Annotated in this window: 53 protein-coding genes (1 of these 53 only partly in view); 40 read left to right on the top strand and 13 right to left on the bottom strand. The window is 68.7% G+C overall.

All coding sequences use genetic code 11. From position 1 onward, the window contains the following. Positions 1-221 precede the first annotated feature (221 nt). Positions 222-1,640: a helix-turn-helix domain-containing protein gene (locus tag QF035_RS45275; RefSeq protein WP_307527708.1), complete on the top strand. Its 1,419-nt coding sequence runs from the start codon at positions 222-224 to the stop codon at positions 1,638-1,640. A 135-nt stretch (positions 1,641-1,775) separates the two neighbouring features. Here the strand turns inward: QF035_RS45275 and QF035_RS45270 are convergent, their stop codons facing one another. The 6 genes from QF035_RS45270 to QF035_RS45245 all read right to left on the bottom strand — a co-directional run bounded on the left by QF035_RS45270 (position 1,776) and on the right by QF035_RS45245 (position 5,031). Next, positions 1,776-2,000, bottom strand: coding sequence for a hypothetical protein (locus tag QF035_RS45270; RefSeq protein ID WP_307527706.1), 225 nt, complete (start codon positions 1,998-2,000; stop codon positions 1,776-1,778). A gap of 10 nt (positions 2,001-2,010) precedes the next feature. Next, on the bottom strand, positions 2,011-2,352 hold the full coding sequence (locus QF035_RS45265) for an NUDIX hydrolase (protein WP_307527704.1): 342 nt from the start codon (positions 2,350-2,352) through the stop codon (positions 2,011-2,013). A gap of 35 nt (positions 2,353-2,387) precedes the next feature. Then, complete coding sequence (locus QF035_RS45260; RefSeq protein WP_307527702.1) at positions 2,388-2,864, bottom strand: NUDIX hydrolase; 477 nt, start codon at positions 2,862-2,864, stop codon at positions 2,388-2,390. A 221-nt stretch (positions 2,865-3,085) separates the two neighbouring features. After that, entirely contained in the window at positions 3,086-3,886 is an 801-nt protein-coding gene (locus tag QF035_RS45255; RefSeq protein WP_307527701.1) for an SAM-dependent methyltransferase, read from the bottom strand. 48 nt (positions 3,887-3,934) lie between these two features. Beyond that, the gene (locus QF035_RS45250; RefSeq protein ID WP_307527700.1) at positions 3,935-4,165 is read right to left on the bottom strand and encodes a DUF397 domain-containing protein; all 231 of its coding nucleotides are present in this window, start codon (positions 4,163-4,165) and stop codon (positions 3,935-3,937) included. Continuing rightward, positions 4,162-5,031 (bottom strand): helix-turn-helix domain-containing protein, encoded by an 870-nt coding sequence (locus QF035_RS45245; RefSeq protein ID WP_307527697.1) that lies wholly within the window; start codon positions 5,029-5,031, stop codon positions 4,162-4,164. The genes QF035_RS45250 and QF035_RS45245 overlap by 4 nt, the downstream gene beginning before the upstream one ends. 558 nt (positions 5,032-5,589) lie before the next feature. On the opposite strand from QF035_RS45245, the gene QF035_RS45240 reads away from it, so the two are divergent. From QF035_RS45240 to QF035_RS45220, 5 genes are read left to right on the top strand one after another with little or no spacing between them, the layout of a single operon-like run. Further along, on the top strand, positions 5,590-6,705 hold the full coding sequence (locus QF035_RS45240; protein WP_307527695.1) for a transcriptional regulator, XRE family protein: 1,116 nt from the start codon (positions 5,590-5,592) through the stop codon (positions 6,703-6,705). 53 nt (positions 6,706-6,758) lie between these two features. Then, the gene (locus QF035_RS45235; RefSeq protein WP_307527694.1) at positions 6,759-7,766 is read left to right on the top strand and encodes an asparaginase; all 1,008 of its coding nucleotides are present in this window, start codon (positions 6,759-6,761) and stop codon (positions 7,764-7,766) included. 22 nt (positions 7,767-7,788) lie between these two features. Next, positions 7,789-8,277: a PPC domain-containing DNA-binding protein gene (locus tag QF035_RS45230; RefSeq protein WP_307527693.1), complete on the top strand. Its 489-nt coding sequence runs from the start codon at positions 7,789-7,791 to the stop codon at positions 8,275-8,277. After that, positions 8,259-9,743 (top strand): hypothetical protein, encoded by a 1,485-nt coding sequence (locus QF035_RS45225; RefSeq protein WP_307527692.1) that lies wholly within the window; start codon positions 8,259-8,261, stop codon positions 9,741-9,743. Before QF035_RS45230 ends, QF035_RS45225 begins: the two co-directional genes overlap by 19 nt. Positions 9,744-9,759: 16 nt before the next feature. Further along, entirely contained in the window at positions 9,760-10,482 is a 723-nt protein-coding gene (locus QF035_RS45220) for a 2'-5' RNA ligase family protein (RefSeq protein ID WP_307527691.1), read from the top strand. A 144-nt stretch (positions 10,483-10,626) separates the two neighbouring features. On the opposite strand, the gene QF035_RS45215 is transcribed toward QF035_RS45220, so the two are convergent. Beyond that, complete coding sequence (locus QF035_RS45215) at positions 10,627-11,679, bottom strand: aldo/keto reductase (protein ID WP_307527690.1); 1,053 nt, start codon at positions 11,677-11,679, stop codon at positions 10,627-10,629. A 5-nt stretch (positions 11,680-11,684) separates the two neighbouring features. Further along, the gene (locus QF035_RS45210; RefSeq protein ID WP_307527685.1) at positions 11,685-12,149 is read right to left on the bottom strand and encodes an ATP-binding protein; all 465 of its coding nucleotides are present in this window, start codon (positions 12,147-12,149) and stop codon (positions 11,685-11,687) included. 377 nt (positions 12,150-12,526) lie between these two features. On the opposite strand from QF035_RS45210, the gene QF035_RS45205 reads away from it, so the two are divergent. From QF035_RS45205 to QF035_RS45105, 21 genes are all read left to right on the top strand, one after another. Beyond that, complete coding sequence (locus QF035_RS45205; RefSeq protein ID WP_307527683.1) at positions 12,527-13,237, top strand: hypothetical protein; 711 nt, start codon at positions 12,527-12,529, stop codon at positions 13,235-13,237. Continuing rightward, positions 13,234-13,920, top strand: a complete 687-nt coding sequence (locus tag QF035_RS45200) for an aldo/keto reductase (protein ID WP_307527681.1) — start codon at positions 13,234-13,236, stop codon at positions 13,918-13,920. The genes QF035_RS45205 and QF035_RS45200 overlap by 4 nt, the downstream gene beginning before the upstream one ends. 104 nt (positions 13,921-14,024) lie before the next feature. After that, positions 14,025-15,599 (top strand): sensor histidine kinase, encoded by a 1,575-nt coding sequence (locus tag QF035_RS45195; protein WP_307527679.1) that lies wholly within the window; start codon positions 14,025-14,027, stop codon positions 15,597-15,599. After that, positions 15,596-16,138, top strand: a complete 543-nt coding sequence (locus tag QF035_RS45190) for a roadblock/LC7 domain-containing protein (protein WP_307527677.1) — start codon at positions 15,596-15,598, stop codon at positions 16,136-16,138. Before QF035_RS45195 ends, QF035_RS45190 begins: the two co-directional genes overlap by 4 nt. Beyond that, positions 16,138-16,533, top strand: coding sequence for a DUF742 domain-containing protein (locus QF035_RS45185; RefSeq protein WP_307527675.1), 396 nt, complete (start codon positions 16,138-16,140; stop codon positions 16,531-16,533). The genes QF035_RS45190 and QF035_RS45185 overlap by 1 nt, the downstream gene beginning before the upstream one ends. Further along, positions 16,511-17,131: a GTP-binding protein gene (locus tag QF035_RS45180; protein WP_307527674.1), complete on the top strand. Its 621-nt coding sequence runs from the start codon at positions 16,511-16,513 to the stop codon at positions 17,129-17,131. Before QF035_RS45185 ends, QF035_RS45180 begins: the two co-directional genes overlap by 23 nt. Continuing rightward, positions 17,128-17,679 carry a GAF domain-containing protein gene (locus tag QF035_RS45175; RefSeq protein ID WP_307527672.1) on the top strand — a complete coding sequence of 184 codons (552 nt, stop codon included), beginning with the start codon at positions 17,128-17,130 and terminating at the stop codon, positions 17,677-17,679. The genes QF035_RS45180 and QF035_RS45175 overlap by 4 nt, the downstream gene beginning before the upstream one ends. Positions 17,680-17,857: 178 nt before the next feature. Beyond that, entirely contained in the window at positions 17,858-19,069 is a 1,212-nt protein-coding gene (locus QF035_RS45170; protein ID WP_307527670.1) for an acyl-CoA dehydrogenase family protein, read from the top strand. Positions 19,070-19,341: 272 nt separating this feature from the next. Further along, positions 19,342-19,848 (top strand): hypothetical protein, encoded by a 507-nt coding sequence (locus tag QF035_RS45165; protein WP_307527668.1) that lies wholly within the window; start codon positions 19,342-19,344, stop codon positions 19,846-19,848. 229 nt (positions 19,849-20,077) lie between these two features. Then, complete coding sequence (locus QF035_RS45160) at positions 20,078-20,872, top strand: SAM-dependent methyltransferase (protein ID WP_307527666.1); 795 nt, start codon at positions 20,078-20,080, stop codon at positions 20,870-20,872. Positions 20,873-21,420: 548 nt separating this feature from the next. Next, on the top strand, positions 21,421-23,532 hold the full coding sequence (locus QF035_RS45155; protein ID WP_307527664.1) for a tetratricopeptide repeat protein: 2,112 nt from the start codon (positions 21,421-21,423) through the stop codon (positions 23,530-23,532). 56 nt (positions 23,533-23,588) lie between these two features. Continuing rightward, positions 23,589-25,745 (top strand): tetratricopeptide repeat protein, encoded by a 2,157-nt coding sequence (locus QF035_RS45150; protein ID WP_307527662.1) that lies wholly within the window; start codon positions 23,589-23,591, stop codon positions 25,743-25,745. 95 nt (positions 25,746-25,840) lie between these two features. Further along, on the top strand, positions 25,841-27,634 hold the full coding sequence (locus tag QF035_RS45145) for a GntR family transcriptional regulator (RefSeq protein ID WP_307527661.1): 1,794 nt from the start codon (positions 25,841-25,843) through the stop codon (positions 27,632-27,634). Between the two features lie 297 nt (positions 27,635-27,931). After that, positions 27,932-29,152: a GntR family transcriptional regulator gene (locus QF035_RS45140; RefSeq protein ID WP_307527659.1), complete on the top strand. Its 1,221-nt coding sequence runs from the start codon at positions 27,932-27,934 to the stop codon at positions 29,150-29,152. After that, entirely contained in the window at positions 29,145-29,732 is a 588-nt protein-coding gene (locus QF035_RS45135; RefSeq protein ID WP_307527658.1) for a GntR family transcriptional regulator, read from the top strand. The genes QF035_RS45140 and QF035_RS45135 overlap by 8 nt, the downstream gene beginning before the upstream one ends. A 19-nt stretch (positions 29,733-29,751) precedes the next feature. Next, positions 29,752-29,991: a hypothetical protein gene (locus QF035_RS45130; protein ID WP_307527655.1), complete on the top strand. Its 240-nt coding sequence runs from the start codon at positions 29,752-29,754 to the stop codon at positions 29,989-29,991. 22 nt (positions 29,992-30,013) lie between these two features. After that, positions 30,014-30,976: a GntR family transcriptional regulator gene (locus QF035_RS45125; RefSeq protein ID WP_307527653.1), complete on the top strand. Its 963-nt coding sequence runs from the start codon at positions 30,014-30,016 to the stop codon at positions 30,974-30,976. Positions 30,977-31,449: 473 nt separating this feature from the next. After that, positions 31,450-34,143, top strand: coding sequence for a DEAD/DEAH box helicase (locus tag QF035_RS45120; RefSeq protein WP_307527651.1), 2,694 nt, complete (start codon positions 31,450-31,452; stop codon positions 34,141-34,143). A gap of 102 nt (positions 34,144-34,245) precedes the next feature. After that, on the top strand, positions 34,246-35,304 hold the full coding sequence (locus QF035_RS45115; protein ID WP_307527649.1) for an endonuclease/exonuclease/phosphatase family protein: 1,059 nt from the start codon (positions 34,246-34,248) through the stop codon (positions 35,302-35,304). Continuing rightward, the gene (locus QF035_RS45110) at positions 35,301-36,449 is read left to right on the top strand and encodes a hypothetical protein (protein ID WP_307527646.1); all 1,149 of its coding nucleotides are present in this window, start codon (positions 35,301-35,303) and stop codon (positions 36,447-36,449) included. Before QF035_RS45115 ends, QF035_RS45110 begins: the two co-directional genes overlap by 4 nt. 40 nt (positions 36,450-36,489) lie before the next feature. Next, complete coding sequence (locus tag QF035_RS45105) at positions 36,490-37,083, top strand: AAA family ATPase (RefSeq protein ID WP_307527644.1); 594 nt, start codon at positions 36,490-36,492, stop codon at positions 37,081-37,083. An 86-nt stretch (positions 37,084-37,169) separates the two neighbouring features. Here QF035_RS45105 and QF035_RS45100 read toward each other — a convergent pair whose 3' ends face one another. The 5 genes from QF035_RS45100 to QF035_RS45080 all read right to left on the bottom strand — a co-directional run bounded on the left by QF035_RS45100 (position 37,170) and on the right by QF035_RS45080 (position 42,363). Continuing rightward, a complete protein-coding gene (locus QF035_RS45100; RefSeq protein WP_307527642.1) occupies positions 37,170-38,639 on the bottom strand; it encodes a peptide deformylase in 1,470 nt (489 codons plus the stop codon). A gap of 264 nt (positions 38,640-38,903) precedes the next feature. Next, the gene (locus QF035_RS45095; protein ID WP_307527639.1) at positions 38,904-40,232 is read right to left on the bottom strand and encodes a helix-turn-helix domain-containing protein; all 1,329 of its coding nucleotides are present in this window, start codon (positions 40,230-40,232) and stop codon (positions 38,904-38,906) included. Between the two features lie 250 nt (positions 40,233-40,482). Continuing rightward, complete coding sequence (locus QF035_RS45090; protein ID WP_307527637.1) at positions 40,483-40,764, bottom strand: hypothetical protein; 282 nt, start codon at positions 40,762-40,764, stop codon at positions 40,483-40,485. Between the two features lie 174 nt (positions 40,765-40,938). Next, positions 40,939-41,529 carry a hypothetical protein gene (locus tag QF035_RS45085; RefSeq protein ID WP_307527635.1) on the bottom strand — a complete coding sequence of 197 codons (591 nt, stop codon included), beginning with the start codon at positions 41,527-41,529 and terminating at the stop codon, positions 40,939-40,941. 48 nt (positions 41,530-41,577) lie between these two features. Further along, positions 41,578-42,363 carry a hypothetical protein gene (locus QF035_RS45080; RefSeq protein WP_307527634.1) on the bottom strand — a complete coding sequence of 262 codons (786 nt, stop codon included), beginning with the start codon at positions 42,361-42,363 and terminating at the stop codon, positions 41,578-41,580. A 289-nt stretch (positions 42,364-42,652) separates the two neighbouring features. Between QF035_RS45080 and QF035_RS45075 the strand changes: the two genes are divergently transcribed. The 13 genes from QF035_RS45075 to QF035_RS45015 all read left to right on the top strand — a co-directional run. Further along, positions 42,653-43,384, top strand: coding sequence for a hypothetical protein (locus QF035_RS45075; RefSeq protein WP_307527632.1), 732 nt, complete (start codon positions 42,653-42,655; stop codon positions 43,382-43,384). 62 nt (positions 43,385-43,446) lie between these two features. Then, positions 43,447-44,778 carry an aminotransferase family protein gene (locus tag QF035_RS45070; protein ID WP_307527630.1) on the top strand — a complete coding sequence of 444 codons (1,332 nt, stop codon included), beginning with the start codon at positions 43,447-43,449 and terminating at the stop codon, positions 44,776-44,778. Continuing rightward, complete coding sequence (locus QF035_RS45065; RefSeq protein ID WP_307527628.1) at positions 44,775-45,521, top strand: hypothetical protein; 747 nt, start codon at positions 44,775-44,777, stop codon at positions 45,519-45,521. Before QF035_RS45070 ends, QF035_RS45065 begins: the two co-directional genes overlap by 4 nt. Then, positions 45,518-46,750, top strand: a complete 1,233-nt coding sequence (locus tag QF035_RS45060) for a hypothetical protein (protein WP_307527626.1) — start codon at positions 45,518-45,520, stop codon at positions 46,748-46,750. Before QF035_RS45065 ends, QF035_RS45060 begins: the two co-directional genes overlap by 4 nt. An 18-nt stretch (positions 46,751-46,768) precedes the next feature. Beyond that, a complete protein-coding gene (locus QF035_RS45055) occupies positions 46,769-47,626 on the top strand; it encodes a TauD/TfdA family dioxygenase (protein WP_307527624.1) in 858 nt (285 codons plus the stop codon). A gap of 44 nt (positions 47,627-47,670) precedes the next feature. Then, on the top strand, positions 47,671-48,993 hold the full coding sequence (locus tag QF035_RS45050) for a hypothetical protein (protein ID WP_307527622.1): 1,323 nt from the start codon (positions 47,671-47,673) through the stop codon (positions 48,991-48,993). Further along, complete coding sequence (locus QF035_RS45045; RefSeq protein ID WP_307527620.1) at positions 48,990-50,321, top strand: hypothetical protein; 1,332 nt, start codon at positions 48,990-48,992, stop codon at positions 50,319-50,321. The genes QF035_RS45050 and QF035_RS45045 overlap by 4 nt, the downstream gene beginning before the upstream one ends. After that, on the top strand, positions 50,322-52,067 hold the full coding sequence (locus QF035_RS45040) for a non-ribosomal peptide synthetase (RefSeq protein WP_307527618.1): 1,746 nt from the start codon (positions 50,322-50,324) through the stop codon (positions 52,065-52,067). Beyond that, positions 52,064-54,229, top strand: coding sequence for an HAD-IA family hydrolase (locus tag QF035_RS45035; protein ID WP_307527616.1), 2,166 nt, complete (start codon positions 52,064-52,066; stop codon positions 54,227-54,229). Before QF035_RS45040 ends, QF035_RS45035 begins: the two co-directional genes overlap by 4 nt. Then, the gene (locus tag QF035_RS45030) at positions 54,229-56,121 is read left to right on the top strand and encodes a hypothetical protein (RefSeq protein WP_307527614.1); all 1,893 of its coding nucleotides are present in this window, start codon (positions 54,229-54,231) and stop codon (positions 56,119-56,121) included. The genes QF035_RS45035 and QF035_RS45030 overlap by 1 nt, the downstream gene beginning before the upstream one ends. Before the next feature lie 58 nt (positions 56,122-56,179). Continuing rightward, positions 56,180-56,734 (top strand): AAA family ATPase, encoded by a 555-nt coding sequence (locus tag QF035_RS45025; protein WP_307527612.1) that lies wholly within the window; start codon positions 56,180-56,182, stop codon positions 56,732-56,734. Beyond that, positions 56,731-57,627 (top strand): aminoglycoside phosphotransferase family protein, encoded by an 897-nt coding sequence (locus QF035_RS45020; protein ID WP_307527611.1) that lies wholly within the window; start codon positions 56,731-56,733, stop codon positions 57,625-57,627. The genes QF035_RS45025 and QF035_RS45020 overlap by 4 nt, the downstream gene beginning before the upstream one ends. Further along, positions 57,624-57,671 carry the beginning of a metallophosphoesterase gene (locus QF035_RS45015; protein WP_307527609.1) on the top strand. It continues 390 nt past the right edge of the window, so the window shows 48 of its 438 coding nt (coding positions 1-48); it begins with the start codon at positions 57,624-57,626; the stop codon falls past the right edge of the window. The genes QF035_RS45020 and QF035_RS45015 overlap by 4 nt, the downstream gene beginning before the upstream one ends.

The raw sequence follows: 57,671 nt of genomic DNA, 5'->3' as shown, positions 1-57,671 counted from the left end.
CAGGGGATGAGCCCAGCGCAGAGCTGCGGGAACCGGACCGTTACCGGCCGCTGCGCGGGAGGTTCTCTGTGCACTCACAGCCTGGGAAGAAAGGAGGGGGAAACCCATTCGACGGCCCTATAGGACGGCCATCTGGCGTCCCGGTCAAAGCCCTGACAGGGGGTCACGGTGCCTCTACTCTGAGGCAAGGTCACGCCGCTGCCCCGGAGGGGGAGATCACCGTGCGCAGCCATTCCCCGTTAGTCGTTCCCCTTGATCTGTGGGACCACGAGAAGGCACGACGCGCCCTCGAAGCACGCGATCTTGCCGCCGTGATCAAACACTTCCGGCAGTACACGGGCGCCAGTCAGACCACCGTGGGCTCCCTCGCCGGGCTCGCCCAGTCCGACGTCAGCGCGATCGAGCGGGGCATACGCCAGGTCCAGAGCGTCGATGTCCTGACGCGGATCGCCGAGGGTCTCGCCATCCCGCTCTCCCTGCTGGGCCTTGCCGACGAGACAGGCAGCGCTGATCCCCCGGCTCGCCGCAAAGCGCCCGTCCCGCAGCTGACGGCCGCTAAGGTGACCAAAGCCGAGCTGGAGGACGATGTGCGACGTCGGGAACTGATGACTGGAGCGCTGGGACTCGGCGCCAGTCTGATCGCCGGGACCGGCTCCGATGCTGCTGCGGCAGAAGCGGCCGCCCACAACCCGGCCGCCGCCATGGAACGGGCCCTGTTCGAGCCGGTGAACGGAAGACCAACGAGCCTGAGCGATCTCGCCGACGGGCTCGCGACGGCTCGCGGGCTGTTCTCGGGCGCCCGCTACGCCGCCCTCGGCAGTGCCCTTCCCTCGCTGATCGCCACGGCGGAGGCGACTCGGGATGCCGCCATCGGCCGCACGCGGGAGCGGGCCCAGGCGGCTGTTGCCCGCGCCTACGTCCTGGCCACCGAACTCGCCGTCAAGCAGCACTCCGAGGCTGCGTGGGCCACTGCGGACCGTGCGCTCATCGCCGCACGGGCCAGCGGTGACCCGCGGCCCCTCAGTGACGCCGCGCGGGTCGTGGCAATCACCATGCGCCGTGCGGGCCGCAGCTCGGCCGCCGTGGACTTCCTGGCCCGTACCGCGACCTCGCTGGTCGTGGAGAATGGAGGCCCGCAGGCTGACACCCTTGCCGCCCGCGTCTGCCTGCTCATGACTGCGGCTTACACGGCCGCGTCCGGGGGCCGCCGCAGTACAGCGCTCGACCTGCTCCAGGAGGCGGAGGAAACGGCCGGCCGCATCCCCGTCGATCAGAGCGGAAAGCCCGCAGGTCTTTTCACGATCTCGGCGAGTCCTGCCGAGGTCTCGATGTACCGGATCAGCAGCCTCACCGTCCTCGGCACCCCCGACGACGCCGTTCCGTACGTCCGCAGTGTCGACCCCACGCGGTTGGCCAACACCGAAAGGGTCGCGCGCTACCTCACCGACACGGCCCGCATGTGGCACCAACTCGGCGACGGACGCCGCACCTTCAGCGCTCTGCGAGCCATCGAGCACACCGCGCCCGAAGAAGTCCAACGCCCCGCAATCCGCACGCTCACCGCCGATCTCCTCTACGCCCCGGGGAGCCTGCCCGGCCTGCGGGCGTTCGCGGTGCGCACGGGTGCCGTCGCCGCCTGACGAACACTGCGTGGGCGGCGGCGATTCACTGCCAAGCCGGGCCAGGTCCACCAGGCCCTGCACACCGACGGGCAGCGGCACTACCCCGTTGCCCCCCCACCGCGGACGTCGGAGCGCCGCCACAAAGCGGTGGTGTCAGATGCCGCGCTCAAGTACCGGCCGGGGACGGCAGTCCGTCGGAGGCGGCAGGTAGCCGGGCGGCGAAGCGAGATGCTCGCACACCCCGCCGTACTGGAGGAACGCGGTGCCCATCTCCTTCTCCAGCACAGGGAAGAAGTGCTTCGCCTCCGGGGACTGGCCAGTGGTCTGCCAGGTGTAGCTGGGGCCGTCGTCGAGATTCTGGCGGGGACGACGCGGCACGCCGTGGCCGTCACCCGGCTGAGGTGACTTTGGGAGCGCGGCCGTGGCCCCGGGATCCACCCGTGCCGCGGACGATGGCCCACAGCGTCAGGGCATCCGAGTCCGTGCCGATGCCGATTTCCTCGGCAAGTTCGCGGGCTGCGTTGTGGCGCAGTGCCGCGGCGTCGAGGGGGTCGTTGCCGTCGGGGTATTCAACGGATCCGCCCGGGAGCTGCCAGCGGCCGGGGGTGGCGGTCAGCGGCGACATACGTCCGGCCAGGAGTGCCCCGTTGTCCGTGGGCTGCAGGACGTCGACGTCGCAGAGTACGGCGGCATACGACCGGGAAGGGTGGGTCGGGCGGTGCTGAGTCATGTCCGCAGTCTGCTGCCCCGCGCAGCCTGAGGGACTCAGACGGTCAGGACGACGGGGCGCGGGGGTGCACCGTGCGCGACGACGCCGGTGACCAGGTCGGCGAGACCGTGCGGGTAGACCGTCTCGCCCGTGGCGCGCAGCTCGGCGAGGGTCCACCACCGGTGCTCGCGGATGTTGTCGGGCTGCGATGCCCGGGCCGGGTCGACTTCGGCTGCCCAGACTCGGGTGAGGAAGTACTTCTCCACCTGCCGTACCTCCCGCCCGCCGACGAGGTGGTCTTTGCTGCGCTCCGCGAGCTGCGCCCCCAGCTCGACCGCCTTCTCGTCGATACCGAGTTCTTCCCGCAGTTCGCGGAGCGTCGCAGTGTCGTAGTCCTCCCCGTCCTCCAGGGAGCCGCCGGGTGTGGCCCAGAAGCCGCCGTTCTCGTCGTAGCGCAGCAGCAGGAGGCGATCCTCCGCGTCGAGGACGATGGCGCGGGCGGCTTCCCTCAGCGGCGGAGTGGAGGTCGTCATGTCTTTCAGTGTGGCAGTGCCCGAAGGCGGGTAAAGCAGCCCAGAAGGCGACAGCTGAAAAGACCACAAGCAGCGCCTAAAACGTGGTGCATCATCCCGGCGGGCCTCCGATGAGCTCCTGGTCGCTACTTGGGGACGCAGGCTGCCACCCCGGTACCTGGTCGAGGTCCCCTCAGGGGGGTGTACCCGGCGCACATCGAGATCACGGTACGGGGCAACGACTATTGCTTCTGCGCAACTCCCACGTACAGGGGGACTTGTTGAGTTTCCTGCTGTTGCTCCGGAGGGAGATGCCAGTTCGTGACTACGTCCACGCCGGGCTCGAGGAGGCACAGGCCAGTAAAGAAGTCGGCGAACTCCTCACGAGATCGCACTTGTGCTGGCGTGCCTTTCTGGCGGTAGATCTCAACGATGCGTTCCCAGTCCTCAGGGTCAAAGTCCCCGGTCACGTGGGAAAGGACAAGGTAGCTTCCATGAGGCAGAGGCTCCAGTAGCTCGCGCACCAATTCGTAGGGCTTGAACTCGTCGGAGACGAAGTGAAGGAGAGCAACCATGGAAAGTGCTATAGGTTCCTCGAAGTTGAGGATGTCTCGCGCTGCTTCGAGAATTTTCTGAGGTTCCCTGACATCGGCCTGAATGTAGTCGGTGCGCCCCTCGGGTGTGCTCCGCAAGAGGGCCTCGGCATGGCGCAGAACGATCGGGTCGTAGTCCGTGTACACAACTTTGGAGTTCGGCGAGACTCTCTGGACCACTTGGTGCAGGTTCGGTTCCTCCGGAATGCCGGTGCCGATGTCGAGGAACTGTCGGACCCCCTGCTCAGCCAGCATGCGAGAAGCCCGATGCATGAACCTCCGGTTGGCTTGTGCCAGTTCCGCTACGGCGGGAAAGAACCTCTTGACCTGCTCGCCAGCCTCCCGATCGGCGGGGTACCAGTCCTTACCGCCCAGGTACCAGTTGTACATGCGGGCCGGGTGCGGCGTGCTGGTGTCGATGGGCTCTAACTCTTGTCCTGCATCTGTCATCGATTTCCCCTCCCTGCGGGCATGTGGACCACTTGCTGCTGCGTGAGATCAGGCAAGAAGAAAATCGGCGGCGCCGGCCTTGGCTCCTTCGACGAAGGCACTGATCTCGGCAGCGGTGTAGATCAATGCAGGGCCATCTGGTTCGGTGGATTGACGCAGAGCCACTCGACCGTCGGCGAGTTGCTTCACCTCGACGCAGTTTCCCCCGTTGCTGCCGCTCCAGGGCTTCTGCCACTGTTCCGTTCCCAGGTCGGCAGCTGCATTGATTACATGATTCATGCGGATAGCTCCTTGCGGACGTCAGCAAGAAACTGCTTGGTGCGTCCTATTGGCAATGCGTACGTGCTCATCTGATCGAAAGCCTGACGGTAGAGTGCCACTTCTTCACCGTCCTCGCTGTAGTGCGCACGACTCAGGCTGTCAGTACATACAACGTCGGACATTTCCGGGATGTCAAAGCGGAATATTGTGAACGGGCCGAAGGAACCGGGGTGGAGCCCGGCTTCGAACGGGCAGACCTGCATGGTCACGTTCTGAAGTTCCGCAACCTGCAAAAGGTGGTCAATCTGATCAGACATCACCCGGCGATCGCCCACCCTTTTGCGCAGGCATGTCTCATCCATCACGACCCACAGCTGAGGAGGTCTGGGCTCTACCCGGTTGAGGAGGTCTTGCCGCTTGGTACGGAGACTTACCCGGCGCTCGACGACGTCAGGGGATGGCCGCGGCAGGCCAACCGACAGCACAGCACGAGCATAGTCTTCGGTCTGCAGGAGGCCGGGGATCACTTGGGACTCGTAGGTCCGGATGTGAGTGGCCGAGGTTTCCAGCGATACATGGACGCCGAACCAGCCAGGCAGCGCGTCGCGAAAACTCTGCCACCAGCCGGGAATGCTTGCCTTGTCGATCAGGGCGAGAAACTCGCTGATCTCGGCCTGGCCGACCCCGTAGATCTCGAGGAGCGTCTTCACGTACGCATACTTCAGCGGGGTCTCGGCCCTCTCCATCCTGGTGACCGTCGACACTGCAATGCGTAGCTGCGTGGCAGCATCGAGCGCACTGAGGCTCGCCGCATCCCGCAGCATCGCCAACCGTCGCCCCAGGACGATCTGGAGGACGGTCGGGGCGGCCTTGGGCTCGCTCACGTCTGATCCCTTCCCCCTGCTTCCGGTCGCTTGATGCAGTGTGCCACGGCATCAGTGAACTCAACAGGCTGCAACTCCAGTCATGCAATTTGCATGATGTGGCTTGCCAACTGACGGACGCGGCAAGCATAGTTGCGTAGTGATTCAGATCACCTGACCGCCTGCTTCTTCCCTGCCTTCGCCCCAGGAAGGTCCGAGATGCCTCGCCCCACGTTGTTCCGGCTCCGCCTCCAGGAACTCCACTGGGACGACCCGTATGTGTTCAGCCACCACTACGAGGCGACGGCGCGGGACCTGGGCCGAGAACTCAACTCCCGTGCAGTCGAGACCTCTACGGTCCCACGCAGCACGTTCAACAGGTGGGTCTCCGGCACTTGGTGTGGCACCCCACAGCGTGACGCGAGACTCGTGCTGGAGCGGTTGTTGGGCTACCGGTGCGACGAGTTGTTCAGCCCTGCTCCTGACGGCTACGCGCTGCAGAGCGCAAAGGGCGGGTCCGGCGGCCACGCCTTGGCTCTCGTTGCCGAACGCTGGCCAACCTCGCGAGTCTTCTCGTCCATGGCTGACACCGCCGATCTCTGGGAGTTGACCGGCCGCAACGTCTTCGATGGCACCACAACAGCCGTCCAGGTCCACCCCGCTACTGGTCAGGGTGATTGGATCAGCATCCGCCCCACCAACGGTGATGCCCTTCGCCGGTTTCTCCGGCCGGCGCGACCCGGATTGATCATTGGCGCGGATGATCACGATGCCAGTGGTACGCGCCTCTATGTCATCGACTCAGCGACCGTCCGAAGCCTCACGGCGACTCTGCCTGATGACGAGATGGCCGTGAAGGTGCCACGCGCCTACGAGCTCACCGAGCTCACATACGCCATCATCTGGTCCCTCCGCCAGTGGGATGCCGGCCTGCTGGCCGACGACCACGCCCTGGCTGAGCAACAGGCTGCACTGAACACATACCTCACGCTGACACGGTCCGCAGCAAGCCCGATGGCACGGCCCGCACTCACCTCCGCCAGCGTGAATTGGATGGGATCAAACTTCTGCGCACGGTACATCCGGGGCCACCTGACAGAAGGCGCCGCGCCTACTGCCTTTTGGACGCGAGAGCAGACTGGTGAGCAGGCCTCCTCGTGGCTGTTCTTCAGACATAAGGTGCAGTACGTCAAGGACATGTCCGCGCCGCGAGTGTTCGTGGTCCCAGAGACTGAAGTGGCGCGTAGCGGATGCTACGAGCGCATTCTGTTGTTCCTTGCTGTGGCCCTGATGGAACGCCACGGAGTCCGTGTCGCCATGACAGCGCACTCCGAGCTCTCTGAAGTGGATGGGTTCGCTCTGGTGCCCGGTGACCGCGCGATCGTGGCCAACTGGGCTCGAACGCAATCCATCTGGGATGTGGACACGATTCGTCAGCGCTCGTACTTACGCAGCTGCTGCGACCACTTGAAGGACGCCAACGACCAGAGCGTAATGGCGGGCCCCGATGCCGAGTCTCGACTACGTGCCCTCGCTGACTACCTCCGTCTCGACTGGGCGTGGCTGGTGCACCACTGTCGAGAACTAGGCGAGAGCGGCGTTTCCGGTCTCATCCAGCCCCACTGCAGACATCTCACCCTCGCAGGGGTCGATGAGGCGCTGCGCTTCGTCGGCGCCCGCGACCCGAGCTTGTAGGCCCTCCTCCATGTCCGCGCCCCAATCTGCCTGCACCACGAAAGGCCACGATCTTGCCCAATGCACTCTCCGATACCGAGCGGCACATCAGGGTGGTCTCACTCGGCGGCACCATCACCATGACAAATCCGTCCAACCAGGCATCGGGCGGGGCAACCCCCACCCTCACGGGTTCGGATCTCGTGGGCGCAGTCCCGGAGCTCCAGGACGAGGCGATCATCACGGTCGACGACTATCTACAGGTACCTGGTGCCTCGCTCGCGGTCGAGGACATTGCCCGGCTGGCAGAGCGACTCCATAAAGCGACAGCCGAGGGTGCGACCGGCATTGTCGTCGTCCAGGGCACCGACACGATCGAAGAGACCGCCTGGCTTTTGGACCTGCTGTATCAAGGGGCTGCACCGGTGGTCCTCACAGGCGCGATGCGCCATGCCTCGATGCCCGGGGCCGACGGGCCGGCCAATCTGCTGTCCGCCGTGCGCACTGCCGGAAGCTCCGAAGCCCGCGATCTCGGCGTGTTGGTCTGCTTCGCTGACCACATCCACTCCGCCCGTCACGTCCGCAAGATCCATAGCACCAGCACGGCCGCGTTCGCCTCCCCCAGCACCGGCCCTATCGGGCACGTCACAGAAGGCGTCGCAAAGATCCACTACTGGTTCGACCGAACTCCAGGTGTACCTCTGCCGCTGGCGCGGCCGGTCAGCGTCGAGGTGGTCACCGCGGCGTTGGGCAGCACTGGAGCACTACTCGATGGACTGGAAGCGCATGTCGACGGCGTCGTGATTGCAGCCTTCGGTGCAGGACACGTCCCCAGCTGCTGGGTCCAGCGCCTCCAGGCGCTGGCCACCCGGATTCCCGTTGTACTGGCATCCCGCACCGGTTCCGGATCCGTGCTGTCCCATACCTACGGCTTCGCAGGATCGGAGCGTGACCTCCTTGAACGGGGCCTCATCAGTGGCGGTTCCCTCGACCCGCTCAAGGCCAGAATGCTCTTGATGGCACATCTGGCCGCCGGATCGGACCGTGGAACCCTCCGCACTGCGTTCGCTCGCTACAGCTGACACTCATTCGGACGGAGAGTTCATGCGCGCCACCCGGATCACCACCGGCCGGAAGTTCGTGCTTGTCCTGGACCACGGTGATGACTTCTTCCCCTCGCTGGAGAAGTTCTGCCAGGACAACGAGATCCGATCCGGCCATATCCCGACACTGATCGGGGGGTTCCGTTCCGCTGAGATCGTGGGCACTAGCGGCCCCCTGGAGGATCCCGAAGCCCCCCTCTGGGCAGCAGTCACGGTCCACAACCTCGAAGTGATAGGCAGCGGCACCCTGGCGTGGGACCCAGAGACCGATCGCCTGGCCCCGCACATCCACATCACGACCGGCCTCAAGGAATCATCCGCGGAAGCTCGCACAAGCCATCTCTTCAGCGCTCAGGTTCAGTTCATCGCCGAACTCGTTGTGGAGGAATTTACCGGACCGGCCCTCATAAGACCCACGGGCCCAGGCCTCAAGGTGCCCCTCCTGAGATTCGAGCCGGAGGTGCCACGGGCATGCCGACTGACCCCGTAAGACCAACCGAGTTCCGCAAGAGGGTCATTGAGAACAACTGGACCATGGTTGAGAAATTCAACATGGTTCTTCAGAACGTAGGCAAAGAGCTAGCCGACCAAACGGCCGACCAACAGCGCGCCAGTAAACTCCGGACTATCTTCGTCCCCAAACGCAGATTCGACCGGTGGATGCGCGGTGACGTCGAAATGCCGCAACGTGATATCCGTTTCGTCTTGCAGCACATGTTCAATATGACAGCCGAGGAACTCTTCCGGACCATCCCGGCCAGCGAACCTACTGCCACGGCTCCTGCAAACGACAGCCTCCGCGGAGTCGTAAAGCCCTCCGAACCTCCGACCTACCCGGAATACGTCACTCCCGCTACTCAGGCGGCGCAAGAGTATGTGGGCTCCGCGCCAGGTCCCTTCACCTCGAATGTAGCGCGGACTATAGCGCTGCTCGGATTTGACGATCCTGTGGCAGTTGCCGCCCAAACACGAGCACTGACCACGTCGAACGCGGAACCCGCCGACCTCGCGATGATCGGCAGGGGCTTGCAGGACATTGTCGATGTCTACGAAGACATCGGGCCCGTGCGACTTGCCGGTCGCGTCCGCGGCTGGAGAGACAAGCTGCGCGGCCTCGCCCTGGGCGGACAACAGCCGCCACGCGCGCGCACTGAGACCTTCCGATTGATCGCCCAAGCTTCCGGTCTGATGGCCTACATGGCCGTAAACGCCGGAGCTCCGGTCGCCGTCGCTGACGCGTATTGCACCGAGGCAGAGGATCTCGCCCGAGAAGCAGGTGATACCTCGCTTGAGATGTGGATAGCCGGAACACGGTCGCTGGGCTTGTACTACGCGGGCAAGTACAAGGAGTCCGATGCCGCTGCCGCCGCAGGAATCGAGCTTGCCCCGCACAGCGACCAGGCCATCCGCCTGCTCGTCAACGGGCGAGCCCGGTCTCTTGCACGCTGCGGTGACCGCACGGGTAGCGAGCGCGTCATGGGCCAGGCCCTGGCTCTGTCCGATCGCCACTCAGGCCTTCCCGAGGGGCTGAGCAGTTGTATCAGTTTCGGCCCATACTCCATGGCCCGCACGTTGGCGAACGCTGTCACGGCCCGTCTCCACCTCGGAGACACGGGCCGCGTCCTGAGGCTTGTGGATGAGATTGATGGTTTGATCAGCCATTCCACCTCTCAATGGAGCCGTGCGCTGGTGGGCCTCGACGTCGCCACCGCGCTGCTCCAGCAAGATGGAGCGGACGTTGAGCAGGCGATGACACTGGGCCACAGAGCTCTCCGGGCCGGCACCACAGCTCCGATCCATTCCGTGTGGAAGCGGGCCAATGAGCTCTACGACCACGCCGGCCGGTGGCACGACCTGCCCGATGTGAGGGACTATGCCGAGGACCTACGGGAGTGGCGATCACGACCGCAGGCCGAACTGATCGTCGCCGGATCGAGTGCGGGAAGCGCGCTCTGAACCCGTAAGGAGACGTGTGGCGCCCGAGCTGCTCCTCGATCAGCGGGCTTTCCCAGCCGCGCCGCCTGATGACCTCGACGATCCGCATGTGATCGTCGAGCACGACTGGTCGTCTTTCGCAGACCTTGAGCGGCTGTCCAATCATTGGGACAGGCCCGGCTGGTCCAACGGGCAGCGCGCTTTCTATTGGATGGTCGTTCCGCGGTCCAACCAGCTCATCAGCCAGGCCCGGCACTGCCAACAACATCTGGACCGTCTCGGCATGGACTCGGTCCCCGACGACGGGCTGCACATCACGCTCGTCCGGATCGGCTCCCTGGACCAGGTGAGCACCGCCGCAATAGATCGCTTGGCCGGATACGTCGAGCAGCTCCCACTGCAGGCCTTTCGGCTCACTGCGCACCCGCTCGCCGGTTCCCGCAGCGCGCTCCGTTTCAGTGTCACGCCATGGACGCCATTGGTCGAGCTTCACGCCGCCCTGTCCGAAGCCGGCCGCAATGCGAACGTACCGGGCGGAAAGCCCACAACGCGACTGCGGCCGCACTTGGGAGTCGCCTACAACAACCACGCGCGGTCTACACAGCCTGTTATCGATGCGGTCGCGGAACTTCGCGGTCTGGCGCCAGTCTCATTCGACGTAACCCGCGTGGAGCTGGTGGAGCTGCGCCGCGAGACGGCTGCCTATCGGTGGGCCGTGCTGCGATCCGTCCCCCTCCAGAATGCGGATCGCTTGGCATGAATCCATGGGCTCCGCGCCTGTCAGGCCCATCTCGGTGGATCGGGCGCCGCCCGGGGACCGCCTTCGCGTAACGCTCAAGCGAAGTGGGCACCTCTGACTTCACCTCCGGCTGGCTTCCCCGTGGCTTCGCATATCCGCGCTCTTTCATCGTCGGCTCTCAGCGACCGTGGAGGCCTGGACGGGCGCCATCAGACTGGCACGCATCTCCGCGAAGGTACCCTCCATGAATGCCAGTTCGTCATTCGTCAAAGGCTCCCCCAAGCAGCCAAAGGATTCAGTTACCTGTGCCTCCGTCCTGAATCCGACCAAGACGACGCTGTGGCTGGCACGCTGGAGGCAGAAGCGCAATGCGGCCCGCGTGAGAGCGCCCGGGTATGGGCCAAAACGGTCACGCAGTGACTGGAGCCCGCGTGCGATCGACCCCATGCTGTGCGGCGCGCCAAGAGCCGTGCCAGCCATCGCGTAGTGAGGGCGGACGGTGGCTGAAGGCGGTGACTTTCCGATCAGCACTCCCTGAGCCAAAGGCGACGTGAGTACGACTCCAACACCGTGCTTCCTGGCGAATGTGAACAGGTCGTCGCCCTCGATCAGAACATTCGGCGTAAGAGCGTTGAATCGGGTCCAGATCACGTCGGGACCAATCGCGTGGAACGCCTTGAGGAAGCCTGTCACCGCAGCGCTTTGTTGTTCCGGGGAGGCCGTGTAGGCAACATCGGGTCCGGGCATGCCAACCGCCCGGATCAGTTCAAGGTCGCGCAGGGTGTGCATCTGGTCGGCCGCGTGTCCGAGGAAACAATCGTGAGGACCGAAGTCGAGGGACTGCAGGGTGTACAGCGCCAACTGATCCACGTAGAGATTGTCCAGGGTCTGCTGAAGCTGGTGGTTGATGCGCCGATCCGCGTACGGGTGTTCAGCGGAACTGCGCAGAGTACCGACCTTGCTGCTGATCTGGAGTGGCAGCCCTGTGTACTCGCGCAGCACTCTGCCGATCAGCCGCTCGGACTTGCCCTTCCCGTACGAGTCCGCCGTATCGAGAAGAATGGCACCTTCCGTGTCTTCGATCGCGCGTCGCAACCCGTCGAGGAAGGCACGGTCGTCCGGGTTGCCGCTCCCCCCGGACCGGACTCCGGAACAGTGCACACCTAGAGGGAAGGCGTTGATGGAGCGGCAGAGTTCCCGTGGAGCAAGATCGGGCATGCCGCTCACAGGCCGCCGCCGAGAGGCAAGAGCGCCGTGACGGCCGAGCCGTAGTCGGTCGAGGCGAACGTCCACACCAGCGAGAGCATGGCTACCAGGACGAGGCCTCTACCGCTCTCATGGTACTCGTCCCCCCGTGGGGAAGGCTCGACCTGGGTGGGAGCTGACACGGATTTCATGCCCGGCCCGGTGTCCTGTACCTCGACCAAGACCGCGCGTTCGTAGAAGGTCAGGCGGCACGAGCACGCTCCGTGGGCGTGAACCAGGGCGTTGACCACGATCTCGTTGACGACGGTGATGACGTCGTCGCACTGCTCGTCGCTGCCGCGTTCTTCCAACAGCTTCCGTACGTGGCTACGGAAGAGGAGCAAGTCCTCGGCGGATTCCATGCGGGCGAGATCAACGTCGTCGTGATCGAGGAGTTCTCCTACGTTTTGGTTCTGGAGCAACTCAACTGCGGTCGGGGGCACTCTTCGTCTCCTCGCACTCGAGACACCGTGCGGCGCAGGGCTCTGTGGACCCGGGTTCCACCGTGCCGGATCCACCGTGGCCATAGCTATGCCAAACTCGCGCCAAAACGCGTCGTTCGTAGATCCCCACGGCACCACATAGCCGTCACGTAGCGCACATTTAGGGGTGTTTCATTGCTCCGTCACGCCAGGAAGCAGCCAGAACGGCAGCGTTTTGGCACAGGTTTGGCATAGCTATGGTCAACGCTTCCGGGGCATCGTGAATCCATCAGTGCCGCCGGTTCGTTTCGTTCGCACGAGCTGGTGCCGCGCGGGTTACGTCTGAGCGTCCACGGTTGGCTATCAGGGAGCGTCCCCTCGTTATGTCCCATTCAGCGGTGTTCTCCAAACAGGCGAGTCTCGGAGCGTTGACGCCGGGCTTGCAGAAGTTTGGCGCGGGAGCCACCACTCTTCTGGGCAACGTCACCGGTATGCACGGGGCTCCGGCCGCCGCGAATCGGACGGAAAGACGCGCGCCGGCGCGCATCGCCGTCCTCAGCGCACAACTCGCTGCTATGGAAGCGCTGTTGAACCAACTTTCGGAAGCACTGCAGCGGTGCAATCTTCCAACGACACGGCCAGAGAACCTTTTTCGCCGGGCCGCGGCCTCCGGACTCCCAACATGGCAGAGGCAGAACGAGGTGAGCACGCAGTGGCTCATCGCTCAAAGCGCTGCTGACGCAATTGTGGCGGCTCGCAGCTGCTTCACGGTTGTCCTCATGGAGGCGACCCCCGTAGTTGCAGTTGCCGCCTACGACGCAGCTGTGGAATTCCGAGGCGATCGTGCCGACCCCGCAGAGATCGGACGCCTCCGGCGGCATCACGAGGAGCACGCCGCGCAGTACGACTTGCTCCTCGTGATGCCGACCGAGTCTTGGGCCCCGATCAGTGATCCGTGGCTTCTATATCAAGCGCTCGTGGACAAACACATCCAGGAGCTCCTCCAGCAGCAGTTCCTTGACCGCGTAGTGGTCACTTCATCCCCCAAGAGCGGGGACGCGGCGATCTGGCACGCCGTAGAAGTGGGACGGCAGGTGGCAGCTGCATGACGATGTCCTCGCCCGGCGGCTGGACCCCCATCGCCGGCAAGAAGGCGTCTCGGCCGGGCCTGTCCACTCGGCGCTTGACGGGGCCGGGCGTTTGGGGAGACTCACCGGACAGACAGGCCGCCCTGGAGTTGCTTCGCGCTGCGGTGCGGGATCACGGCATCTCCCATATCGACACCTCCGATTCGTATGGCCCTCACATCGTGGAGGAGACCATTCGTGAGGCACTCAGCCCTTATCCCGCAGAGCTACTGATTGCCGCCAAGGTGGGCGTTGTCCGGCCCGACCGCGACCGTTGGACGCCCGTGGGCCGTCCTGAGTATCTCCGGCATGCCGTGGAAGGAAGCCTGCGTCGCCTCGGAGTCGAACAGCTGGACGTGTTCTACCTGGAACGGATCGACACCGGGGAGCCCATGGCCGACGTCCGCACCGTGGACGAGGCAAACGACTGGCAGGAGTGTGCTGTGGCACTGCTGTCCGCGTACCGCTGCGCCTACCCAGCTCTGCCCGCACAGGAGTTGACGGCCAGCTCACGGATTGCACTGCTGAAAATGCTGTGCGCGCCGGTGATGTCTGTCCTGCCCATGGCGTGGGAGCTGCGGGCCGAAGCGGTACGGCGCCTGCTCGATGCACTGCCTGATTTGGATGAAGCGCTCCGGCTCTGTGATGGCCCGATGCGGCAATAGACCGGGTCACCGGGAGGAAGATCCGCCACTCCGTTCCCCGGGCTCTTCCCCCCCGGTGGCCCATTCCGACCTTGCCCCGCTGTAATTGGTATCCGAGGAAGCCCATGCCTGACCGTGTGTCCCCCGCCCGTCCGGCCGCGCACCGCCGTGGTCGTAGGCGCCGCCCACCGGCCGAGCGCTTCGTCTACGAACAGGTCCTGACCGCGGTGGCCGTGCCGGGTGCGATCGTCGCGGTGACGGTCGGCGCGGCGGCCGTCGCCTGGCGGGTGGCGCAACTCCCGGCGGGGTCGCTCTTGATCGGCATCGCCTGCGGCGTCGTCATGGCCCTGCTCGTGGGCGTCTGGCAGGCCAGGACGGCGGCCGGCGACGTGTGCCGGAGCCAGGCTCAGGCAGCGGAGCGGCTGAGCCTGGCCGTGCAGTCCGTGGATGCCTGCGCGGCCTGGACGACGGAGGAACTGCGCCGGGGAATCACCCCTCCCGTGCCTGAGCCCACGTTCTTCGTGCCGAGCCGGGACCCCTACACCGATGTCGACCAGGCCCTGGACTGGCTGAAGGGCCAGATGGCTGCCGCAGTGATCCGGGCGTCCCAGCAGTCACGACTGGCTGTGCGGCATGCCATGTTCCGGCACATCTCCAGACGTGAGTACGCGCTGGTCCTTCGACTGCTGGACGCACTGAAGCACCTCCAGAACGACATTGAGGGCGCCGTCCTGCTGGACCAGGTCTTCCAGATCGACAACATGGCGGTGCGGATCCGTCGCATGGTGGACAGCCTGGCCATCCTCGGCGGCGAATCAGCCCATACCGTGCGCCACCCCGTCACCCTGACGACCGTGCTGCGTGGCGCGATTCAGGAGACCGAGGAGTACGCGCGGGCGCGGGTGGTGGCCAGCTCGATCGATCCCGTACTCGCGCTGCCTGGGCATGTCGCCCCTGATGTCCTTCACCTCCTGGCCGAACTCGTCGAGAACGCCACCTACTTCTCTTCTCCGTCCACCGGGGTGCAGTTGAGAGTGGGGCAGGTCGGCGCTGGCCTGGGCATTGAGGTCGTCGACCGTGACATGCCCATGCCTGCCCAACTGCGGGATCAGATGAATGAGCTGCTCACCTCACCCGAACTCGTCGATGTCAGCGCGCAGTTGGAGGACGGGCGGATTGGCCTGCTGGTCGTCGGCATCACCGCGCAGCGGCACGGTATCCGCGTCACACTCAACTCGAACCCTGAAGGCGGGACGACAGCGCTCGTTGTCATCCCGTCGGAGTTGCTCGTCAGCGCGGAGCCGGAACCCGAGCTGGAGCTCGCCGCACCGGTCCTCGCTCCGGTGACGCCCCGCGCGGCGCCGATGGCACAGCCCGCCCTGGCGGCGTCCACGGCCGGCGGTCTGCCCCGACGGCGAACGGCCACCGACGGCGACGCCTGCGTGGAGGGCGGCCCGGCGGCCCGAGGGCGGCGGAAGCTTCCCGTCCGTGTGCCCGGGCCCCTTGCCCCCGCTGATATGCCCGGTCCGGACATGGCCGTCGGCGCGGCCTCCGTTACGGCCAATCCCGGCCTGGCCGGCGCCTTTCGTCAGGGTTCCCAGCTCTCCCAGCAGCAGGGCATCGCCCAGCCTCCCTCCGACCCGAGTTACCAGGGTCCCGGCCGCGCCGGGACCATCCGATCCCAGGAGTCTTCGTCATGAACCCCGACCCCACGGCCCCCGCGCCCACCACCAGTACGGCACCCGAGCTCCCAGCGGAACCGCAGACGCCCTACGCGAAGATGGAGTGGCTCCTGGACCGCTTCGTCACCAAGGTGCCCGGGGTCACGCACGCCCTGCTCGCCTCCAAGGACGGCCTGGTCCTGCTCTCGAGCAACCCCATGTCCAAGGACTGGGCAGACACGGTGGCCGCGACCGTCTCCGGCCACGCCTCCATCGCCCGGGCGACCCCCGGTGCCCGGGGCGAACTCCTGCCCGCCCAGCAGGTCATGATCGAGCGTGCGGACGGCGTGTTCCTCATCATGGTCGCGGGCGAGGGCCATCGGTCGGTGTTTCCCTCCCAGGCCGGAGTCCCGGGCGATGCGATGGTCGAAACACTGCTGGGCGTGCTGGCTGAGCCGAGTGCCGACATCCGCGTCGCGGGCTTCGAGATGAACCAGCTGATCAAGAGGTTCGGTGAGCACATGACGACACCGGTCCGGCAGCCAGCGTACGGCGCTTCTGCGGCCACCATCCGGTGATGGCCCGCGCTCGTGGCGCCCCCTGGAGCGTGGTGGACGGCATCAGCTTGCGGCCCTACGAGGTGGCGGGCGGCCGCACACGCTCCCGCCACTCCGAGAACCTGCGCCTGGAAACGGTGCTTGAGCCGGGGACGCGGCCACCGCCCGGACCGCTCCGACCCGAAACCCAGCAGATCCTCGGGCTCTGCAGCACCCAACGGCGCTCGATCGCCGAACTGTCCGGCTCGCTCAGTCAACCCGTTCCCGTGGTCCGGGTCCTCGTCTCGGACCTCCTCGACGCATCCGCGCTGCAGATTCCGCCTGCCTCCGGCTTCTCCAACTCCCGTCACATCATGCAAGCCGCACTCGAAGGGCTCAGAAGGAAGTGGACCGATGACGAACCAACGGCCTGCTGACGCCTTGCCCGGGGTGGGCCGCGCCGTAGTAAAGATTCTGGTGGCGGGCGGGTTCGGGGTCGGCAAGACCACGTTGATCCGCGCTGTCAGCGAGATCACTCCGCTGACCACCGAGGAAGCCCTCACCCAGGCCAGCACCCCGACAGACAGTCTGCAAGGAGTGGAGAACAAGACCACCACCACCGTCGCCCTGGACTTCGGCCGCATCACCTTCGATGTTCCGCAGCCGATAGAGATGTTCCTCTTCGGCACCCCGGGCCAGAGCCGCTTCCGCCCCATCTGGGATGACCTGGCCTCCGGAGCGATCGGCGCCGTCGTCCTGGCCGACACCCGCCGCCTGGAAACCAGCTTCGACGCCGTCACCCACTTCGAGACGCGCAACATCCCGTTCGTCGTCGCCGTCAACGAGTTCGAGGACGATCCCGAGCGCTATCCCGCGGACGAGATCCGCCACGCGCTCCGTCTGGACGACGGAGTGCCTGTCCTCACGTGCGACGCCCGACGTGACCGATCTGCCGCCCGCGTTCTGATCGCACTCGTCGATCACGCCCTGTCCACCCGCTTCGCCAAGACTGCCGCATTGGACCTCCACTCATGACCGACTCCGACATCGTCCTGGTCACCTCCAGCCATGACCTCGCCCAACTCGATGCCCGCAGGGAACTGCTCAACCGGCACGGGGTGAGCGCCGCCCCCGACGCCGCATTCGACGCCCTCTGCGACCGTCTGGCCCACGACACCGGATTCCCGTACGCGATGGTGAACTTCTACCTCGACCGGCAACGTTTCGCCGGCCTGCACAACCCGCCTGCCGAGAGCGGCCTGCCGATCGTGGACCGGAGCATGGACCGAGTCCACGGCTGGTGTCCCCACGTGGTCAAGCGTCGGCGAGCGCTGCCATTGCCCCATGTCCACGCCAGTCGCCTGTACTCCGGCAACGCGGTGGTCGACGCCATCGGCATCACCGCCTACTTCGGTCAGCCGCTCATCTACCCGGGCACCGACATCGTGCTCGGCACGGTGTGCGTGATCGACCAGACCAAGTACCCGCTCGAAGACGCCGACCGCCTTCTGGCAATCGTCAAGGAGGCTGGGGCCGAGGTCATGACGGACATCCTCGCGCGTCCCAGTATCGGCGCGACGTAGCGCACCGGCTGGCATCTGCCGGTCTCTTCCCCGGGACCTGGTGGCCAACCCGTCCTACATCCACCCGCGCGCCGGCGCCCTCAGCCAACGCACCGACGGCATACCGGATGCCACTGCTTCCCACGACGTCCTCGGGACGCAGCAGGACCCGTCTCCGCCATCTCAGGAAGGGAACCGAATGCCCGCCGCGTCCCTGTCCCTCACCCGCCCGTACCTGACCGACGACCACCAGCCCCTCCAGCAGCAGATCCAGGACATCGTGAACACCCAAATCGCCCCCCTCGCACCGCAGATGGAGGAGCGCGGCCCGCACACCGACCGCGAGGTACGGCGCATGCTCAGCGAGACGGGATGGCTCGGAGTCCTCCTCGGGCCCGACGAAGACGGCATGGACGCGGGGCACGTCGTCAAAACCTGGATGCTCGCGGAGGTCGCCCGGCGCAGCGCGGCCGCCAGCGCCATCCTCCAGGCATCCATACTCGGTGCCGCCCCCATCGCCGAATTCGGCGACGAAGCCATGCGCCGCGACTGGCTCCCGGACATCGCGGCTGGCCGGATCTGGCCGACTATCGCCACGACCGAGCCCGTCGCCGGCAGCCACGTCCTGGGCATGGAGACCACCGCCCACCGCAAGGGCCAGTGCTTCGTCCTCAACGGAGAGAAGGACCTCGTCGGCAACGCCGACCTCGGGGACGTCCACTGCGTGATCGCCCGCACCGGAAAGCGCCCCGGCGCCAAGAGTCTGACCGCCTTCCTCGTCGAGAAGAACACCCCCGGGCTCGAAGTCGTCCGCCGCCCCCTCAACGGGCTGCACGGATTCTCAGCCGACGGACTGCGTCTCAGCAGCGTCCACGTCCCCAGGACCCGCGTCATCGGTGAGATCGGCGACGGACTGGCCGTCGCACTCCTGTCCAGCGTCGTCTACGGCCGCCTGAACCTGGCCGCCGTCGCTCTCGGGATCCACCAGCGGCTCCTGGACGTGACCAAGGAGTGGGTATCCACCCGGCCCCGCTACAAAGGGCACCTTTCCGACCTGCCCCCCGTCCGCAACCGCATCGCGGAGATGCAGGGCCAGCTCATGAGTGCCCAACTCGCGGCCTACCACGCGGCGTACCTGCTCGACGAGGGAATCCCGTGCGATGCAGAACTGATCTACAGCAAGCTCACCAGCCACCGCGCGGGGGTGGCCTCCGCCGAGCACGCCAAGCAGCTCCACGGCGGCCACGCCGGGCGCCTCGGGAACCCATGTGAACAGCTGCGGCGCGACATGGACCTGGTCCACGCACCCGCAGGACCCGACGACCTCCAGCTCATACGCCTGGCTGAGCAGGCACTCGGCCCGTCGCGTACCCAGTGGTCCGCCCGGCACCTATCCCATCGCCACAGATGACGGCGGCACAGACCCCGCGCACGGCACCCCGTGAATCCGCATAGCCGTGTGCGGGTCCCACGTCTCACGCTAGGCACCCCCCGTTGCCGAGCGCGGGACGGCAACCCGGCGCGGGGACGACGAACCGTCCCCGTGCCGGGCGCCCGCCACTGTCTCCCGAGAGCCGAAGGGCTTACCAGCGGCCCATCCGCCCCTGGTTCAGCCGGCTCACCGCTTGCACCACTGAACCCCACCCCCCGTTTCCACGACCTTGCGACCCCCGGGAGGACATCTTGACCAGTACGCGCAGCCGGCCCCGCGAACCCGTGGTCACGGTGATGACTTCCAACATCGAGCACGACGGCGGCCCCGACGAAGACAAGCGAGCCCCTCAGCGGTGGCTCGACTGGGCCAACGGGGACATCACCGACCAGCTGCACATGATGCACCGCACGAATCCCGGCCCGGACGGAACGCGCGTCAGCTGCACCTACGCCGATGAGACCCTCCTGGGCGCCGGCCTGCACGACCCCGCCCGGTATGCCGCGCACACACTTCGCCAACCTGACGCGCTCGTTGCCACCGCCGGTCGGGACAAGCCCGGCCAAGGCGGAGAACGGCGCATCGATCGCATCTACAACGACCCTTGGCTCACCAACGCCGTCATCGCGGTCAGCGTCATCGACACCACCGGCATCAGCGACCACCACGCCGTCAAAGTCGTCTACTCCCGCGCCGGCATGGCCGAAGGGCTGCGCCGCAACGCCACCCGCCTGGCGCCGCACGACCTCACCTCCTGACGGCCAAGGCAGATTCCCAAGAAGTAGATCAAGGACTACGACTGTGCGGCCCGACCATCCCGCCTTCCTCCTTTATGCCGCAGCGCTCCACCAGCCGTGTGGGTCCGCGGCCTCCGGGTCTGAGCCACGGTCGACGACCTCCGAGTCCGCGCACGTCAGGTCACGGAGTTCCATCCACCCCTCGTCACCAGCAGGCCTGGCCGACGAACCACCGCTCTTGGAGAAGACTTTGAACAGTCCGGTCAACCCACGGCACCAGATCGACTCCACGGTGCCGCACTCGGCCCGTATCTGGAACTACTGGCTGGGCGGTAAGGACAATTACCCCGTCGACCAGGAGGCGGGCGACGCCTACCGTGCGATCGCTCCCAACATTGAGACGATGGCCCTTGAGTCCCGCCAGTTCCTGATCCGCGCAGTGACATGGGCCGCGTCCGTGAAGGGCGTCCGCCAGTTCCTGGACATTGGCACCGGCCTGCCGACGGAAGACAACACCCACCAGGTCGCCCAGCGCGTGGCGCCCACGTCGCGCATCGTCTACGTGGACAACGACCCGCTCGTCCTGAGCCACGCCGCGGCCCTCCTCAAAAGCACCCCCGAGGGCCTCACCGACTACATCGAGGCGGACCTGCACGAACCCGAACAGATCCTGGAAGGGGCCGGCAAGATCCTGGACTTCAACAGGCCTGTTGCGCTGATGCTCATGGGCATCCTTGGCCATATCCGGGACTTCGAAGAGGCTCAGAAGATCGCTCATCGCCTCCAGAAGGCCCTGCCACCGGGCAGCTACTTCGTGCACTACGACGGCATCGACACCGACGCCGAACTCAGAAAGGCCCAGCAGGGCTATAACAACACCGGGGCCGTCCCGTACGTGCTGCGCAGCCCCGGGCAGCTCGCTGCCTACTACAAAGGCCTAGAGCTGATCGGTCCCGGCATCGTGTCCTGCCCGCTGTGGCGCCCCGAGCCGGGCACCACGCCTCAGCCGACGGACGTCTACGGCGGTATCGGCCGCAAGCTGTAATGCGGTCCGGTTCGCGAGCGCCACTGGGTCTCTTCATGGGCTCAGGCCTTCGTGCTTCGCACCCGGCGAGGCCAGGAGATGTCCTGCCCTGCGAAGTGCGCCGGGCTACGCCGCGAGCCAGTCGGCCGCCTTGCACCAGCGCGACGGATGGGAGGCGCTGGCTCCCGGCCTCACCGAGACCACGCACTGCCAGCCCGGCAACGAGGCGTCCTCACCGCACAGGAACCTCCCCGGCCTACGCCGCCATCGCCCTCACCCCCCCTTGAAGGACCCCGTGACCAGACAACCTTCCCCGGCCCTCCGTCCGCGTTGGGCGCGACAGCCACCCGATGTGGGCTCCCGAGGGCGGGTGAGCATCCCCACCGGCCGCTACACCGCGATCGTCGCCCCGGTTCACGTCACCCGGCATCCGGGCCCGCCGGTGTCCGGCTGGTCCGGGGCTTCCGGCCCGCCCCGACGACAAGGCGAGGGTATGAGCGTCGACAGTGCGCCGGACACTTGGCCCTCCTTGTTGGCGCGGTCGCCGTCGCGGGCGAGCGGCGGTCGCGATGACCAATGAGATCAGCGCGGCCGTCCAGAGTGCGGTGGTGATCCAGGCCGGCCAGATCCAGGGCGGCATCCACCTCCCGGCCCTGCGCACGCCGCGCCCGGTGCCACGTCAACTGCCCCTCGCACCTCGGCACTTCACCGACCGGTCGACGGAGAGGGAGGCACTGGACGCTGTCCGTGTGGGAGGCACCGACGTCGTCGTGCTCAGCGGGATCGCTGGGGTCGGCAAAAGTGCGCTCGCCGTCCAGTGGCTCCATGGCCAGGACGCATATCCGGACGGTCAGCTGTACGCCAACCTGAGCGGACGGGACGGGCCGGTCAGACCGGAGAGTGTTCTCCAGCAGTGGCTGCACGCACTCGGTGTAGAAGCCTTCCCGGCAGATCTCCACGAACTGACCTCGGTGTGGCGCTCGGTCACCGCCGGCCGCTCGGTCGCGTGTCTGCTCGACAGCGCCCGGACGGCCGACCAGGTGCGGCCTCTGCTGCCGGCCGGGTCCCCGAGCATGACCCTGGTGACCAGCCAGCGCTCTCTGTGGGAACTGGCCGTGGACGGCGCCGACCTCCATCAGATCGGCCCGTTCCCGACCGGAGCGGGCGTAGACCTGCTGGCCCGCTTCGCGGGTGAGGATCGCGTCGCGGCCGAGCCCGACGCCGCCGAGCAGCTCGTACGCGTCTGCGGTCATCTCGCCCTGCCTCTCGTACTGGCCGGCGCGCGCCTTCGCTCTCGCCCCCATCGGCGCCTTTCGTCCCTCGTGGACCCCCTCACTCCCACCACCAACGCCCGCCCACACCCCGAGGACTTCGCCCGGATGGCCACCACCGCAGCCCTGAACAAGGCATACGGCGACCTGGAAGCAGACGCACAGCGCCTCTACCGCCAGCTCGCCATACTGCCCGTCGAGGACATCGACCCCGACATGGCCGCCGCGGTCGCCTCCATACCCCTGGCGACCGCGGGGTACCTGCTGGACACGCTGACCGACGAACACCTGCTGGAAGAACTCGCAGGCGATGAGGCACGGCCCACGCGCTATCGGATGGGCGAATCCCAGCGCGACCACGCCCGGTACTTGGCCCTTCACCACGATAGGGACGAGGCGCGGGACGATGCCCTGCAACGGCTGTGCGCGTGGATGCTGGCGATAGCCACCCAGGTACAGCTGCGGCTCAGCCCCGCCCAGGCCACTCTCCGCCTCAAGCAGGGCCTGGTGCCGGAGGGCGTGCCAGAGCGCCTCCCTTTCGATGACGATCCAGGGGCATTGGCGTGGCTCGCGTCCCATCAGCGAAATCTCCCCGGCATCGTGCGGGCGGCCCGGGACCACGAATGGCATGAGGCTGCCTGGCAGCAGGTCGACGCCGTCTGGCCGCTCCTGCACCGCCGACACCCCTACGACCTGTGGGTAGAGCTCCACGAGCTCGGCGTCGCGTCAGCCCGGCAGGCCGACAACCCGGCCGCAGTGCGCCAGATGCTCCTGTCCGGTGCCATCGGCCTCAGCCAGGCCGACCGCTGGAGCACCGCCATCCACTGGTACACCGACGCCCTGCGCGAAGCCCGCGCCCCCAGCACCGCGCACGACAAGGACGACGCCGTACGCGACGAGGGACAGGCACTGTTGGGGCTCGGCGCGTGCTACCACGACACCGGGGAGCACCAGAAAGCCATCCCCCTCCTCACCGAGGCGATCCAGCTCTGGACCGCCTGCGACTACCCGCGCGGGGTCGCCCTGGCCACGATCGTCCTCGGCGAGATCGCCACCGCCCAGAGCGACCGCGCCCAGGCCCTGGCGTTGTTCACCCGCGCCCGGGACGGGCTCCTCGCGGTCGGGGATCAGTACGACGCTGACCGAGCCCTGGCCTTCCACGGCCACGCTCTCACGCTGAACGGCGACGTCGACGCCGGCATCCGCGAGCTGACGGAGGCCGTGGAGAAGCTGGGTGCCCATGGCAGCACGCGGATGTGCGCCCGGGCCCTCGACATGCTCGCGGGGGCCCACCACGGGCACGGCAATCTCGATGCCGCCCGCCGGCGTTACCGGCAGGCCGCCGATCTGATGGCCACGATCCGCCCTGCCTACGCCGAGCACCTCCGGCAGCGGGAACTGGCCCTGTGACCGGCCCTCATCCCGCAGACGCCACACAAGGCCCAGCGGCCGCGCACTCCAACCACGTGGCGGGGAACATCACGAACGGGACCAGTGTGCAGGCTCACACCATCAGCCAGGTCCATGTCCACGAGGCGGGGTTCACTGCGCCCACGCCCCGACAGCTCCTGCCCGACCCCGGCGCGTGGACGGACCGGACCGACGACCTGGCCAGCCTGACAGCCGGGTTGGACCGTATGGCCCCGGACACCGTGCGCGTCATCGCGATCAGCGGACCCGGCGGCGTCGGCAAGACCACGCTCGCCGGCCGGTTCCTGCGCCAGCATCACGAACGGTTCCCCGGCGGAGCGCTGTACGCCGATCTCCGCGGCTACGCGCCCGGGCGCCGCGCCTCCACCGCCGAGATACTCACCCGGTTCCTGCACGCCACGCGGCCCGGCATCCGCGCCACCACATCCGAGGAACTCGGCGCGTGGTGGCGCTCGGTGACCGCAGCCAACCCCGACCGGCCCGTGTGCGTCCTGCTGGACAACGCGACCGACGCCCACCAGGTCAAAGCGCTGCTGCCCGGTGGCCCCGGCCACCTTGTCGTCACCACGAGCCATGAGCCCCTGGCGGACCTCGCCGGCCACGGGGCGGTACTCCACCGACTGTCCCCCTTCGATGCACAAGCCTCGCTCGCGTACCTTTCGCTGGTCCTGGGCGCCGATCGGATCGCCGGTGACCGCCGGGCTGCTGCCCGGATCGCAAGTCTGTGCGGCGGGCTTCCGTTGGCCCTGACCGTGGCCGTCAACACCCTGGCCGGCCGCCCGGAGCGGGCACTTGGCGAGCTGACCACTGCACTGTGCGGCACGCACAGCACCGTGCACACCGACCGACCCGTCCTCGACCGCCAGGAGGCGGCTATGACTGCGGCCTTCGACACCCGCTACGCGGCGCTGCCCACCACCGCCGCCGCCGTGTACCGGCGGCTGGGCCATCTGTTCGTTCTGGACGTCGACGCCGCGCTGACCGCGGCCGTGTCCGGGCTGACCCGGCAGGCCGCCGCCGAGGTCCTGCAGGTACTGTGCGCCGCGCAACTGATCGAAGCCCGCCCCGCCCCGGACACCGCAGCGCGAGGCCCGGTCTACCAGTTCCACGACAAAGCCCGTGAACACGCCCGCCGCCTCTTCACCCAGGAGGCGGCATCTGGCGAGCCCGCACGAGTGCTGCGACAGGCCCTGGGCTTCTATCTGTACACGGCTACCCGAGCCGAGCGCCGCGCTGCCCCCAACCACCGTCTCCTTGACCGGGACTACCTCTACCCGCCCCAGGAACCACTCGAATTCGCTGATGCCGAGGGCGCGCTGGGGTGGCTGAAGGCTCAGCGGGACAACCTTCGAGCCGCGATCGAGGCGGCAGTCCCCGCCAGAATCGACTCGATGGTGTGGCAGCTCACGCATACGCTCTGGCCGCTGCTGCGCGCCACCCACGACTACGACCTGTGGGACGCGACCCACCGACTCGCCCTCGGTGCGGCCCGCCGCTGCGGAAACGCCATTGCCGAACTGGAGATCCTCGCGACCTGGGCGATCGGCCTGCGCAGCGCCGGCCAGCACGCTGACGCCCTTGAAGCCTTCGAGCAGCTCCTTCACCTGGCTCGGACTGCCTGCGACGCCCGTGCCGAGGCGCACGCCCTGCACGAGCTGGGCGCCACCCACCTTGCGGCCCAGCGCCCGCACGTGGCGGAACGCTTCCTGCGTCAGGCGCGCGAGCACCGCGCCCGGCTCGTCACCGCTGCCAAGGCCAGCGGTGACGAGGACGACCTGATCACGTTCCAGCGCAGCGTGGCCATCACCGGCATGTGCCTGGGCGACGCCCTGACTCAGCTCAACCAAGCCGCCCCCGCGGTCGAGATCCTCGCCGACGCCTGCCAGACGCTGACCAACTTGCGGGACCGTCTCGACGCGGCGCGGGCCACGGCCTTGTACGGCTACGCCCTCACGCTCGACGGCGACCCCGACACGGGCGAGGAGTACGGACGGTGGGCCGTCGATGAGTGCGACCGCATTGGCCCGCCCCGCTCGCAGGCACGCAGCCGTGAGCTGCTCGGCCAGAGCCTCCAGACCACTCGCCGCCGCGGGGAGGCTGCGGCTCTCTACGCCGTCGCGCTGAGCATCTACGAACGCGTCAGCCCGAGCGACGCAGACCGCGTACGCCAGCGGCTGCTCGACCTCGGTTGATCGTCGCCCCGTCCCTCGTGACGGCCGCTTCGAAGAAGCCGAAACATCGCTGCCCGATGTTCCACCCACCCCATGTGCACCGCCAGGAGAGCACGTTGACTCACCCTCCGACACCCGCAGCGGGACTCGCCCATGCCGACCTCACCCAGCAGCCACAGGACCCGCCGCAGACCACGGGTGAGGAGCATCTCAGTACGGTCATACAGGGCCGGCTGGCCGATGGCACGTACGGCCCCGGGACAGTACTGCCCACGGCACGGGTCCTCTCCTGCGAATTCGGTATATCCGAGGGGGGCGTCCACCAGGCGCTGCGGCCCTTTGTGAACACAGGCGTTCTGCACTTCAGACCGCAGTGTGGATACGTTGCGGTCGAACGGCAGGCACCGCCACCAGCCCTCAACGGGGCCCAGAAGGTCGGGCAGGTCCTCGAAGAACGGCTGCGCAATTCCACATATCCCGTGGGGACGTGGCTGCCGCCGCTGGCGGCCCTGGCTGCGGAATTCGGAGTGGCCGTCAGGACGGTCCACGCCGCCATGACACCGCTGAAGCGGGACAAGCTCGTCGCCGCGGCCACCAGCCCGCCGGGGCTGTACGTCATCGACCCGCACCACCCCGGGGCGCCTCCGCCCGGGAAGACGCCGCGGCACGCCGCCCACATTGAGCGGGTCCTCCGGGAGCGGCTGCTTGAAGGCATCTGTCCGCCCGGCAGTCGGCTGCCCACCAATGGTGAGCTGGCCGCCGAGTTCGGGGTGAGCCCCAACACGATCTCGAAGGCAGTCAAGCCGCTCCGGCAACAGGGCCTCGTCGTCCAAGGGCCGGATCTCAGGTTGTACGCCGCCCAACATCCAGCACGTCCGGGAGGACTCCCTGTGCCGACGCTGACACGTCCGCGCACATGCGGCGCGCGCGTCCCTGTCTCCGAGGCCCTCCGGACCCAGGCTCACGCCGACCGGCCCAGCGTCCCGGGGATCGCCCGCTCCTCCATCATGTGCGTCCTCGCCGAACACAGCCGGGACGGTCACTGGGGCATCGCCCGGCAGTTCGACATCCCGCAGGCCGGAGCCATTTGGGCCACCTGGACCGACGACGAAGTGCCCCGCTGCCTGGCCAAGGAGACCTGCCCCAGGACCGGGCCGACGCCACAGGACACATGCGCCCTGTTCTCTGACCACCCCGGCATCTGTTCCTTCTCACTCGACGCCACCCTGGCAGAAAACCCCCGTCGGGCGGGACGCATCAGCGCCGCCCTGAAAATACTGGCAAGCTGCGAAAGCCACGACCAGCAGACGGTGCACGCCGCCGCCCACGACGCGACGCTGCTGACCTGGGACGAGCTTCGCGCCGGCATCTGGACGTTCCTGCCGGACAGCGACCAGGCCGCGGTGTACCGACTCCTGAGCCGCACCGACTCGGTACGGACGATGACGCCACACGCCGTGATGAGTCACGCGAGCGACATCACCGAAGTGACACGGCTGTGGTCGCCGTCGTCCCCATGCCGTCTCACGCACGGGGAGATGGCCGAGGCTCACCTGAAAATCCTCGAAGAGCTCCCCGCGCAGTGGCAAGCGGTAGTCCTGGGCGGCCAGCGCTCCCCGGATAGCGCTTCTCGACGAACACCGCTCGACGAGGCACTGCGAGCATCGTCCCAGCAGGCCCATGCGGGGCAGGCGCCACCACCAGCCGGACGGAACTGGGAGGTCGACTGGGACCGTCAGCAGGACCGTGAGACCGGGGCCCGCATGGCTGCCAGCCTCGCACGACTGCCACGCGGATGGCGGGTGGATGCAATGCGCCGCATGGCAGCCGGTACGGACGCGCTCACCGCCGTGACCGATGCCGTCCTGGCGATCAATATCCTCCGCGGCTTCGGCCTCCGTCTCGCATGAATGCTCCGGACCAGTGCCACCAAGCGGAAGTCCTTCGTCGCCGAGCACCCGCAGCTCGCCTGGCGCCACCCGGTCACGGATCGCCTGACTGCCGTGATGATCAACGCCTGCAGCACTCCCAAACGACCGAGCTCAGCAAGCCAGCGCTGGGCTCGGCATCCACAACCGCACCACCAGACGGAAGTTCCGACATTCGCATGACAGCAACAATCCGGAACGGGAAATTGAGCGTCGAGCGGATTGCCGAACTGGAACGGGGATTCCTCCGTGCCTGAACCCCGAGCACATCGCCGCCTCATGACCCCCGAGCTGATCACAAAGACCATCAAGCGCCGAGTAGCCGATGGCACGTACGGCCGCGGGACGGCGTTGCCCGCGGAGAAGGCTCTGGCCGCCGAATTCGGCGTGTCCCACTGGACCCTTCGCCAGGCGCTCCAACCACTCAAGGACACGGGGGTCGTGCACGCCATCAGCGGCAGGGGAAACCTCGTCCCCGACCCGCAGGCCACGCAATCAGCCGCCCGCCAGGTTCAGGGGATCACAAAGATCATCCGGGAACGGCTGGCCGATGGCACGTACGCCGTGGGGACATGGCTGCCGGGGACGAGCGTCCTTGCTGCCGAGTTCGATGTGAGCCCCAACACGGTTCAAGCGGCCCTGAGATCGCTGAAGCAGGAGAAACTCCTCGCCGCCCTCAACCCTCAGGGAACGTACGTCATCGACCCGCAACACCCCTGCGCGCCCCCGCCAGCCGCGCAATCACACCACGTGGCCATCGCAAAGGTCATCCGGGTGCGACTACGCAACGGCACCTACCCGCCCGGCAGCCGACTGCCCACCTATGCCGAGTTGGCATCCGAGTTCGGCGCGGGCCACACCACGATCTCGAACGCCCTCCAACTGCTCAGGAAGGAAGGGCTCGTCAGCGAACGTCAGCGCAGCAAAAGGGTCTACGCAGTCCGCTCGGCTTCCGAGCACCCCGGAGCCGACAGGAACGTCACCGGGGAGATCGAGCGGATCGTCCGTTCGCGGCTCAGCGACGGCACGTATGCCGTCGGGACGTGGCTGCCGTCAGCGAGGACCCTTGCCGCCGAGTTCGGGGTGTGTCACGCCACCATCCGCGAGGCCCTGGCACCACTGAAGGGGGAGAAGCTCCTGGCCTCGCTCGAAACGCTGGGGACGTACGTCGTCGACCCGCAACAGCCCGGGGTTCCGCCGCCCGGCATGACGTCGCGCACCGTGGTGTACGTCGGGAAGGTACTCCGGGAGCGGCTGCGTGATGGCACCTATCCGCCCGGCAGCCGGCTGCCCACCAATGTGGAACTGGCCACCGAGTTCGATGTGGGGGTCAACACGATTTCGAGGGCAATCAACCCGCTCAGGAGCGAGGGGCTCGTCCTCAGCGGGCTGCATTTCAGGGTCTGCGCAGCCAGGCCGGCCTGCGAGCCCTCTGGCCTCGCAAGCAACGCCACCCGCGTCCTGGACGGGGACCTGAAACGGGGGTTCGACCATGCGTGACGACGTCAACTACGTGCCCCGCAGGTTGCAGGTCCATCCCAGCACGAAGTTCGCCGACACCCTGCGCAAAGAGATCGCCGATGGCACTTGGGCCCCCGGCACGGTCCGTCGATCCGGTGAGCTAAGACGGCGCTTCGGGACCACCCCGCACGTGATCAGCAAGACCGTTCAGCTGCTCCGGGACGAAAGCCTCGTCGGCACGCGGCCCGGCGGCGGAGGCGGCATCACCCCGAGCGGCACCACGCTCTCGACATGGCAGCAGCGCGTATGCAAGGACGACATCGAAGACGCCGTCCGCAGGCGGATCAGTGACGGCACCCACCCCGTCGGCAAGCCCTTCCCCAGCGTCGCCGTCTTGAGTAAGGAGTTCGGCGTCGCAAGATCCATGATCTCACTCGCCCTCAAACCACTCAAAGATCAGGGCTTCCTCACGAACGCCGGCGCGACTGCACGCGACGGCACGGTGGTCGCCCAGCGCATCCCCTCCGACGCCTGTCCCCAGCCTGACGCAGATCACGCGGACACGGATTGCGACCAGGGCCCTGACGTCGACCGCGAGCGGGGGGCCGACCGTGTCTGAACCCTCATCGCGGCACCGCATGCCCCCCGAACTGATCACCAAGGTCGTTGGGCATCGTCTGACCGATGGTACGTACGGTCCCGGGACGGTGCTGCCCACGGAGCAGGAGCTGGCCGACCTCCGCTCCAGCAAGATCGCGCTGGACGCGTTCGGGCCGGCGGCGGTGCGGCACTACGCCTGCGCGGCCCGGCACGAGATCCGCTGGCACCGCCATCGCGTCACGGATACCGAACGGGAACGGGGATTCGACCGTGCCTGAACCCCCTGCACATCGCCGCCTCATGACCCCCGAATCGATCGCACAGGTCATCCGGGAGCGGCTGGCCGATGGCACCTACCCGCCCGGCGAGCAATTGCCCACCAATCTCGAATTGAGAACCGAGTTCGCCGCGAGGCCGCACACGATCGCGAAGGCCCTCAAACCGCTCAGAAACGAGGGGCTCATCTGCAGCGGACTGCACAGCAGGGTCTACGCAGTCGCGCTGCCCTCTGAGCGCGAGGGTCGGGTGGCCGGCGAGCCCACCGAGCCGTTCCGGGAGGAAGGGTTCGTGACCAGCCATCGAGCCGTCGGGGCGGATGTCACGGATCCGCAGGCCGTCCAGTCGATTGCCCGCGGCACCAGAGGAGTCGAGCAGATCATCCGTGCGCGGATCGCTGACAGCACATACGCCGCCCTGACGTGGCTGCCGCCGGTGACGGCCCTTGTCGCCGAGTTCGAGGTGAGTCACTACTGCGTCTACGGGGCCCTGAAATCACTGAAACAGGAGAAACTCGTCGCCACCCTCAACCCACGCGGAACATACGTGATCGACCGGGCCCAGCCCTGGGCACTGCCGCTCGGGAGATTCTCGCAGGCGGCACGCATCGGTCACACGATCCGGCAGCGGCTGGGCGATGGCACCTATCCGCCCGGCAGCCAACTGCCCACCAATGAACAGCTGCGCACCGAGTTCGAGGCGCATCCCAACACGATTTCGAACGCCCTCAGACCGCTCAGGAAAGAAGGGCTCATCTACAGCGGACTTCAGCGCAGGGTCTACGCCGCCCGGCCAGCGCCCGGCCCAGAGGCCCGCCAGAGCACTTTGGCCGCCACACGCACCGCATCCGGGCCCGGTGCACGGCCCGGCCAGCTGCTCGACGGCGTGTCCTGCCCTCCAGCCGCGTCGGGCACGGCGTTACCCGCCAGCCCCGGACCGGGCGAAGTCACCATCAGCGCCAAGAACCTTGAGGACGAACACACGTGACTCACGACTCTTCCGTCCCCGCCGCGGCGTCCCCGGCAGCTGATCGTGCTGGCCCCCTCGCCGAGGCCGCTCCTCCCGACCTGTCCGCGACAGCGAACACGGCCGACCCCGCGCTGATCCGCCGCACGCTCATCCAGGTGAGCGCACTGCTCGTTTCGCTCGCACCACCTGATCCCCCCAGGACTGCCAGTTCCGTCTGCGCCCCCCGTCGCGGGCGGAGCTGGCCTCACCCCGTGCCCTGAAGAGCGTTGAGATCGTGGCCACCTCCGAAGTTTCGAGATAGCCGACCACGGCCTGGTCATCGTGCAGTACGACCTTCCGACGCTCGGCACCATCCTGGCCGCGCCCCTGCCGTGCTCTGCCCCGCATGGCGCAGAGCCCATACCAGCCACACCAACACAGAAGGATCATCAGTGACGCGGTTGACCGAACCTGACACGCTCCGTCGCCCCGACCGGCGGAAACTTCCGTCGATGCGCCCGTATCAGCAGGAGGCGCACGAGGCGATCATCACCGGGCTGACGAACGGTAAATGGGGACAGTTGCACGCGGCGTGCGGGTCCGGCAAGACGTTCATGGCGCTGCGTGCGGTGGAGGAACTGGTCCCGGGCGACGGGATGATCGTGGTCCTGGCCCCGTCGCTGGCCCTGGTCGCGCAGATTCTGCGTGAGTGGCAGGACGCCAGCATGGTCGAGTTCCGTGCGATGGCGGTCTGCTCGGACGAGAAGGTCTCCGATGTCGCGGTACGGATCGAGGATCTTGAGGTGCCGGTCAGTACGGATCCGGACGTGATCGCATCCTGGCTGGGCGGCGGGGGACGCCGGGTGATCTTCGGTACCTATATGTCGGCCCACCGGGTTGGTGAAGGTCTGCGGCAGGCCGGCCTCGAAGCCGACTTGCTGGTGTGCGACGAGGGGCACCACATGTTCGGCAAGCGAGATGCCACCCGTCGTCGGATCGTCACCGACCCGACGTTCCTGCCCCACAGCTGCCGGCTGGTGATGACGGCAACGCCGGACGTGACAGGGTGGCAGGCCGAGGATGCGTTGAGCTGGCGGGACGAGGAACTGTTCGGGCCGGTGCTGTTCCGGTACTCGTTCGCCCGCGGGATCGCCGAAGGCTACCTGAAGGACTACCGGCTGGTGGTGCTGGGCATCAGCGACGCCGAGGCCCGTGCCCTGCTTGCCGACACCGCATCCGACTACGTCGACGGCGAGATCGCCCTGAGGACGGTCGTCGCACAGGCCGCGCTGGCGCACGCCCGCAACACGTACGGCACCGAGCGCGCCATCACCTTCCACCCACGGGTGCAGCAGGCCGTCGACTTCGCACGCACCCTTCCCGCCACCGTCGCCCGCCTGCCTGCCGCCAAGCAGCCAGCGGGCGTGGTAGACGCCACCCACATCAGCGGGGCGATGGACACCGCCGAGCGGGAGGACATCATGGCGCGGCTGGCACAGCCGCCCGCCGACGGATGGACGGTTGTCTCCAACGCGCAGTGCCTGACCGAAGGCGTCGACGTGCCGGCGGTGGACACCATCGTGTTCACCCACCCGTCCCGGTCCGCGACCAGAGTGGCCCAAGCCACGGGCCGGGCCATGCGCCGCAGCCGCCACACTGCCTCCATAGCCACGATCATCGTGCCGATCATCCTTCCGGACGACACCGCCGAGGTCGACGAAGAACTCGACGCCGGCGACTTCGAGGTTCTCTTCGAAGTCGTACGTGCCCTCAGGGCCCACGACGAGAGCTTCGCCGCCGAACTGGACCGGGAGCGCGTGAACCGGTCACTGCGTACCGCCGGAGGGCAGGACTCCGAAGAGCCCGGAGAGCAGGAACCCGAGGAACCCGGCCTACCGAAGAGAGTCACCTTTCATCTGCCGGAGGGCACCTCCGACCGAATCCTCAATCAGCTGCGTCTGCTGACGGTACGCAACTCCACCTCCTCGTGGTGGGAGGGATACGCGGACGCGGTCGCTTTCCGCAATGAGCACGGCCACCTGAACGTGCCGGAGAAGTGCCCCGGCGCCAGTGGCCGCAGGCTGGATTCATGGCTGGGTACCTTGCGCCGGCATCGGCGCAAGGGCTGGGTTCCCCAGGACCGTATCGACGCCATGGACCGCATCGGCCTGGAGTGGGAACCGCTGGATGCCCGTCGGCAGCAGCTACTCAGCGACGCCCGCGCCTACCACCAGGAAAACGGCAACCTCGATGTGCCGAACGACCATGTCACGTCCGAGGGGCGGCTACTGGGCTCGCAGTTCAAGGCGCTGCGGCCCGCATACCGTGAAGGCCGCTTACACCAGTCCCTGATCGACGCGCTGGACGAGATGGGGATGCGCTGGGACCCGCAAGCCGCCAAAAAGCAGGAACTGCTGGACGCCTGCGACCGCTACCGCCAGCGCTTCGGAAACCTCGATGTCCCGGTCAAATTCATCGACGCCGAGGGCTACCGCCTCGGACCGGCCCTCTCCTATGTGCGCTCCGTTGCCCAGGGCGCCATCAAAGACGGGGACGGAACACCGCGGACGCTGGATGCCGACCACCGTGCTGAACTGGAGAGACGTGGCGTCGTCCTAGAACTGCGGGTCACTGCCCTGAGCAAGGACCTGAAGGCGACCCTGATCGAGAAGGTGCAAGCCGGCACGCAGCTCCAAGACGCCCGTGAAGCACTCGGCCTCAGCGATTCCGCTGTCGTGACGGCACGACAGAAGGACACCCAGTTCGACGCCCAGCTGAGAGCCGCTCGCCAGGCGCACTACCGAGTCTTGGATGCGTCAGAAAAGCAGGCCCTTGTCGACAAGGTCGCATCCGGAACCTCACTTCGACAAGCCATCAAAATCCTCGACCTCTCTCGTTCCTCCGTCGTGACGGCACGACAAAAGGACGCACAGTTCGACGCCCGCCTGAAATCTGCTCTTCAGGAACAGGGCCGTCCCCTGGACGCGTCGGAGAAGCAAGCCCTTCTCGACAAAGTCGCATCCGGAACCTCACTTCGACAAGCCTGCGAAACCCTCGGAATCCGGCGTAGCCCCTTGACCATCGCACGGCGCGACGACAGCGACTTCGAAAGAGATCTGGTCAAGGCATCGGGCGGCCGAATACGCCCCGCCAAGAGGCAGGACACCGGATCCGACAGCTCACCCCTCCCCGAAGAGCCCCAGTAAGAAACGGAGCCATCAGTAGTGCCCGCTACACCCCCCAAGTCGCCTCAGCACGCCCGCCCGGAGGTCTTCATGATGCCAAAGTCCAGTGACCGCATCCGTCTCGTGAACTGGAACTTTGAGAGAAACGGCGGTCCAAGTCCCGAGCCCGGGGCGCTCCCCGAACTGTGTCGCCAGGCGTACGCATTCCTGGCCCAGCTGGAACCGGACTGGATCGGCATGCCGGAGCTCCCACACGTCCAGACCGGGCCCGACACCTCCCCGGAAGAGGTGGCCGCCGCCAGACGGCGCCTCCACGCCACCGAGGACATCCTGGCGGGCATGCGCGGCTTCCTCGGGGGAATGGGCGAGGGCAACAACCCAACCGGGGCCTTCGTGCGCGAAAGCACGTTCACCATCGGCCCCCAGCACCACCACCGCACCGGGTTCCACACGCCGCCCACCCAGATCCCCCTGCACCTGGACGAAGTGCCCGATGCCGCGATCCACTCGGCCGTCTTCCGCAACTCGTACTGCTCGCCGCCCGACCGGCTGCGTGAGACGTTCAAGCTGACGCGTCTGGTCGACAAGGTCAACGCCCACAACGGCCGCACCGCCCCGTGGGCGGCATGCTGGCTGCTCGGCGATACCAACGAAATGCCCAGCCCTCACGGCGAGTTGGTCCCGGCCATCGACTGGTCCGCCCCCGAGATCACGGATGATGTCCACCGGCTGCACCGTGCCGAGCAACTGCCGGACGGCTCCTGGCGCAGTTACACGAACTTCGACGACATCATGCTCGCGGCCGGCATGCACGATGCCGCCCGCTGGGCGGCCCACCACGGACAGCTCAACGCCATGGCTGCCACGGCCGGCCGCAAGCGCCCGGACCAGGGCGGCCCCGTCCGCCTCGACCGCGGGCTTATGGACTCCTTCAGTGTCCAAGGCGTGGAGTACGTCTGCGTCATCGACATGTCCGGGCTCAGCGATCACGACCTCGTCGTGATTGACCTGTCGCGCCGCAAGCTCGTCGAAGCCCTCCTCCGGCAGACCATCCGGCCGCTGGCCAAGTGGAGCGACCAACCGCTACTGCCGATGCCGACCCTTCTGTCTCGCCAACAGTTCCTCTCGATGGGGCCCGGGCAGCCACTTCTCGTGCCGCCGCGCGTGACCCTTACCGCGTGACGCAGGACCTCCCCGACGCCGCAGCGCGCCTCCTCCCGCTGCCGCGCTGCGATTCAACCGACTCTCGTGCGTTATCGCGGCACTCTGAACGAAAAGGCCACCCCATGTCACCAGCGCCACGCCGCACCTGCGGTGCACGCATCGCCGTCACCACCGGCTTCCGCGCCCACGGACTTGCCGCCCGGCCTGACATTCCCGGCATGCCACGCGGCTCCGTCCTCTGCGAGTTGACGGAGCAAGGCCCAGAGCAGCACGCGGGCCGCATCCGCCCGCTTGCCCGCCCCGAGGGCGGGGCGGTGTGGGCCACCTGGACCACCCCGGATGAAGTCGTCTGTCTCACCCTGTTCGACTGCAGCCAACACAGCAAGGACCAGGAGCGACCGTGTTCACTGTTCGGTGCACATCTGGGCCCCTGCTCGTTTGCCCGCGATGACGCCTTGGCGGAGGACCCTGCGCGGGCCGCGCGCATCGACGCCGCACTTGGCGTCCTGGCCGAGGCCGACCAGCACGACATGCCAGCCGTCCGATCCGCTGCCCACGATGCCACCCTCCTCGCCTGGGACGAACTACGTACCCGCCACATCTGGACTAAGCTGCCGGCCTGCGACCGGGCCGCGATGTACCGGCTCCTCGCCCGCGCCGACTCCCTTCGCACGACACGCGTGTCCGTCGCAAGCACCGCGAACGAACTCGCGGCTGACGTCGCACAGATGACACGGCGTTGGGAGCCGTCCTCACCGCAGCGACTACCCGACGGGGACACCGCCGCAGCCCTCCTCGACACTCTCGATCGCCTTCCCCCGGAATGGCGCATTTTGGTGTTGGGCGGCCAGCGTGAAAAGCGCTACCAGGCCCGGATGCCGCTCGACGAAGCCGTGGCCTGGGCCGACCGCCGCAGCTCCGAGGGACTGGCCCCGCCGCCCGCCGAAGAGGACTGGACGGCCGAGTGGGACCGAAAAGGGGACAAGAGGCAGGGAGCGGCCGCCAGCAAACGGCTCGCGAATCTACCGACCGGCTGGCGGGTCGATGCGGTGCGCCGCATAGCGCTCGGCACCGTCGGCGACACGGCGACAAGCATCAACGTGATCCGCAGCTATGGCGTCGACCGCGCCCTTCCCGACACCGGGCGTCTGACGTCCACCTGACCGTTCGAACCGAGAACGCCTAAGGAGAAGGACAACACGGATGATCCTTTGGATCAGCGGTGACCACGGCGTCGGGAAGACGACGCTCGCCACCGCTCTTGCCAACGAGCTATTTGGGGCGGTGGTTGCCGATCTCGAGTCGATCGGGCGCGCTGTCCAAGAATCGCTGCGAGGCCACCCCTTCGCACAGCAGGACTACCAGAGCTGCCCTCCGTGGGACGCGACAGCAGTCGCCTATCTCGCTGGCCTGCACGCCTACATCGACGGCCCGGTCATCGTCCCGATGACCGTCATCGACCAAGACCTGCTGGCCACACTGCTGACGGCCCTGAGCGAATCGGCGGACGTACACCACCTCGTGTTGCACGCCGACCCAACGGTGCTCAAAGAGCGCATCGTCTCCGCCCACATGCCCGGCAAGGACTCGATCGGTGCCGCCGAGAGCCGTGTGACCCGGCTGCGTCAGCTGGACAGTAGCGGCCGCGCAGCCGAGTGCGGGCTCCACGCTGACGGTCACGTCATCGACACGAGCACGCTCACCCAGAAGCAGGTCCTTGCCTCTGCTCTCGCCTACCTCGCCAGCAGAGAAGCCACGACCTGTGCGGCGTGTGAGGACGGGAGGTTGCCGAAATGACCGGCGCCAGGCGAGGCGACCATGCTGCTCTCATTGTCGCGGCGGCAACTTACGGAGAGGGCCGGCATGCGGCAGCGGGTCTCGGCTCAGCCGTACTGCCACTGCCGGCCCGTCCCGCGGTACTCCTCTACAGGGATCGGTTGCACACCCGGTCGCATGCGCTCGCGGTACAGCACGCCGCCCAAGTGGTCGACCTCGTGGTGGACGAGCCGGGACAGGCCGCGGGTGAACCGCGACAGGTGGGTGAAGCCGTCGAGGCTGCTGTGAGCGACGACGATGCTCAGCGGGCGAGGCACGAGTCCTCGGACGTCGAAGAAGCTGAGGCAGCCTTCGTACTGCTCGTCCTCGTCCTCGGAGCTCTCGGCGACGTGGGCGTTCAGCAGCACGATGGGGTCTGTCCCGGCATCGGGTGGGAAGACGACGGCGGCGGAGCGGTCGATCCCGATCTGGGGGGCGGCGATGCCCATGCCCTTGCCGAACGTGTGAAGTTGGCGGACGCGGCCGACTGCGTCCATAAGCGCGGTGATGACCTCCTGGGCCTCTTCAGCCTCGGTGGGCAGGTCGAAGGGGCGGGCGGCGCGGGTGAGGACGGGGTCGCCGCCCTGGACGATGCCGGCGTTGGCCATGGCCTGGCTCGCGGACAGGGTGCTCACGGGGTTGTTCGCTTTCTCGTCGGCTGCGTTCTTCAGCCGCCATTCCAGGCGGAAGCGGGCGTGCAGGGGCGGGTCGAGGGTGGCCCAGGAGAAAACGCTGTGCTCGCCTCGTTCCGTGCGCTGTGGCGGTGTGCGCAGTGGGGCGAAGTCGGCGCTCATGGAAGTCTCGGTTCCCCAGACGGACGGTTCACAGTCTCGAGGGAAAGACAGTTCCACAGCCAGACACCGGGTGGGCAGTCGCACCGCGCGCTGGAACCAGGGACCCCACTTCTCGGCGCCGACGCAGTACGAGTAGGAGATCTCGGCTTCCTGGCCGGGGTAGAGAGGGAACCGGCTCGTTGGGTTCTGAAACTGGAGCCACACCTCCTTGAACGCGTCCCGGTCGTGTTTGACGGTCCAGCCCATCGGCTCGTCCCCGCAACGCGCCGTGAGCTGGAGCTCTTCCCAGGTCAGAGGGTTGCGGCGGTAGAGGGCGTTGGACCGTTCCGGTTCGGAGGGGTATCGGTCGACGGCGATTCGTACGAGGTAGCGGGTGACTGGCTCGGTGCCGTTGTTGTGCAGGAGCCTGCGCATGCTGAGGTCGAAGCGTCCGTCGTCGTAGCGGAGCGCCGCCTCGTCCTCCAGGACCAGCAGGCCGGTGCCGGACGGCGGGTCGTTCTGCTCGGCCGCCTGCGGGGAGGCGTCGGTGCGCTGCCATGCCCGCCACAGTGCTCCGCCGGCGTCGAGTTCGGTGTCCGCCCGGCGGGTGAGCTGGGAGCTGCCGTGTTCCCGGCCGGCCTCAAGGTGGCTCACGTACGAGGGGTCGATGTTCAGGCGCTGGGCGAGAGCTGCCTTCGACAGGCCCCGCACGTTGCGCCAGTGCGTGAGTTCCGCAGCGAACGTAGCCCGCTCCTCCCTCTCCAAGGTGGCTTTCCTCTCCGGGAGTTGCTGACGATCGTGAGTGAGCGCTCCTCATGGTCGCCTCATCCTGCCCGGCGAGAGCTCAATGGTGCTAGCTGGCGGGCGTTGTGTCGTGATCGGCGCGCGCGAGCGGTCGCCCTTCACTCGTCGCTGGGGGAGGTCGGGTACTTGAAGCGCTGGGCACGCCTCGCACGATGTCACCTTGCCACCCATTCGGGATCTGCAGCTCGCGTCCGACTGACAACCTTCGCGAATACCACTGGCGTGTCACGCAGCGGCGAGGGCCAGCAGCTCAGGCACTCCTTCGACGTTGGAGTGGGCCTCGAAACGAGGAATGAGTCCTTGCACCAGCTCGACGCACCGGGGGGCGCCGATTCGGTGGGCGACTTGGAGTGCCTCCAGGGCGGCGGCTGCCGCGCAGTCGGGTTCTCCCAGGTTGAGGTGGCTCCTGGCCTGATATGCCTGGAAGACTCCGTGAGTTTTGGCGCGGCGGGTGGGCAGCAGTTTCTGGCCCTCCCGGATGAGTGCGTGCGCGCGGCGAGTGTCCCCGAGTTCGAGCAAAGCCTGACCGGAATCGACGGCCAGGTCGGCCTGAGACATCCACACGCACCATGCTGGCACAGGGTCGCCCGACGACACGTCGAGAAGGTGTTCGGCTGCGCTGAGGGCCCGCAGGGTGGCGCGCTGCTCGCCTTGAGCCGCCAGGGCCCTCGCGAGCCGGAGTTGAAGCAGAGACTGGGCAGCCGGGTGCCGGGTCCCGGACAGGGCTCGCTCGAGAATGCCCGCGGCGGTGCGCGGGTCGTCGCGCCACGTGGCCTGGTAGGCGAGGTCGCCGAGCAGGGCGGCGCCCATGTCGCGGTCGCCTCCGGTGTGGGCGCTGTGCAGTCCGGCGATCCAGTACTGGCTGGCTTCGGCGTGCAGGCCGAGGTCGAACCTGTGCCATCCCACGGTCTGCGCCAGGTTCGCGGCGAGCGCGTGGAGTCGCAGTTTGACCGGCCGGTTGCACCGGCCGCCCTCGATGAGGTTTGTGGTCGTGGTCAGGAGCGCGTCGATCAGGGGCGCGGTGTGCTGGCGCTGCTCTGTTGCCTGGACGGTCAGGCGCGTGCTGGTCTCTTCGAGCAGGGTGACCGTGTCGTCCCCGACGGGTTTGCCTCTGTGCCCGGTGGGCTCGCCTGTGAGGGCCCCGGCTTCGGTCGATGCCCAGGTGCTGGCCAGCGTGACCAGGGCACTGCCGGAGATCGCGGTCAGGAAGGTGCGGCGGGAGCGTTCCATGGTTGTTTGCAATGCCTCTCGGAGGGCTGGAACCGGGCTGGCTGGACCGAGAGGGATCACCATGCCGCCGACGCCCGGCAGCCAGTGCGGCCACGAGCGAGGATCCACCGCTCCCGCTGGGACCCCGAGTACCTCGGCAATGTAGATCTGGGAGTCCGCGTCGGGGGTGACGCGTTGGGTCTCCCACTTGCGGACGCGCTGCTTGTCGACACCCGATCTCAGATCACGGCGTTCGGCAGCGCCGCGGATCTCCCGGGCGAGATCAACTCCTGTCATCCCGCGCGCGAGCCGGGCGTGCGCTAGCGGATGCGTCTTCTCGGCCACGTTGCCATCCAATCAACCGTGCCTGCACTGAGCGTAGCCACGAACCAGCCGGGACTACCGCGGGACTACCGCCAACTCCTGTTTTGGCACGCACAGTTGCCCGACACTCGATCACTCCAGCGACCAGGTTGGCCCCCAGGGCGGTCTGGGCCGGCGCCCACGGGCTGAAGGTTTCTCTCCATCACCAGTACGCCGGACACCGGTGTCGCGCACAGGCATGCATCGTGAAGGGAACTCAGTGATGCAGTGTTCACCGCTCCTCGGCACGGCCCCGGTCCTCGCCGACTTCGCGGTCAGCGGGTTCCAGGTTCGCGCGCACCTGGGGCAGCATTCGTTTCGGTCGCCCGAATCCGTCCGCTGGCTCCTGGAACAGGTGGAGAATCCGGGCGGAGCCCAGGTCACCGGGGTCGGCGCGGGCCTGGGCACGCTGTCCGCGACAGTCGCTGCGGCGGGCTACCGCATCTGTGCGGTGACGGGTGCCGACTTCCGGCTCTCCGATCCCTGGCAGCAGTTGTTGTACCTGGCCGAGCACGCGGCCAACCCTGTGTGCCGGTTCACCGTGGCCCTCTGGTACCTCGCCCGCGGCGGGAACCTGCGAATGATCGGGGACTACACCCCGTCCATGCGTGCCAGCGGCGCCAGGAGGTCGCAGTTCGACCAGGTGGCGGAGTTGCTGCTGGCCGAGGCCGACACCAAATGCGGCGTCTTATGCGCCCTCGGCGGTTCCGTGCACATTGATGGCGGGCGTCAGAGTGCGGACGCGTTCGCGAAGTTCTGTGACGCCGACAGCCGTTACCGGTGCCAGCGCCCCGTCGAGCTGGGCCAGACGGGCGCGCGCGGTGGAGCGCAGACGAACGGCTGGGATCCGCTGCAGAACGTCGAGTGCCCGCTGCGCCGCATCGGACGGACGTACTGGAGCCTCGGCCTGGGCCAGAGTCAAGGATGCTGCGGCCCAGCCCGAGGTTCCGGTGAGACACGTGCCGAGCGAGGCTTCCGCAGCTGCGACGGCCTGGTCTGTACGGCCGAGCATGCGGTGGGCCTCGGCCTCGTGAAGGCGGTGCTCGGCATCGTCGAAACCGAAGCGGCCGGGAGCGGATCCGACGGGATCTTCCTCGAGTGCGCGGGCCGCGTCGGCGAGCGCGCGTTCGGCGTCCTGGACTCGTTCGAGGGCGGCCAGGGTGGGAAGTTCGGCCCAGGCGTGCAGTTGGGCACGGGGCAACCCGCGGGGGACACACGCCAGTCCGCGTTCGGCGTGATCCAGGGCGGCGGTGAGCTGTCCGGAGGCCCGGGTCACCATGGCCAGGGCGCCGCATGCCCAGGCCGCCAGGCGGTTGTCCCCGCTGCGCTAGCCGAGCGAAACGGCGGTCGCCAGGTGCACCCGGGCACCGGTGTGGTCTTCCACGTGGTGGGCGAGGTTGCCCAGCAGAGCACTGAGCCAGCCGATGCTGTTCCGCATGTCGACGGCTACAGCCTCGGCCGTATGCCCGGAAGCGAGCGCCTGGGTGAGCAGGCCGCGGGTCTGGTGGACCTCGTCGAACAGCACCGTGGGCGGGTGTTTGCTGTAGCCGAAGGAGTAGAACTCGATCGCGGCTTGGGCGACCTCCACCACGGTGTGACTTCCGGCCGGATCGACCAGCAAGGCAAGAGTGAGGGATTCACGGACGGCCGGCAGGCCAGCGGCTGTGGTCATGGTCCCACCTTCCCGTACGAGGGCATCGCACGCCTCAAGGGCAACGGCACTGTATCGGCCGAGCGCCTCGGCCGGGCCGAACCGCCACCGATCGAGGCCGAGCTGGGCGGCGCTGGCGCCGTACACCGCGCACAGGGCTTCCGCGTACTCGTTGCTCAGCCATTTGACCCGCCCGTGCTCCCACCGGCACAGCATCGCCTGCATCATCCCCGGAGGCATCAGGCCACGCGAGCGGTACAGCTCGCCGACCCGGGCGACGGTGTCGGCGCGAGACCAGCCCAGGGCCAGGCGCCATGCCTCCAGCAAGCTCACCTCGGGCAGCTCATCGGCAATGGCGCGGGCCGTGGCCTGCGTGTTCTGCCCGGTGTTCAGGCAGCGCTCGCGGATCCGAGCGGCCTTCCTACGGATGGCCTCGCGCCGCGAGCGACTGACCGTGATCATCTGTTCACCCCCCGCGAAGGGAACGGCTGTCCAGCACGGTATCCGAGCCGCGAGCGGGGAGGCAGAGAGGACGTTCGGCCAGGCACCCGCATTGCCACTTACTGGCAATGCGGGTGCGCAGCAGCGGCAATGACGTTGCGTCACCGACTGATGACGATGGAGCTACCGCGCGAGCGCACGGCCCGCCCGGATGCCCGGGGCGTCCGCCGCGCGGGCTCGTTCCCCAAACGTTCCCGCCCGTGCGCGCGTCGGCCGTGTGCCCTGGACCAGTGATCGGATGAAGAACCCGATGGTGAGAAAAAGCCGCCGCGGCCAGCCCTTGCTGGCCACTCTCCTTCGCGGGCGCAAGCGGGCCGGGCACACCACCCGCGCGACGCGCGTCTTGGTGGACGGCATCGACATGGCCGGCAAGACCACGCTGGTGCACGCCCTCGTCGCCGAGTTGCAGGCCCGCGGCTATCCGGCCGTTCGGCACCGGGGCATGCTCAGCCCGCACCATCCTCTCGTCCCGGCTCTACGCATCCTGTCCCAGGCGAGGCAGCCGGACAGTTGGTGGACGACCACCGCCTACGTGTTCGGCGGGTTCCTCCTCGACAGCCTTCTCGTCCGCTTCGACCCACCCCTGCCGCGCAACAAGGTGATCATCCAGGACGGGTACGGCGATCGCATGGTCGCCTTCGGCATGGCTGGCGGCCCGTACCTGGCTGCCGCACTGATGCTGCGCTGGCCCCACACCTTGGCCCCCTTCGACCTGGCCGTCTACGTCCATGCCTCACCGGAGGCCCGTGCACAACGGCTTGACCAAGGGCGCGAGCACATCGACGAACGGGACGTACGCACCGTCACCGACACGACGTTCACCGAGCGGTTCCACGCCTTCCACGTCCATGGCGTGGGACGTCGACACCGTCGCCTGCTGGTGATCGACAGCAGCGACCGCGATCCCGCCGAGATGGCCAAGGAGATCGCCGACCAACTGCTCAGCGCGCCGCCCGAACCCGGACCTGAGCAGCAGCCGTAACCCGCACACCTTCGGCCGGAGAACGGCGGGCCGACACCACCGCCGAGAAGGAGACGACGATCATGAATCGGGCACTCACCGTACGGGAAGCGGACCGCCAGCATCTGTGGCACCCCTGGAGCCCGCTGGACAGCAATCATGAGCGGCTAGTGCTCGTCGAGGGGGACGGCTCACACGTGCGCGACGATCACGGCCGCACGTTCCTCGACTTGCGCGCCGGCACCCTGAACGCGACCGTCGGCTACAGCCACCCGACCGTCGTCCAGGCCCTGAGTCACCAGGCAGGTCGCCTGATGACCTGGGACCTCGCGGAGGTGACGACGCTGCCAGCGGCTGAACTGGCCCACCGGATCGCGTCGTTGCTCCCGCCGCCACTGGGCCGCACTCTGTTCTGCAATTCCGGCTCTGAAGCGACCGAGGCGGCGCTGAAGATCGCCCGCATGTGGCATCACATCGAAGGCTGCGACGAACGGATGGTCGTTCTGTCGTACGCCGACGGCTACCACGGCGCGACGGCAGCGGCGATCGCTACCACCGCAGCGCCCTTCCGCCGCGAGGGCACCGGTCCTCTCCCCAACGGCTACGCCCATCTGGCCACGCCCCGCTGCGCCGGGTGTGCGTCCGGGACCCATCACGAGCACTGCCGGGTGCCCGGGGCCGTGGAATGGGAGGAGCAGATTCTTGCCATCGGTCCGGAGAACATCGCCGCCGTCCTGGTCGAGCCGGTGCTCAGCGTCGGGGGTGTGATCGTCCCGCCGCCCGGCCGGCTGCACGACCTGCGGGCGCTGTGCGACCGGTACGGCATGCTCCTCATCGTCGACGAGGTCGCCACTGGCTACGGACGGACCGGGAGGCTCTTCGGCTTCGAACACGACCTGAACGCCCAGGCCGCCCCCGACATCGTCACCACGTCCAAGGGGCTCACTGGCGGGTACGCGCCCCTGGCGGCCGTGACGGTGCGCGATGACATCTACTCCGCCTTCGCCCGCGATCCGCTTCTCGGAGGGCTGCGCCACGGGCACACCACCGGTGGGCACGCGACCGCCTGCGCCGCCGCCCTCGCCGTCCTGGACGTGATCGAGAGGGACAGTCTGGTCGCCGCCGCTGCCGACCGAGGCTCTCAACTCCTCGCCCTGCTCCAGATGTTGACCGAGTGCGTCGGCGTACGGGATGTGCGTGGCCGCGGCCTGATGATCGGTGTGGAGATGGCCTCCATCGAGCTGGCCGAGCAGGTCTCGCGGGCCGCGCAGGACGCCGGAGTGCTGGTGCGCGGTTTCGGCCCGGTACTCACCGTCGCCCCGCCCCTGACGATCAGCGCGGACGAAGCCCGAATGGGCGCGGAGGTTCTCACCGACGCGGTCCGGGCCGCGACCACCGTGGCGGTGGCGTCATGAGCGCCGAGCGGGACACGGTCGTCCTTCCCCTGGCCGGTGCCGGCGCACGGCTCGGACTGCCCACGCCGAAGGAACTGCTGCCGATCGGCGAACGGCGTGTGGCGCTCGACGCCACCCTCGACCTTCTCGCACCGCATGCCTCCCGGATCCGGCTGGTGGCGGTCATCGGGGAGGGCCGCGAGCCGACCGTCCGCCATCTGCGCTCCCGCTGCCTGGCACTGGGCCTGCCGCTCGTCCTCGCCTTCCAGGACCCGAGCCTGCCCGAGTCGACAGGCGCCGTGCTGAGCGCCGACCCGTGGTTCGGCCCCGCGACCCTGGTCCTTCTGCCCGACCAGGTCCTTGACGTGCCCGAGCCGACCGCGGTCGGCGACATCCTCGACCTCATCCATGCCGGTCACCCCTCGGCGTTCCTCACCGCCCGTGAGTCCGATCCCGAGCGGCTCGCCGTCGACGGCGCTCTCCACCTGGACGACACCGCCGACGGCCCCCGGGTCACCGCCTTCGCCGACAAACCCGGGCTGCCGGCGGCCGAAGCGTTCAACGCCGTCTGGTTCGGCTACGCCATGGCCCGCCCCGCGGCCGCGGCCTTCGTCTCCGCCCTGCACCACGCCACCATGCACCGTCCGAGCCACCCGGACACGCTCACCGCCCTGTTGGGGACGCCCGTGATCGAGATCGGGCCGTTCCGCGACCTGGGCACATGGCCCGCGGTCACCGACTACTGGAAGGCAGCCCGCCCGTGAGCCGCCACATCGCCATCCTCAGCGGCCCCTACCGCGTCGACGACCAGCTCGGCGGGATCGGATTGCGACTGTGGGAGATCGCCCAGGTCCTCGCCGACGCCGGCCACCGCGTCACCATCACCTCTCCGCACCCGTCCGACTTCACCCACCCCGGAGTGCGGATCGTCACCGGCAGCGAGGGCGAGGTCCTGGACGCCTGCGACGTCCTGTTCACCACGGACCTGCCCGACACGAGGCTGCTGCTGAAGGCCTACGAGCAGGGCGCGTTGATCGTGGCCGAGAACGCGCCCCCGATCGAGCACCTCCACTTCGACACCCTCGCCGGCGACGACGCCCAGCGCCTGTACGAGGACACGGTCGCCCGGTGGCGCCTGCAGCTGCTGCTCGCCGACCACCTCCTGGTCCGCTCCGAGGCCGAACTCGCCTCCACCCTCGGCGCGCTGGTCGCCACCGGCCGCATGTCCGCCGCCCACCACCACACCGACCCAGGGCTGTCGCACCTGGTCAGCCTCGTACCGATCGGCTACAACCGGCACTCCCTCGCTGCCGCCGCCACGGCGCCAGCGCAGGAGTCCGGGGCCTGTGACCTGCTGTGGAACGGCGGCGTGTGGGACTACTGCCACCCCTCCCCCGTCCTGGACGCGCTCGCCCACTCCCAGGAGGGCGCCCCCACGCTGCGCCTGCTGTACGCGCCGAACGCGACACGGCGGGCCGCGCTCCAGAAGCGGGCCGACGAGCTCGGCATCGCCGACCAGGTGCTCTGGCCGACCACGTCAGTTGCGCACCGCAACCGGGACGGCTGGCTGAAGGCGGCACGCGCGCTGGTCATCACCGGCGAGCGCACCGCGGAGAACATGACCTGCCACCGGCTGCGGCTACGGGACGCCGCGCTGTACCGGCTGCCCGTCGTCGCCGACGGCTACGGCGCCACCGGTCACCTCGTCCGCGCCCTCGGCATCGGCCCCGTGGTCGACCCGGCCGACACCGCGGCGCTCGCCGCCGCCCTGCGCCAGGCCACCACCGAGGGCCCCGCCCGCACCCAGTACCTCACCTCACTGGCCTCCGTCCAGGACCGATTCACCCTCGAACACCACCTCACCGCGCTGCTCGAGTTCCTGGAAACCGGCCGCCCGGCGCCCGACCGCGGTCATAGGACGCACCGCACCGCGATCCAGGACCTGCTCACCCAGCACCCGGCCCTGCGCCAGCAACCCCCCGCCGTCATCTAAGACTTCCGGAGGCCCGCCATGCCCACCCCACTGATCGACACCCCCGCGGCCGCGACCACCTGTCTGCCCGACTTCAGCACCGTTCCCGCCCCACCGGTCGAGACCAGCAACTGGTCGCTCCCGGACACGGGCGTACGCCGTCGCGTCGCGGCCGAATACTGCAAGCGCGGCTACGCGATCGTGCACGTCCCCGGCTCCATCCCCTCCCACGACGACCTGGCCGCCCTGGCCGACGCCCTTGGCCTGGGCCAGCCCTTCACTCCTCCGCTGTACGCCGGCAGTTCCCACACCTTGGGCGGGGTCAGCCGCCTGACCGCCGTACGCGATGCCGCCCATCCCTTCCAGGACACCGCCGGGCAGAACGTCCACTGCGACGGCACCCTCCAGCAGCTCGGCGAGATCCCCACCACGGTCATGATGTGCGCCGCCGAAGCCGCCGCCGGCGGGCTGTCCTACCTGGTCGACCTCGTCGACGCCTATGCCGAACTGCGCCGCCTCGACCCCGAGGCCGCCGCCCAACTCGCACACGCCGAGGCACTGGTGCGCACCTCGACCTTCATCGACGACCAGTTCGTGGCCGCGCCGGCGTTCGCCGAGGAGCAGCCCGGGATGTGGATCACCCGGTACAGCCGCACGGCCACCGACACTTACCGGTCCTCTCCCGGCCAGCAGGCCGCGCTCGATCGGGCGCTGGCCATCATGGACGCCGCCGCGATGCCGAGCAGCTCCTACCGCGTCTCCTTCACCCTCCGTTCCGGGCAGGCACTGGTCCTGGCCAACGACCGGCTCGGGCACGGTCGCACCGCCTACCGCGACGACCCGGCCCGCCCGCGGCTGCTGCTGCGCGGCCTGTTCACCCGCCGGCCGCTCGCATGACCGGCCTCCTCGCCCGTTCCCGTCCCCCGTTAGGAGACGCCGCCATGCCGCAATCCGTACGCAACGGAGCCGCGCTGCTGGCCGAAGGGCTCAGCGTGCTCAGGGCCCACCAGGCCCGTGCGTCGCGCACCCTCAGCCTCATCCCCGCCGAGGGCATCATGGCGCCGATCACCCGGCTGCCGCTGATCAGCGACCTGTACGCCCGCTACATGTTCGACGAGGACCCCGACCCGCAGGCGGGCGAGTGGCGGTTCCCGTCGGCGAAGGACGCGGCGTGGCTGGAGACCGGCCTCACCGTCCCCCTGCTCGCCCGCCTCACGGGCACGGACCATGTGAACGTACGGGCCCTGTCGGGGCTGCACGCCATGGAGATGGTCATCACCGCGCTCGGCGGCCCGCCCGGCAGCACGATCGCCTGCCTCGCTCCGGCCCAGGGCGGGCACTACGCCACCGCGGACATGGCCCGCCGACTCGGGCACCAGGTCGCCTTCCTTCCCGGCCGGTCGATGCACGAGCTGGAGCGCGGCGCCCTCGCCGGATTCGTGTCCGACCACCGTCCGGCCCTGGTCTACCTCGACCAGTGCCACGCCCTGCACCCCCTGGACGTGACCCCGCTCGTCGAGGCCGTCCGGGAAGCCGGCACCAACACGCTGGTGCACGCCGACATCTCGCACACCCTCGGCCTGGTCCTCGGCGGAGCCCTCCCCAACCCGCTCGCGGCCGGCGCGGACAGCCTCTCCGCCTCCACCCACAAGAGTTTCCCCGGCCCCCAGAAAGGCATCATCGCCACCCGGCACGCCGCCACCGCACAGCAGATCAAGGAGATCCAGCCCCAGCTGGTGTCCAACCACCACTTCGCCGCCGTCGCCGCGCTCGGCCTGTCGCTGGCCGCGTTCGCCGACCACGCCGCTGCGTACGCGCACACCGTCGTGGCCAACGCGCAGACGTTGGGCAAGGAGCTCGCGCACGCCGGATGGGACGTCGTCGGCGCCGAGTTCGGCTACACCCGAACCCACCAGCTGTGGATCACCGCACCCGCGCAAGCGAGCGCCAAGGACGCAGCCGCGCGCCTGTACGAGGCGGGCCTGCACATCAACTGGCTCACCGACCTGCCCCTCGACGAGCCGGCCCTGCGCCTGGGACTCGCCGAGGCGACCTGGCTCGGCCTGAACCCGGGGGACATGCCGCGCCTGGCTCGGATCATGACCGCCGCGGTCGCCCGGAGCCGCCCGCCGAGCGAACTCGCCGACGAGACCGCTGCGTTGCGGCCCAGCACCCTGTACCCCTATGTACGCCCGCTCGGCGCGGACATGCTCCAGGACGCCTCGGCCGTCGTGCACGCCGTGCTCGGGGAGGTGACGCGATGACCCGGTTGATCGCACCCGTCACCGAGGACGCCCCGTGCGTCGCGGTCTACCGGGAACTGCGCGACGGAGTCTCCCGCGCCAGCTCACAGATCGGCTACGGCTACAACCTGTACCCGGCTGCCGGAGCCGTCCACCGGTTCCTGCACCGGGCCCTGACGACGAGCGCCCGCACGGGCCGGCTGCACGAGTACGGCACCGCGCACGACGCCCACGACCGTGCCCTGGCCGCGGCCCTGGCCGGCGCCTATCTCGGGCTCGACCTCGACGAGGCGCAGATCGTCTTCACCGCCGGCGCGACCGAGGGCATCGGCCTGGTCACCCGCTGGCTGGCCGCGTGCGACGCCGGACTGCTGCTGCCCGCACCCTGCTACTACGCCTTCGAGCAGACACCGCGCCGCTGGGGCGGCGCGGTCGTGGGCCGCTACCGGCACGACGGCACCCTGCACCCCACCGGGGACACGGCCTCCCACACCGCGCTCGTGGAGATCTTCCCCAACGGGGTCACCGGCACCCTCTACACCCCGCCGCCATGCGAGGCGGACTTCCGCCTGGTCGACATCGTCTTCCTCGCCGGCGGCACCGGGCCGCACCCTCATCAGGTCACCCACCAGGTCCGTGCCACGCTCGACGGCCGCATCACGGACACGGCGGTGCTGATGACACCGTCCAAGGACCTGTGCGTCCCCGGCCTCCGCCCCGGCCTGCTGATCAGCGGATCGCCGTCCCTGGCCGAGGCCGCGCGCGACGACATCTTCGACCGCACCGCCTCCGCCAGCCCGCTCGCCGGCCAGCTCGTCCTGCTCTACCTGACCGTCCTTCTGCTCGCCGAAGCCGCTCACGAGCCCGGCCCGCACGCCTTCGAGCACCGGTACCGGTGGATCGTCCAGCAGTACGCCCGCCACGGCGTGGACACCGTCCCCTCCGAAGCGGTCTGCCGCTCGGTCGTCGGCCACCTCGACGCGATGAGCCGCCACTTCGCCAACGGCTTCGACCTGCTCACCAAGCACGCCGACGACCTGCTGGAGACCGGCGACCACCTGCGGCCCGTCTCCGGGTACTCGCTCCTGCCCCGTCTGAACGTCGACCTCGACGACCCTGCCGAGAGCATCGCCTGGATCAACGCGGTCGGCCGCCAGTTCCAACTCAAGCTCAACCCACAGCTGCTGTTCGGCGGCACCAAGCAGTCCTGGCACGCCCTCTCCCCCGGGGCGCCGCGCATCCGCGTGAACCTGTCCGTCCCGCACGACGGACTGCTGACCACCTTGGACCTGCTGCGCGAGGCCCACCGCGGCGTGGTGCTGCCCCAGTCCCGGACGGAGGCCGCCTGAATGAGCACACTGACCAACGTGCTGACCCGCACCGTCGCCGAACACCCGGACGCGATCGCCGCGGCCGACCCGCACCGGCACCTCACCTGGAGCCAGTTGTGGGACGCCGCCGGACGCACCGCGCAGGCCTTGCGTGACGCGGACCTCACAAACCGGGCGGTGATGCTGGCCCTTCCCCCTGGAACCGGATGGATCACCGCACTGATCGCCGCGTGGCGAGCGGGCGCCGTCGCCGTTCCCGTCGACGTCACCCACCCGCCCACACGGCTCGCCCAGATCGCCACGGCGTGCCGGGCATCCGGGGCCCTGACGGCGACCGCCCAGGCTCCCGCCTGGGCGGGACACCTCACCGCCCTCGCCCCCGCCGACGGCGCTGCGACCGCGCCCCACTCCACGAACGCCCCTCTGCCCGCGCCCTGGGACGACGACATCGCCTGTATCTGGCACACCAGCGGCAGCAGCGGCAGCCCCAAACCCGTCCTCATCAGCCACCGAGCCCTTGCCGCCCGCGCCACGGCCCTCCCCGGCGTGTACGGCCTCACCCGCACTGACCGCATTGCCCAGCTGACGTCGCCGACCTTCGACGCCGTGCTGTGGGAGATCCTCGGCGCGCTGGCCACCGGTGCCCGGCTGCAGATCGCCGGCCCCGCCGAGCGGCTGCCCGGGCCGCTGCTCACACAATTCCTCCGGGAGCAGCGGATCACCGCGTTCACCTGCACACCCACCCAGCTGGCGGCCACCGAGTTCGCCGAGCTGCCCGAGCTGCGCCGCATCGTTCTCGGCGGCGAGGCACTGCGTCCCGAGCCGCTGACCGCCTGGCTGCGCGCGTACAAGATCGCCAACGCCTACGGCCCGACCGAGGCGTGCCTGGCGGCGTTGGTCGCCGAGCACGTGAGCAGCGGCGAGACACCCGTCCCGATCGGGCACCCGCTCCCCGGAGTCACCGCCTGGATCCTCAACGAGGAACAGCAGCCCGTGCCTCACGGGGATACAGGCGAGCTGTATCTCGGGGGCACGGGACTGGCGGACGGCTACCTCGGTCGGGACGCCGAGACCCAGCAGGCCTTCCCGCTCCTCGAACTGCCCCTCCCGGACGGAGGCGTGGGACGTGTCCGCGTCTACCGGACGGGCGACCGCGTGTGGCAGCGGCCGGATGGCCAGTACGTCTTCGTCGGCCGTGTCGACGACCAGCTCAACGTCGGTGGCGTCCGACTCGAACCCGGAGAGGTCGAAGCCGCGGCATGCCGGATGCCGGGGGTGCGGGCCGCCGCGCTGCACGCCGAACGACCGGACGACGGAGCCCGGCACCGTCTCGTTCTGCACGTGGAGGCGGACGATGTCGGCCTGCCGCCGCAGCTGCGCCGGCACCTGGCGAGGGTCCTGCCCCCGTCGGCCGTACCCGCGCTGATCACCGTCCGGGCGCGCCTGCCCCGTACCGCGTCCGGCAAGATCGACCGGCTCGCCCTGGCCCATGCGGACGACCAAACCGACCGGGCCGCCGCTCCGGCTGCGGCGCCGACGGGGCGTCTGCCGGACGACGTCGCGCAGTGGTGGCAGGAGAACACCGGTTCGCCGGCTGTCGGCAGTGCCGACTTCTTCGCGTGCGGCGGTGATTCGCTGTCCGCACTGCTCCTGGTGCAGAAGATCAACGAGACCTACGGCACCGAAATCACCATCGGTGACTTTTACGCCGATCCCACCATGACGTTCCTGTCCGCTGCTCTCTCCTCCAGGAGCTCTTCATGACCCGACCGATCCGCGGGGTACTCGTCGACCTGGACGGCGTCGTGCGGCTGTGGAAGAACCGCAGCGCCGCCACAGCGGCGCTGGCCTGCGGTCTCCCCGAACAGGCCGTCCGCCGCGTCGCGTACGGCGGGGTCTTCGACCTGGCCCACCACGGGATCCTGACCCACGAGGAATGGGTCGCGGCCGTACGCGCCGACCTGATCGCGCAGTTCGGGCCCGAGGGCGGGCGCGCCGCCGATCTGTGGGCTGCCGACCGGGGTGAGCCCGACCCGCAGATGGTCGCGCTGCTCCGCCGAGCCCGCAGCGCCGGCCTGGTTACCGGCGTCCTGACCAACAACACCACCGTGGTCGCCGCCGACCTGACCCTGCACGAACTGGACGGCCTCTTCGGCCATGTCGCCAACAGCGCCGCCCTCGGCGTGACCAAACCGTCGCCCGCCGCCTACCACCAGGCCCTCGCGTTCATGGACCTGCCCGCCCAGGACGTGGCCTTCACCGACGACAGCGCGACCAACGTGGCCGCCGCCCTCCACGTGGGCCTGCGCGCCGACCACTACACGAGCGCCGACGCCTTCGAGAAGTTCCTGGCCGGTCTCGGCGTCGCCCTGCCCGCCCCCACGGACGCCGTACTCCTGCCGACAGCCTCGGCCGGCGTCGCGCCGGCCGACGGCCATGCGGAAGCCGATGCCGCCTCCCCCCAGTCCGTCCGCTACGTGAACACCTCCCTGACCGCTGCCGGTCTCGCCGCGCGGCTGACCGCGCACGACGCTGCCCTGACCGCCGTGCCGCTCGGTCCCGACGCCGTCGCATCGATCACGCCGAACGGCAGGCTGACGACCTGGCGCATGCTGCCCCACGGCGCCGACACCGCAGCCGCGGCCGGACAGTTGTCCGCGTGGACGAGCACGACGTGCGACGTGGAGGCCGAGCATCTTCCGCCCTGGCTCCCCGAGGTCCGCACCGCGGCCGCGCCCCGCGCCGAAGCGCTCCTCCACCAGATCGGCTGGGCGCTGCACCAGATCGCCGCTGCCGCGCACACGGGCGACCTCCTGGCGGCTGTCACGCACCTGGACCTCGCCCGTCACCAACTCACCGCGCTGGCCTCCCTCCTGGCCCGCCACCAGCAGGCGCCCTGGCCCGGCGCGACGGCCTCCCGGTATCTGCCGCCCACCGCCCGGATCGCTCTCGCGGCATCCCACTGCGTCGGCGCCACGACCCCGGAAGGGCTGATCGAGAGCCTCGCCCCGTTGCTGGCCCTGCTGCGCCAGCTGCGCCACGGCTCCCAAGTCGTGCTGAACACCAACAGCTGCTGGCCCTGGCAGCACACCACGGCCGCGCTCACCGGCCTGCTCGGCACCTCCCCCGACCTCAGCCCGCGCCCGGCCGACGACCCGCTCTACACCCCGGCCCTGGCCTGTGTTTATGACCGCCACCGTCCCCTGGCCGACGCCATGACCGACGCCTTACGGTCCTTCTCCGCCGAACAACTCGCTGGACGTGATGTGGTGGAGCTGGGCGCGGGCACCGGACGCATCACCCGGCACCTCGCCGCCGGGAGCCCGGCGACGTACCGTGGCGTCGAACCCTCAGCCGCGATGGCCGCCCTTCTGACCCAGCGCCGACTGCCCGGCGTGGACGTGGTGTCCGCGGACGCGCTGATGCTCCCCTTCGCCGTCAACAGCGCGGACGTCGTCATCGAGCACGAGGTCCTGCAGTTCACCGCCGATCCCCTGCTCGCTGCGGACGAGGCGCTGCGGATCCTGCGCCCCGGCGGCCGGCTGATCCGTCTGCTGCTGCACCCCACCGGTCCCGACCCGCTCACCGGCATCGACGCGGCCTACCGCACCGCCGCCTTCGCCGACGGCCCACTCCCCCTCTTCCAGGGCAAGGGCACCGACCAGCGCGTCACCGCCCATCTCGCCGGCCGAGGCCTGGGCACCGACACGCGCACGCTCGTCGTCTTCACCCGTCACCGCACGCCCGTGGAAGGAGTGGAGGCGCTCGCCGACCGGGCCTGGCCGTATCAGCACCAGCTCGCCGACAGCGCGCACGAGCGCGGCATGACTGCCGCCCGGGCGGCTGCGGCTCGCGCCGCCGAGACCGTCCCGGTCGAATACGTCCTGCGGGCGCTCATCACGTCCCACAGCCCCGAGGTGCGCTGATGTCCCTGCTCCCGCAACTGCCGCCCCGATACCGATGGGTTGAGACCGTCGAGGACGACGGCCCGCTGCTGCGGGCCCATGCGATTCCAGTCCTGCTCCCCGCCGAGGCGGACCGCGCACGGCGCTGGGCGGATGTCCTGCACAGCTACGCCCCCGCCGACGAACGCCCGGCTGTCCGAGCCGGAGCGCGAGTGGCGAGCCTGCCCGGCCACGAACGACTCGGCCAGCTGGTCGCGCAGGCTCTCAGCCGCCCCCACCACGTCCTCGACCCTCACCGGCCGCTCGCCGCCGGTGACCGGGGCGGCAGCGTCCTGGTCGTCGCTCCGGCCGCCGCGCTGCCGCTTCGCGTCCTGACGGCGATCGTGACCGCCTGCGCCGAACAGGACACCGAGACCGGGTTCCTCACCGGCCGCGACGCGGCGGCCGTCACCTTCGCCCTGGCCAAGCTCCTCGCCGCCCCCGGGCCGGACCCGGGCCCGGCCCGCAGCGGCCTCGTCGACGGCACCACCGGCCTCGCCCACGTCCTGAGCGGCGGCGAGATCGACGAACGCAGTACCGTCGCCGACGTTCTCGGCCAGCATTGGACCAGCATCATCGTCGACGCCGACGGATCCGCCGCGCACGCCCCGCTCGGCGCACTCACCTTGTGCGGACTCACCGGCGCCGCCGAACACACCCTCGACGGAACCGTTCTGCCCGGCGGCTGCACACCCACCGGCTGCAAGACCGACCCGTCCGGCCGGACCCGCCCCTTCGCCCTCCACAACCTCAAGACCCGCGCGCTGGGGGTCTTCGTCTGCAACGGCATCACCCTCGGTCCCGCGGAGCAGTACCCCTCCAACCTCAGCCTCGCGCTCGACGCCCTGGAGGGATTCCCCCAAGCTGTCTTCGGACTGACGCGCGGTGACCTGGACACCAGCGGCCGCGAGCCCCGCCTCGCCGCCGAGAGCCTGCACGCCGGTGACCGACTCGGCCAGTGCGTCGCGCTCCTCAACACCGACGGTGAACGCCGGGGCATCCGCGGCCCGTCCACCGTCCTGTTGGGTGACCCGGAACAACGCCTCCACATCCCCGGCCCCCGCACCTCCCCGCACCCCCGCCCCCAGGCCCGCCGGCAGCCCGCGGACACTCACCAGCTCGGTGACTGGCAACGCCGCCTCACCGACGCGCACGCCGTCGAGCGCGGTCTCCATGCCTCCCTGCAGCGCCGCCCCGACCCCGACCTGGCCGCCTGCCTGGAGGAAATGACCAGCCACCGCGAGAGGGCCGCCGACCAGCTGCTCGCGGCCGTACGCGACGCGTCCCCGACCGAAGAATGGGAACCACGCCTCCAGGCCCAGAGCGAGGTGTGGGCCCACACGGCCCTGGCCATCCTCAGCCGGACCCGCGGCGGCGCCTTCTCCCGGCAACTCATCGCCTCCCGCGCCCACCACCGCACCGGCCGGTGGTCCGCCGCCGGTCCCTGCCCGTACTGCCACGCCCCGCGGGATGCCGAACATCTGACCAGCCCGATCGGTCTCACTGACCGGCGCACCATCCGGTGCCCCAAGTGCGGCCCCGCACTCAGCCTTCCCGCCGGCCTCCACGAACTCGAGGTCAAGGCCCCTGCCGCGCTGCATCCTGGCGAGGTGGCCGAGATCGCCCTGCGCCTGCCCGAGTCAGCCGGCGGCGTGCTGGCGGTTCACCTGCGTCCGCGCTCGACCCGGCGCGGCTCCTACGATCACCAGGTCATCGCCGCCACCCCCGGCCCGCACACGATCCGGCTCACCATGCCCGAGCACCCGATGCCCGAACTCGACCGCCTGTGGGTGGTCCACGCCCACCGCTTCCACATCGCCTACTACCAGCAGCGCCTCCCCGTCCTCCCTCCAACGACCACGCCCGCCGCGTAACCCCCGGACGAGCAAGCCGGTTCGCCGACCAACAGCATCAACCCACCCGAGGAACCACATGATCATCTGGATCAACGGCCCCTTCGGCGGTGGCAAGACCACCACCGCCTCCCTGCTCCACCAGCGGCTGCCGGGCAGCATCATCACCGACCCGGAAGAGGTCGGCTTCCTGCTGCGCAAGAGCCTCGGCGACCATCCCAGCCGCCAACGCGACTTCCAGAACTACCCGATGTGGCGCACGTTGGTCGCCGCGGTCTGCGCCGAGCTGGACCATCACACCGACAGCGGCCCGGTCATCGCCCCCATGACGCTGCTGTGCCGCGAGTACGCCGACGAGATCTTCGACGCCCTGGGCAAGGCCGGAATCAAGGTGCACCACCTCCTCGTCCACGCCGAGGCCGAGACCCTGCGGGCCCGCATCGAGAGCAGCATGGAGTTCCCCGGCGACGAGGAACGCAGCGAGAAGGTCCGCGCCTTCAGGCGCCGCAAGCTCATCGACTACGAGGATGCCCACGCGACGTGGCTAAGCGAGCGGGCCAAGGTCATCGACACCACCTCTCTCACCCCCGAACAGGTCGCGGACCGGGCCCTCACCCTCCTTCACCAGCCATGACCGTCGCACAGGCATCCGAGATACCCCGCCTCGCCGGGCTGGCCACGGTCGTCGCCGACCACAGCTGGCCCGGCACCTCGGCAACCGTCCTGCGTCTGTTGGACCCGGGCGGCCGGCAGATGATCCTCAAGCACAACACGAGCAAGGGCAGCTTCCAACGCGAGCACGCGGCCCTGGCCCGCTGGACTGAGGCCCTCGGAGCGAGCGCGCCACAGCTCCTCGACGCCGATGAGGCGGAGCAGGACCTCCTCATGACCTCCGTCGCCGGACGCCCGCTGGCTCTGCTGAGCCTGACACGGCGCCAGGAGCATCGCGCATACGGCCTTGCCGGCGAACTCCTGGCCCGGTTCCACCACGCCGCGGCCCCGTCGACACTGCCCCACTTCGGACGCGACCGGGCGGTGTACATCCGCGCCCAGCTGGCGGCCGGCACCGCGCCCCTGACCGCAGCGGAAGCCGACATGGTCCACGAGGCCCTCGACCTCCTCACCCGGATGCCGCCCCAGCAGACACAGCCGTCACACCTCGACTTCACCAGCCGCAACATCCTCGCCCACCCCTGCGGCCGACCCGCCGGGGTCGTGGACTTCGAGACCAGCCGACACGAAGCCTGCGGCCGCGACTTCCTGCGCATCACCCAGCGCACCCTGCTCCATCGGCCAGACCTCCGACAGGAGTTCTATCGCGGATACGGACGCCAGCCCGACGCAGCCGAACGCGAGCTCATCCGCATCTGCACGGTCACCGACGCCGCCGCCATCGCCGTCACAGCCACCGCGCAACGCCGCCACGCCTTCGCCGCCGAAGCCCGCCGCACCCTGACCGCCGCCCTGCGCACATGGCCCGAACCCGCCCCGGGCACCGCCGTCCCACACGCCCGGAGACTGCTGTGATCACGCTTCCAGACGCCGACCGGCGGCCTTCCTCCATTCTCGCG

This window comes from Streptomyces umbrinus (assembly GCF_030817415.1).
Taxonomy (GTDB): domain Bacteria; phylum Actinomycetota; class Actinomycetes; order Streptomycetales; family Streptomycetaceae; genus Streptomyces; species Streptomyces umbrinus_A.
Note: the sequence above shows the minus strand (reverse complement) of the source record. Positions and strands in the feature narration are given on the sequence as shown.

Bases quoted from the DNA above. Each gene is read 5' to 3' on its own strand.
- QF035_RS45140 (WP_307527659.1), top strand. From the start codon at position 27,932: ATGACCCCCGAGCTGATCACAAAGACCATCAAGCGCCGAGTAGCCGAT.
- QF035_RS45240 (WP_307527695.1), top strand. From the start codon at position 5,590: ATGGCTGACACCGCCGATCTCTGGGAGTTGACCGGCCGCAACGTCTTC.
- QF035_RS45225 (WP_307527692.1), top strand. From the start codon at position 8,259: ATGCCGACTGACCCCGTAAGACCAACCGAGTTCCGCAAGAGGGTCATT.
- QF035_RS45070 (WP_307527630.1), top strand. From the start codon at position 43,447: ATGAATCGGGCACTCACCGTACGGGAAGCGGACCGCCAGCATCTGTGG.
- QF035_RS45215 (WP_307527690.1), bottom strand. From the start codon at position 11,679: ATGCCCGATCTTGCTCCACGGGAACTCTGCCGCTCCATCAACGCCTTC.
- QF035_RS45200 (WP_307527681.1), top strand. From the start codon at position 13,234: ATGACGATGTCCTCGCCCGGCGGCTGGACCCCCATCGCCGGCAAGAAG.
- QF035_RS45195 (WP_307527679.1), top strand. From the start codon at position 14,025: ATGCCTGACCGTGTGTCCCCCGCCCGTCCGGCCGCGCACCGCCGTGGT.
- QF035_RS45085 (WP_307527635.1), bottom strand. From the start codon at position 41,529: ATGGTGACCCGGGCCTCCGGACAGCTCACCGCCGCCCTGGATCACGCC.
- QF035_RS45040 (WP_307527618.1), top strand. From the start codon at position 50,322: ATGAGCACACTGACCAACGTGCTGACCCGCACCGTCGCCGAACACCCG.
- QF035_RS45170 (WP_307527670.1), top strand. From the start codon at position 17,858: ATGCCCGCCGCGTCCCTGTCCCTCACCCGCCCGTACCTGACCGACGAC.
- QF035_RS45125 (WP_307527653.1), top strand. From the start codon at position 30,014: ATGACCCCCGAATCGATCGCACAGGTCATCCGGGAGCGGCTGGCCGAT.
- QF035_RS45260 (WP_307527702.1), bottom strand. From the start codon at position 2,864: ATGACGACCTCCACTCCGCCGCTGAGGGAAGCCGCCCGCGCCATCGTC.
- QF035_RS45025 (WP_307527612.1), top strand. From the start codon at position 56,180: ATGATCATCTGGATCAACGGCCCCTTCGGCGGTGGCAAGACCACCACC.
- QF035_RS45155 (WP_307527664.1), top strand. From the start codon at position 21,421: ATGACCAATGAGATCAGCGCGGCCGTCCAGAGTGCGGTGGTGATCCAG.
- QF035_RS45130 (WP_307527655.1), top strand. From the start codon at position 29,752: ATGCCCCCCGAACTGATCACCAAGGTCGTTGGGCATCGTCTGACCGAT.
- QF035_RS45035 (WP_307527616.1), top strand. From the start codon at position 52,064: ATGACCCGACCGATCCGCGGGGTACTCGTCGACCTGGACGGCGTCGTG.
- QF035_RS45105 (WP_307527644.1), top strand. From the start codon at position 36,490: ATGATCCTTTGGATCAGCGGTGACCACGGCGTCGGGAAGACGACGCTC.
- QF035_RS45250 (WP_307527700.1), bottom strand. From the start codon at position 4,165: ATGAATCATGTAATCAATGCAGCTGCCGACCTGGGAACGGAACAGTGG.
- QF035_RS45045 (WP_307527620.1), top strand. From the start codon at position 48,990: ATGACCCGGTTGATCGCACCCGTCACCGAGGACGCCCCGTGCGTCGCG.
- QF035_RS45075 (WP_307527632.1), top strand. From the start codon at position 42,653: ATGGTGAGAAAAAGCCGCCGCGGCCAGCCCTTGCTGGCCACTCTCCTT.
- QF035_RS45265 (WP_307527704.1), bottom strand. From the start codon at position 2,352: ATGACTCAGCACCGCCCGACCCACCCTTCCCGGTCGTATGCCGCCGTA.
- QF035_RS45065 (WP_307527628.1), top strand. From the start codon at position 44,775: ATGAGCGCCGAGCGGGACACGGTCGTCCTTCCCCTGGCCGGTGCCGGC.
- QF035_RS45255 (WP_307527701.1), bottom strand. From the start codon at position 3,886: ATGACAGATGCAGGACAAGAGTTAGAGCCCATCGACACCAGCACGCCG.
- QF035_RS45020 (WP_307527611.1), top strand. From the start codon at position 56,731: ATGACCGTCGCACAGGCATCCGAGATACCCCGCCTCGCCGGGCTGGCC.
- QF035_RS45050 (WP_307527622.1), top strand. From the start codon at position 47,671: ATGCCGCAATCCGTACGCAACGGAGCCGCGCTGCTGGCCGAAGGGCTC.
- QF035_RS45175 (WP_307527672.1), top strand. From the start codon at position 17,128: ATGACCGACTCCGACATCGTCCTGGTCACCTCCAGCCATGACCTCGCC.
- QF035_RS45230 (WP_307527693.1), top strand. From the start codon at position 7,789: ATGCGCGCCACCCGGATCACCACCGGCCGGAAGTTCGTGCTTGTCCTG.
- QF035_RS45080 (WP_307527634.1), bottom strand. From the start codon at position 42,363: ATGATCACGGTCAGTCGCTCGCGGCGCGAGGCCATCCGTAGGAAGGCC.
- QF035_RS45135 (WP_307527658.1), top strand. From the start codon at position 29,145: ATGCGTGACGACGTCAACTACGTGCCCCGCAGGTTGCAGGTCCATCCC.
- QF035_RS45030 (WP_307527614.1), top strand. From the start codon at position 54,229: ATGTCCCTGCTCCCGCAACTGCCGCCCCGATACCGATGGGTTGAGACC.
- QF035_RS45120 (WP_307527651.1), top strand. From the start codon at position 31,450: ATGCGCCCGTATCAGCAGGAGGCGCACGAGGCGATCATCACCGGGCTG.
- QF035_RS45180 (WP_307527674.1), top strand. From the start codon at position 16,511: ATGACGAACCAACGGCCTGCTGACGCCTTGCCCGGGGTGGGCCGCGCC.
- QF035_RS45190 (WP_307527677.1), top strand. From the start codon at position 15,596: ATGAACCCCGACCCCACGGCCCCCGCGCCCACCACCAGTACGGCACCC.
- QF035_RS45055 (WP_307527624.1), top strand. From the start codon at position 46,769: ATGCCCACCCCACTGATCGACACCCCCGCGGCCGCGACCACCTGTCTG.
- QF035_RS45185 (WP_307527675.1), top strand. From the start codon at position 16,138: ATGGCCCGCGCTCGTGGCGCCCCCTGGAGCGTGGTGGACGGCATCAGC.